This window comes from Planctomyces sp. SH-PL62, from assembly GCF_001610895.1.
GTDB lineage: Bacteria > Planctomycetota > Planctomycetia > Isosphaerales > Isosphaeraceae > Paludisphaera.
The window spans coordinates 1,498,771-1,556,264 of record NZ_CP011273.1 but is presented as its reverse complement, the minus strand read 5'-3'; the positions used below and the strand labels follow the sequence as shown (position 1 = coordinate 1,556,264).

46 protein-coding genes (1 of these 46 running past the window's edge) are annotated in these 57,494 nt (G+C 70.3%); 27 read left to right on the top strand and 19 right to left on the bottom strand.

The features are described from left to right. A protein-coding gene (locus tag VT85_RS06080; protein WP_068412029.1) for a S8 family peptidase crosses the window boundary here: on the bottom strand, positions 1-1,265 show its 5' portion. 559 nt of this gene lie to the left of the window's left edge; only the first 1,265 of its 1,824 coding nucleotides appear in the window; it begins with the start codon at positions 1,263-1,265; its stop codon lies off the left edge, out of view. A gap of 671 nt (positions 1,266-1,936) precedes the next feature. Here VT85_RS06080 and kdsB point away from each other — a divergent pair. Then, the gene (gene kdsB, locus VT85_RS06075) at positions 1,937-2,695 is read left to right on the top strand and encodes a 3-deoxy-manno-octulosonate cytidylyltransferase (RefSeq protein ID WP_068412025.1); all 759 of its coding nucleotides are present in this window, start codon (positions 1,937-1,939) and stop codon (positions 2,693-2,695) included. Between the two features lie 77 nt (positions 2,696-2,772). Here the strand turns inward: kdsB and VT85_RS06070 are convergent, their stop codons facing one another. The 4 genes from VT85_RS06070 to VT85_RS06055 all read right to left on the bottom strand — a co-directional run bounded on the left by VT85_RS06070 (position 2,773) and on the right by VT85_RS06055 (position 7,420). Further along, positions 2,773-3,519 carry a PEP-CTERM sorting domain-containing protein gene (locus VT85_RS06070; protein WP_197491121.1) on the bottom strand — a complete coding sequence of 249 codons (747 nt, stop codon included), beginning with the start codon at positions 3,517-3,519 and terminating at the stop codon, positions 2,773-2,775. A 136-nt stretch (positions 3,520-3,655) separates the two neighbouring features. Further along, positions 3,656-4,393 (bottom strand): PEP-CTERM sorting domain-containing protein, encoded by a 738-nt coding sequence (locus VT85_RS06065; RefSeq protein WP_068412018.1) that lies wholly within the window; start codon positions 4,391-4,393, stop codon positions 3,656-3,658. Positions 4,394-5,105: 712 nt separating this feature from the next. Then, on the bottom strand, positions 5,106-5,843 hold the full coding sequence (locus VT85_RS06060) for an SGNH/GDSL hydrolase family protein (RefSeq protein ID WP_156512708.1): 738 nt from the start codon (positions 5,841-5,843) through the stop codon (positions 5,106-5,108). Positions 5,844-6,439: 596 nt separating this feature from the next. Beyond that, positions 6,440-7,420: a ribose-phosphate diphosphokinase gene (locus VT85_RS06055; RefSeq protein WP_068412012.1), complete on the bottom strand. Its 981-nt coding sequence runs from the start codon at positions 7,418-7,420 to the stop codon at positions 6,440-6,442. A gap of 306 nt (positions 7,421-7,726) precedes the next feature. Here VT85_RS06055 and VT85_RS06050 point away from each other — a divergent pair, with 306 nt between their 5' ends. Both VT85_RS06050 and VT85_RS06045 read left to right on the top strand, forming a co-directional pair. Then, a complete protein-coding gene (locus tag VT85_RS06050; protein WP_068412009.1) occupies positions 7,727-9,421 on the top strand; it encodes a thioredoxin-like domain-containing protein in 1,695 nt (564 codons plus the stop codon). 119 nt (positions 9,422-9,540) lie between these two features. Then, positions 9,541-10,851, top strand: a complete 1,311-nt coding sequence (locus tag VT85_RS06045) for an alpha/beta fold hydrolase (protein WP_068412006.1) — start codon at positions 9,541-9,543, stop codon at positions 10,849-10,851. Between the two features lie 157 nt (positions 10,852-11,008). On the opposite strand, the gene VT85_RS06040 is transcribed toward VT85_RS06045, so the two are convergent. Next, positions 11,009-11,611, bottom strand: a complete 603-nt coding sequence (locus VT85_RS06040) for an HNH endonuclease (RefSeq protein WP_068412003.1) — start codon at positions 11,609-11,611, stop codon at positions 11,009-11,011. A gap of 254 nt (positions 11,612-11,865) precedes the next feature. Here VT85_RS06040 and VT85_RS06030 point away from each other — a divergent pair, with 254 nt between their 5' ends. The 3 genes from VT85_RS06030 to VT85_RS06020 are packed head-to-tail and all read left to right on the top strand — an operon-like array spanning position 11,866 to position 15,016. Beyond that, entirely contained in the window at positions 11,866-13,140 is a 1,275-nt protein-coding gene (locus tag VT85_RS06030; protein ID WP_197491120.1) for a competence/damage-inducible protein A, read from the top strand. Continuing rightward, complete coding sequence (gene truD, locus VT85_RS06025) at positions 13,137-14,318, top strand: tRNA pseudouridine(13) synthase TruD (RefSeq protein ID WP_068411997.1); 1,182 nt, start codon at positions 13,137-13,139, stop codon at positions 14,316-14,318. Before VT85_RS06030 ends, truD begins: the two co-directional genes overlap by 4 nt. Then, the gene (locus tag VT85_RS06020; RefSeq protein WP_068411993.1) at positions 14,315-15,016 is read left to right on the top strand and encodes an RluA family pseudouridine synthase; all 702 of its coding nucleotides are present in this window, start codon (positions 14,315-14,317) and stop codon (positions 15,014-15,016) included. The genes truD and VT85_RS06020 overlap by 4 nt, the downstream gene beginning before the upstream one ends. Here the strand turns inward: VT85_RS06020 and VT85_RS06015 are convergent. After that, entirely contained in the window at positions 14,940-16,577 is a 1,638-nt protein-coding gene (locus tag VT85_RS06015; RefSeq protein ID WP_068411990.1) for a hypothetical protein, read from the bottom strand. The two genes, VT85_RS06020 and VT85_RS06015, sit on opposite strands and share 77 nt — an antisense overlap. A 546-nt stretch (positions 16,578-17,123) precedes the next feature. On the opposite strand from VT85_RS06015, the gene VT85_RS06010 reads away from it, so the two are divergent. Beyond that, on the top strand, positions 17,124-18,482 hold the full coding sequence (locus VT85_RS06010) for an ArnT family glycosyltransferase (protein WP_068411987.1): 1,359 nt from the start codon (positions 17,124-17,126) through the stop codon (positions 18,480-18,482). Continuing rightward, positions 18,482-19,957, top strand: coding sequence for a hypothetical protein (locus VT85_RS06005; RefSeq protein WP_409999942.1), 1,476 nt, complete (start codon positions 18,482-18,484; stop codon positions 19,955-19,957). The genes VT85_RS06010 and VT85_RS06005 overlap by 1 nt, the downstream gene beginning before the upstream one ends. On the opposite strand, the gene VT85_RS06000 is transcribed toward VT85_RS06005, so the two are convergent. From VT85_RS06000 to VT85_RS05990, 3 genes are all read right to left on the bottom strand, one after another. After that, complete coding sequence (locus tag VT85_RS06000) at positions 19,958-20,146, bottom strand: hypothetical protein (protein WP_068411984.1); 189 nt, start codon at positions 20,144-20,146, stop codon at positions 19,958-19,960. Next, positions 20,146-20,691, bottom strand: coding sequence for a DUF6677 family protein (locus VT85_RS05995; protein WP_068411981.1), 546 nt, complete (start codon positions 20,689-20,691; stop codon positions 20,146-20,148). The genes VT85_RS06000 and VT85_RS05995 overlap by 1 nt, the downstream gene beginning before the upstream one ends. 106 nt (positions 20,692-20,797) lie before the next feature. Next, a complete protein-coding gene (locus VT85_RS05990) occupies positions 20,798-21,589 on the bottom strand; it encodes an ATP-binding protein (RefSeq protein WP_068411978.1) in 792 nt (263 codons plus the stop codon). 114 nt (positions 21,590-21,703) lie between these two features. On the opposite strand from VT85_RS05990, the gene VT85_RS05985 reads away from it, so the two are divergent. Further along, positions 21,704-22,417 (top strand): RsmE family RNA methyltransferase, encoded by a 714-nt coding sequence (locus VT85_RS05985; RefSeq protein WP_068411974.1) that lies wholly within the window; start codon positions 21,704-21,706, stop codon positions 22,415-22,417. Here VT85_RS05985 and VT85_RS05980 read toward each other — a convergent pair. Together VT85_RS05980 and VT85_RS05975 are read right to left on the bottom strand one after the other, a co-directional pair. Then, positions 22,402-22,815 (bottom strand): VOC family protein, encoded by a 414-nt coding sequence (locus VT85_RS05980; protein ID WP_068411971.1) that lies wholly within the window; start codon positions 22,813-22,815, stop codon positions 22,402-22,404. The two genes, VT85_RS05985 and VT85_RS05980, sit on opposite strands and share 16 nt — an antisense overlap. Before the next feature lie 101 nt (positions 22,816-22,916). Continuing rightward, positions 22,917-23,933: an alpha/beta hydrolase family protein gene (locus VT85_RS05975; protein ID WP_082858389.1), complete on the bottom strand. Its 1,017-nt coding sequence runs from the start codon at positions 23,931-23,933 to the stop codon at positions 22,917-22,919. Between the two features lie 98 nt (positions 23,934-24,031). On the opposite strand from VT85_RS05975, the gene VT85_RS05970 reads away from it, so the two are divergent. From VT85_RS05970 to VT85_RS05945, 6 genes are all read left to right on the top strand, one after another. Continuing rightward, positions 24,032-25,099 (top strand): glycosyltransferase family 9 protein, encoded by a 1,068-nt coding sequence (locus VT85_RS05970; RefSeq protein WP_068411968.1) that lies wholly within the window; start codon positions 24,032-24,034, stop codon positions 25,097-25,099. Positions 25,100-25,220: 121 nt separating this feature from the next. Continuing rightward, positions 25,221-28,097 (top strand): Hsp70 family protein, encoded by a 2,877-nt coding sequence (locus VT85_RS05965; protein ID WP_068411965.1) that lies wholly within the window; start codon positions 25,221-25,223, stop codon positions 28,095-28,097. Positions 28,098-28,628: 531 nt separating this feature from the next. Continuing rightward, a complete protein-coding gene (locus VT85_RS27395; RefSeq protein WP_156512706.1) occupies positions 28,629-29,327 on the top strand; it encodes a hypothetical protein in 699 nt (232 codons plus the stop codon). Continuing rightward, positions 29,324-32,281, top strand: coding sequence for a hypothetical protein (locus VT85_RS05955; RefSeq protein ID WP_156512705.1), 2,958 nt, complete (start codon positions 29,324-29,326; stop codon positions 32,279-32,281). The genes VT85_RS27395 and VT85_RS05955 overlap by 4 nt, the downstream gene beginning before the upstream one ends. A 62-nt stretch (positions 32,282-32,343) precedes the next feature. Continuing rightward, on the top strand, positions 32,344-32,886 hold the full coding sequence (locus VT85_RS05950; protein WP_068411955.1) for a diacylglycerol kinase: 543 nt from the start codon (positions 32,344-32,346) through the stop codon (positions 32,884-32,886). A 159-nt stretch (positions 32,887-33,045) separates the two neighbouring features. After that, positions 33,046-34,491 (top strand): hypothetical protein, encoded by a 1,446-nt coding sequence (locus VT85_RS05945; protein WP_068411952.1) that lies wholly within the window; start codon positions 33,046-33,048, stop codon positions 34,489-34,491. A 42-nt stretch (positions 34,492-34,533) separates the two neighbouring features. On the opposite strand, the gene VT85_RS05940 is transcribed toward VT85_RS05945, so the two are convergent. The 3 genes from VT85_RS05940 to VT85_RS05930 are packed head-to-tail and all read right to left on the bottom strand — an operon-like array spanning position 34,534 to position 37,318. After that, positions 34,534-34,944 carry a hypothetical protein gene (locus tag VT85_RS05940; RefSeq protein ID WP_068411949.1) on the bottom strand — a complete coding sequence of 137 codons (411 nt, stop codon included), beginning with the start codon at positions 34,942-34,944 and terminating at the stop codon, positions 34,534-34,536. Between the two features lie 51 nt (positions 34,945-34,995). Then, positions 34,996-36,801 carry an Hsp70 family protein gene (locus VT85_RS05935; RefSeq protein WP_068411945.1) on the bottom strand — a complete coding sequence of 602 codons (1,806 nt, stop codon included), beginning with the start codon at positions 36,799-36,801 and terminating at the stop codon, positions 34,996-34,998. Between the two features lie 40 nt (positions 36,802-36,841). Continuing rightward, positions 36,842-37,318: a DUF2760 domain-containing protein gene (locus VT85_RS05930; RefSeq protein WP_068411941.1), complete on the bottom strand. Its 477-nt coding sequence runs from the start codon at positions 37,316-37,318 to the stop codon at positions 36,842-36,844. Positions 37,319-37,646: 328 nt separating this feature from the next. Here VT85_RS05930 and VT85_RS05925 point away from each other — a divergent pair, with 328 nt between their 5' ends. Together VT85_RS05925 and VT85_RS05920 are read left to right on the top strand one after the other, a co-directional pair. Continuing rightward, positions 37,647-38,009: an STAS domain-containing protein gene (locus tag VT85_RS05925; protein WP_068411938.1), complete on the top strand. Its 363-nt coding sequence runs from the start codon at positions 37,647-37,649 to the stop codon at positions 38,007-38,009. Between the two features lie 296 nt (positions 38,010-38,305). Further along, positions 38,306-40,114, top strand: coding sequence for a hypothetical protein (locus VT85_RS05920; RefSeq protein WP_156512704.1), 1,809 nt, complete (start codon positions 38,306-38,308; stop codon positions 40,112-40,114). A 96-nt stretch (positions 40,115-40,210) separates the two neighbouring features. Here VT85_RS05920 and VT85_RS05915 read toward each other — a convergent pair whose 3' ends face one another. Continuing rightward, complete coding sequence (locus tag VT85_RS05915; RefSeq protein ID WP_068411932.1) at positions 40,211-41,230, bottom strand: 3-oxoacyl-ACP synthase III family protein; 1,020 nt, start codon at positions 41,228-41,230, stop codon at positions 40,211-40,213. Between the two features lie 324 nt (positions 41,231-41,554). Here VT85_RS05915 and VT85_RS05910 point away from each other — a divergent pair, with 324 nt between their 5' ends. Together VT85_RS05910 and VT85_RS05905 are read left to right on the top strand one after the other, a co-directional pair. After that, on the top strand, positions 41,555-41,980 hold the full coding sequence (locus VT85_RS05910; protein ID WP_068411929.1) for a hypothetical protein: 426 nt from the start codon (positions 41,555-41,557) through the stop codon (positions 41,978-41,980). A gap of 95 nt (positions 41,981-42,075) precedes the next feature. Further along, positions 42,076-42,873 (top strand): hypothetical protein, encoded by a 798-nt coding sequence (locus VT85_RS05905; protein ID WP_068411926.1) that lies wholly within the window; start codon positions 42,076-42,078, stop codon positions 42,871-42,873. 13 nt (positions 42,874-42,886) lie between these two features. Here the strand turns inward: VT85_RS05905 and ispH are convergent, their stop codons facing one another. Continuing rightward, the gene (gene ispH / locus VT85_RS05900) at positions 42,887-43,852 is read right to left on the bottom strand and encodes a 4-hydroxy-3-methylbut-2-enyl diphosphate reductase (RefSeq protein ID WP_068411923.1); all 966 of its coding nucleotides are present in this window, start codon (positions 43,850-43,852) and stop codon (positions 42,887-42,889) included. Positions 43,853-44,133: 281 nt separating this feature from the next. Here ispH and pyrR point away from each other — a divergent pair, with 281 nt between their 5' ends. The 7 genes from pyrR to VT85_RS05865 all read left to right on the top strand — a co-directional run bounded on the left by pyrR (position 44,134) and on the right by VT85_RS05865 (position 50,889). After that, positions 44,134-44,691: a bifunctional pyr operon transcriptional regulator/uracil phosphoribosyltransferase PyrR gene (pyrR, locus tag VT85_RS05895; RefSeq protein ID WP_068411920.1), complete on the top strand. Its 558-nt coding sequence runs from the start codon at positions 44,134-44,136 to the stop codon at positions 44,689-44,691. Between the two features lie 13 nt (positions 44,692-44,704). Continuing rightward, complete coding sequence (locus VT85_RS05890) at positions 44,705-45,718, top strand: aspartate carbamoyltransferase catalytic subunit (RefSeq protein WP_261340564.1); 1,014 nt, start codon at positions 44,705-44,707, stop codon at positions 45,716-45,718. A 54-nt stretch (positions 45,719-45,772) separates the two neighbouring features. Continuing rightward, a complete protein-coding gene (locus VT85_RS05885) occupies positions 45,773-47,083 on the top strand; it encodes a dihydroorotase (protein ID WP_068411917.1) in 1,311 nt (436 codons plus the stop codon). Between the two features lie 107 nt (positions 47,084-47,190). Further along, positions 47,191-47,904: an NYN domain-containing protein gene (locus tag VT85_RS05880; RefSeq protein ID WP_068411914.1), complete on the top strand. Its 714-nt coding sequence runs from the start codon at positions 47,191-47,193 to the stop codon at positions 47,902-47,904. Between the two features lie 163 nt (positions 47,905-48,067). After that, positions 48,068-49,321 (top strand): ADP-forming succinate--CoA ligase subunit beta, encoded by a 1,254-nt coding sequence (gene sucC, locus VT85_RS05875; RefSeq protein WP_068411911.1) that lies wholly within the window; start codon positions 48,068-48,070, stop codon positions 49,319-49,321. An 84-nt stretch (positions 49,322-49,405) separates the two neighbouring features. Beyond that, entirely contained in the window at positions 49,406-50,287 is an 882-nt protein-coding gene (gene sucD, locus VT85_RS05870) for a succinate--CoA ligase subunit alpha (protein WP_068411908.1), read from the top strand. Next, positions 50,284-50,889 carry an NUDIX domain-containing protein gene (locus VT85_RS05865; protein WP_068411905.1) on the top strand — a complete coding sequence of 202 codons (606 nt, stop codon included), beginning with the start codon at positions 50,284-50,286 and terminating at the stop codon, positions 50,887-50,889. Before sucD ends, VT85_RS05865 begins: the two co-directional genes overlap by 4 nt. Before the next feature lie 55 nt (positions 50,890-50,944). Here the strand turns inward: VT85_RS05865 and VT85_RS05860 are convergent, their stop codons facing one another. After that, positions 50,945-52,171: a peptidoglycan recognition family protein gene (locus VT85_RS05860; RefSeq protein ID WP_068411902.1), complete on the bottom strand. Its 1,227-nt coding sequence runs from the start codon at positions 52,169-52,171 to the stop codon at positions 50,945-50,947. 548 nt (positions 52,172-52,719) lie between these two features. Between VT85_RS05860 and leuS the strand changes: the two genes are divergently transcribed. Beyond that, entirely contained in the window at positions 52,720-55,605 is a 2,886-nt protein-coding gene (leuS, locus tag VT85_RS05855) for a leucine--tRNA ligase (RefSeq protein WP_068411899.1), read from the top strand. 105 nt (positions 55,606-55,710) lie between these two features. On the opposite strand, the gene chrA is transcribed toward leuS, so the two are convergent. Next, positions 55,711-56,916: a chromate efflux transporter gene (chrA, locus tag VT85_RS05850; protein WP_068411896.1), complete on the bottom strand. Its 1,206-nt coding sequence runs from the start codon at positions 56,914-56,916 to the stop codon at positions 55,711-55,713. Positions 56,917-57,494: the final 578 nt, after the last annotated feature.

Sequence of the window (57,494 nt, the reverse complement as noted above, 5' to 3'; positions counted from 1 at the left end):
GGGATCAGCGAGGCCGACTTGAGGACGTCGAGCCGCCCGAGGTCGATGCCGGTCACGTCGTCGCGGATGGTCTTCGCGCCCTGATCGAGCCAGCTCTGGAGCTGGGCGACGGTCGGGAGCGAACCGGTGCGCGCCTTGTAGATCGACTGGAGCAGGACGATCGAACCCGAGACCAGGGGGGCGGCGAAGCTCGTCCCCTCGACGTTCGAGTAGCTGGAGCCGTCGATCAGGGCGGCGATCCCCGCGCCGGGGGCGGCGAGGTCGGTGGCGGTGGAGCCGCCGAGTTCCGTGCCGAGCCGCTGGGCGTTGGAGAGGAGCTTGTCCGAGGAATCGCTGGCGGTGACGCTGATCACGCCGTCGAGGACGGCGGTGAATCCCTCGCCCTGCTGGCCCGTGAAGCTGTTCCCCGTGGCCGCGACGACCGGGATGTTCAGGTCCTTGAGCTGCTTGACGAGCTGGGTCATCCGCTGGCCCACGCCGCCGTCGGCGGCGAACCAGTTGCGGGCGTAGTTCTTGCCGTTGGAGAGCGAGATGTTGACCACGCTGATGTGGTACTCGGAGTGGTGGTCGACCACCCACTGGAGCGCGTCGGCGATGTCGCTGGTGTCGGCCGTGTTGTTCGCGTTGGTGACCTTGAGGGCCACGACGTCGACGCCGGGCGCGACGCCCAGGTGGTCCGCGTCGCCCCCCGCGATCAGGCCGGCGACCGCCGTGCCGTGCTGGGACGAGGAGGCGATCGGGTCGTCGTCGTCGTCGCCGAAGTCATGGCCGGCGATCACCCGGGCGTTGGGGCCGTAGCCGCCGCCGAGGCTCGCGCTGTTGTAATTGACGCCGGTGTCGATCACCGCCACGGTCAGCCCGGAGCCGTCGACGTTGTACGCCTGGCGGACCTGGGCCGACCCGATGATCGGGTCGAAGGCGGTCGCGGCGCCGGCGGCGACGCCGCCCGCGGGAGTCGCCGTCGCCTCGGCCGCGGCGGCCGCCTTGCGGAGCGCGAGCCGTTGCGGGGCCCCTTCGGCACCCGCCGCGCGGACGATCTGCAGGTGCTGGACGGCCGCGTTCATCTTGGCTCGCGGCTGGGCCAGCACCTGCGCCGCCGCGGGCCGGACCCGCTGCGCCGCCTCGGCGTGCCTGACGGCGGCTTGCTTGGAGAGGGCCCCTCCGAGGCCCGTCGAGAGCAGGCGGCGGACGTCGAGCTCCTCGATCGCCGGTCGTTGCCTGCGTCGAGAATCTCGGCTGTTGTTGCCAGTCAGGGTCCATGCCATGAAACGAATCTCCCCAGACGGCCGCCATGCCATTGGCTCAGGCCGCCCCGCGATCCGGAGTGTGAACGCCCCCCTTCCATGGCGGGCTCCGATCGCCCCGCCGGACGGATCCGGCGAAGTCCTCGGGCCCGGGAGGCCCTGGCCGGGAGGGTTCCCGGCCTCAGCCTCGCAGAGCGCGTGACAAGGTTGTTCGGCACGAGGAAGGATGCGGGGGCGGCGGAGGCTCGGCCCGACGGCGAGGTCCGAAAACCTCGCGACGCACCGCCCCCCTCGCCCCGGACCCTTCAGCCCGGGCGCGGTGAGTCGACGGTGATCCGTGCGCCGGTCCGGGGGTCTGGGGACACCCTCGGCCTCGGCACGGGACCATCGACTCGGCTTCGTCCTCCTGCGCGGCGGCCCGGCGCGTCCAATACGCCCGACCATTCCGGGTCGGCCCATTCCGGGCCGCCCCGCCGACGCACATCCTAGTAGCGCCGGCTCGGCTCGGGGTCCGATCGGCTTCCGCGCCGACCGCCACCCTCCGCCACCCTCCCCGCGCGGACTCGATCCGTCTTGCGTCCCCTCATGGGACGCACTAGATTGAGGTCGCCTCGGGAAGGCCCCGGAGGAGATGGGTTCTCCCCCGGTGTGCCTTGTATCGGAATCGGGGCGAACCGAGGACCGCAGGAAAAATGGAAAATGTGGCCGTGATCCCGGCGCGGTTCGCTTCGACCCGACTGCCCGGCAAACCCCTTCTATCCGACACCGGAAAGCCCTTGATCCAGCACGTGGTCGAGGCCGCGAAACGCGCGCGATCGCTGCAACGCGTCATCGTCGCCACCGACGACGAACGCATCGCCGACGCCGTCCGCGGCTTCGGCGGCGAAGTCGCCATGACCCGCGCCGACCATGCGACGGGCACCGACCGCGTGGCCGAGGTCGCCGCTGCGATCCCCACCGCCGCGATCATCGTCAACGTCCAGGGAGACGAACCTGAGATCGACGGATCTTCAATTGATCGCCTGATCGCGCTCCTGCGGGACGACCCCGAGGCGCCGATGGCCACCCTCGCCACCCCGATCCGCGACGAGGCCGTCTACCGCGACCCCTCGTGCGTCAAGGTCGTGGCCTCGAAGCGCGGCCGCGCCCTCTACTTCTCGCGCAGCCCGATCCCCTTCCACCGCGACGCCGCGCCGGACTTCGCCGACCCGGCCGCCCCCGCGGCGTTCCTCCACCTGGGCCTCTACGCCTACCGCCGCGACTTCCTCCTGCGCGTCGGCGACCTCCCGCGGTCGCCGCTGGAATCGGCCGAGAAGCTCGAACAGCTCCGCGTCCTCGAGGCCGGCCTCCCCATCGCGCTCGGGATCGTCGACGAGCCGAGCATCGGCATCGACACCCCCGAGGACTATCGCCGCTTCGTCGAGCGGCATCGCCGCGCCCATCCGGCCTGAGCGCTCGATCGCGGCTCGCGCCGCGATCGAGGAGGATGGCGAGGGGCCGGCGGCCGTGCGGGCGCCGGCCTGGGATTTCACACCGGCCGTCGGACGACTCGACGCGCCGCGAACAGCCCGGCCAGGCCGATTCCCGCCAGGAGCACGCTCGACGGCTCGGGGATCGTCTTGATGACCAGGCGTGGGGCCCGGTCGCCCCGGTTCCACAACGTGATTCCGCCGCCGAATCCACTGTGCCAGATCGACAGGGTCACGAACGGCGTGCCCGCGACGACGGCGGAGTGCACGTAGGCGGTCGCGTCGAACGCGTAAACCTCGTACATGCCGCTGCCGAACGGGAGCGACCCCGACGAGCCGAGGAAGAGGTCGACGCCCCAGAAGTCGTTCAGGCCCACCACCCCGTCATCGGAGCGAGAGACCCCCACTGAGAACCTGGGATCGTCGCCGAAGTTGGGGTAAGCCGACTCGAGGGTCAGGTAGAAGACGGCGGACGTGATGGGGGAATGGGGGCCGGCGTCGGGCGGGAGGGCGAACTTGACGGCAGAGCTGACTTCAGTAGAGGACCTCGGATCGGACCCCATGACGAGCGAGTCGGGATCGAGGTCAAGGTCCACAATAGTGGGGCCGCCCGGGATCTGGCCGTACCGCAACACCCCTGAGGACGACGGCGCGATGGTCGTCACCACGGCTCCCGCCCGGCCCTCGACGGCGGAGGCGAGCGCCAGGACGGCGCAGGCCGCAGCCAGGGGCCGCAGCCCGAGGCGTCGCCGCCTCCCTCCGATCGCGCCGTCCGTCCTGATCATGCACTGCATCTTCGTGTTCATCTCATCATCTCCGATGGATGCGTCGAGTCGCGTGGCGATGATCCTCGAATCCATTCACACGCCTCGACGCTGGCTGCGCCGCTGTCGTGAACGATGGCGAAGTCCCCGCGAATGGGCGGGCGAAGATGGGGGGGGGTCAGGAGGGCCGTCGGGCGGCGAGACGCGCCGCGAGCAGCCCCGCCAGGCCGATCCCCGCCAGCACCGCGCTCGACGGCTCGGGGATCGTCTTGATGACCAGGCGCGGGGCCATGTCGCCCTGGCTCCATAAGTTGATTCCGCCGCCGAATCCACTGCGCTGGATCGACAGCCTCACGAACGGCGTGCCCGCGACAACGGCGGATTGCACGAAGTCGGTCGCGTCGAACGCGAAAACCTGGTTCGTGCCGGAGCCGAGCTCGACCCGCCCCGAATCGCCGAGGAACTGGCCGTAGGAGTCGTCCAGGCTCACCACCCCGTCATCGGAGCGAGAGACCCCCACTGAGAACCTGGGATCGTCGCCGAAGCTGGGGAAAGCCGACTCGAGGGTCAGGTAGAAGACGGCCGACGCGATGGGGGAATGGGGGCCGGCGTCGGGCGGGAGGGCGAACTTGACGGCAGAGCTGACTTCAATAGCGCCCCTCGGTTCGTACCCCGTGACGAGCGAGTAGGGGTTGAGATCGAGATCCCGAATGGGGGGGTCGGGGAGGAAGTAGGTCCGCAACACCCCTAAGGAGCTCGGCGAGATGGTGGTCACCACGGCTCCCGCCCGGCCCTCGACGGCGGAGGCGAGCGCCACGACGGCGCAGGCCGCCGCCAGGGGCCGCAGGCTGAAGAGTCGCCGCCTCCCTCCGCCCAGGCCGGCCGCCGTGGCCGCCTGGCGCGTACTCGTGTTCATCTTATCGCCTTTCGTGAATGTCTGGTGTCTTTCGGTGGCGTGCATCCAAGACGCTTTGTTTAATGTTAAATCTTTGGTGATCCAAAAGCAACTTCCCCGTGCGGCGACGTGCGCGGCCCGATCGTCGTCTCCACCTGGCCATCGACCCTCCCCCGAGGATTCGCAGCCGATCCGGCGGCGATGCCGATCGATCCTTCGGCGCGGTCCGATCCGCGATCCACCGCCGCCACGCCAGGACTTCGCGAGCAAACCGGCCCCTGTCGGCCCCTCGGGAGGAGCCTCCCGCGTCGCACGCCGAATCCCGTCGCATCCCGATCGGATGGCCTCGTGGGCTCGGAATCCCTTCGGCGCGTCGGGCGATCGAGTAGGCCGCCGGTTCTTCGGCGGCGGCGGCATCCCGTCCCTATGCTCGCGGGGCTTCGTCGAAAACACCCGGCCTCGCTCGGCTTGCCCTGCCGGGCCACGAGGGGGCCGCCTCACTTCGAGAAATCGGCCGTCCGAGGCCGTTCCGAAGTGTTTTCGACAGAGCATCCTCGCGGGAGGAGTCGGCGTGCCGCGAGGGAGGAAGGGGGGGCGGGCACGAGGGGCTTCGGTGCGATCCGCAGCGATCCGCCGCGATGGATCCCCTCAGCAGGCTCCTGCGGGACCCGCGTTCCCCGCGTGGAGCGGGAGGGGTCGAGGGACGCGGCGTTCGACCTGAGGGGACCGCCTCTCAACGGGCCGGGTCGGCCTCTCGGGACGGGACGGCCCGGAGGATGGCGTCGGCCAGCGCCTGCATGCCGCGGTCGCCGGGATGGGCTCCGACTCCGGCGTGCTGATACGACCGCTCCGACCGCGCCGCGTTGGCCTCCTCGCGGCCGAGCGGGCCGGCGTCGACGTAGATCGCGCCGGCCTCGTCGCTCGCCTCGCGAAGCCGGCGGTCCTTCGCCTCGTCCGCCCAGAAGGAACTCCGGACGATGACGATCGGACGCTTCGCGGAACGCACGCCCGCGAGGATCTTCGCCACGCCCGCCTTGAACCGCTCGCCGGCCTCCTCGGAATCGAGCGCCGGGACGTTCTCGCCGATGGACAGCACCACCAGGTCGGCGTCGAAGGCGAACAGCTCCTTCATCTTCGCCTCGACATCGTAGTTCGCATAATCGCGCTCGAAATCGGCGATATTGCGGACCAGAGTCTCCGGCGGCTTCCCGGCTCGTCGGGCGATCCCCGCCGTCACCAGATGAACGTAGTCCTTCTCCGGCGCGGTCGCGGCCATGCCCCAGTTCCCCTCCCAGCCGATGTCGGCCTTGGGGCCGTGCAGGGTGATGCTGTTCCCCAGGAACAGGATCTTGCGGACGTCCTCCGCCCGGACGCCCGGCCCCTCGTCGCTCATCGCCCCGGCGCCCCAGGCGACGCAGCCGACCAACGTCGCGAACAGAAGTTCGAGCCGGAATCCACGGTGACGTCTCACGGCGACCTCGAAGGTTGTCGGGGTGTGGCGGGTTTTCCGCATTATCCCCGATCCCCGGTCCGTGTCATCCGCCCGGCGACCAGGGGCCGTCGATTTCCCTCGTCGGCGAGGCGCGATAATTCGGCGGGCGTCCCCTCGCGATCCGATCATCCGGCCCCATTGTGAATAGGCCGCCGCGTTGCGCCCGCGCCCCATGAAGGCCGGTTGCGGCCGAGAGCGAGGAGCCCGTCGATGAGAAATCCGCCGAACGAACCCAATCCGCGCCGCGTCGGCGGAAGCGCCAAACGAACCCAATCCGCGCCGCGTCGACGAAAGCGCCGAACGAACCCGAATGGATCGGCCGTAAGACATTTTCTCGTGGTGATTTACGTGGATATTGGATCGCGCGAGGGGCGCGAACGAACCCAATACGGCGGGGGCGGATCGGTCCGTTGGGGAGGGGGCGCCGATGCCGAAAAACGCCGAACGAACCCAATCCGGCCGCCTGGATCAGGCGGTGGAATCTCGACTCGCGGCGTATACGCCCGGCCGATCGGGTCGGAAACGAACCCAATTCGGCCGGGGCGGAGGAGGCGGGGGCGACGGCGGGGCGGGGATCAGCTCTTGAACAGTCGGCTGACGCTCTCGCGACGGTGGATGGACATGATGGCGTCGGCGAACAGGCTGGCGACGCTCACGACCTTGCAGCAGGGGGCGAGCGGTTCGAAGCGGTAGCCGATCGTGTCGGTCATCACCAGCTCCTTGATCGGGGAGCGGGCGAGCTTCTCGGAGGAGCCCTTGGAGAAGACCCCGTGCGAGACGCAGGCGTAGACGTCCTTGGCCCCGCGCTCCTTGCAGGCGACGGCCATCTCGATGAGGGTGCCGCCGGAGATGGTGAAGTCGTCGACGATCAGGACGTTGCGGTCCTTGACCTCGCCGACGATGTCGAGCATCTCGGCCTTCTCGTCGTGCCCGCGCCGGACCTTGTTGCCGAAGACCACCGGGGCGTTGATCATCTCGGCGAACTTGTAGGCCTGCTTGCCGAAGCCGACGTCGGGCGAGGCCACGACCAGGTCCGGGATCTGCTTGCGCCGGAAGTAGTCCACCAGGACCGGCATGGCGTAGAGGTGGTCGACCGGGATGCGGAAGAAGCCCTGGATCTGCGGGCTGTGCAGGTCCATGGTCAGGACGCGATCGGCCCCGGCGGCCTCGATGCAGTCGGCGCAGACGCGGGCGCGGATCGAGACCCGGGGCTCGTCCTTCTTGTCCCCCTTGGCGTAGGAGAAGAAGGGGATGACGGCCGTCACCTGGGTCGCGCTCGCCCGCTTGAAGGCGTCGATCCAGAAGAGCAGCTCCATGAAGTTGTCGTTGACCGGGTATTCCGTCCCCTGAATGATGTAGACGTCGCGCCCGCGGACGTTCTCCAGGACGCGGACGAAGACGCAGCCCTCGCTGAAGGTGCGAGTCTCCGCCTTGGCCAGGCCGGCCCCCAGGTGGTGCGCGATGGACTCGGCCAGCGAGCCGCTGGCGCTGCCGGCGAAGACTTTCAGCTCGCCGTAGGGATCGACCCGATCTTCCGACGTGCAGATCAGGGACATGTCCTTGCTCACGGTTCCGCCCCGGTTTCGGGAGGAAGGATGGTGGTGATCCCGCCGCGACCGCCGCCGCGCTCGCGCCCGACGGCCCCCCCTCCCGAGCCGGGCCGTCGACACATGATCTTAACACCCTCCGCGGCGCTCGGCCACCCGGAGCGGCGCCGGACGCAATAACGTATGGCGATGCGAGAAACCGCCAGGGCGGCCGGGGGTTCATCCCGCCTCCCCGGATCGTTTACAATCGCCTGCGATGGAGTCGACACGCATCGTTCGACGCGCCTTGAGTTTTCGCCACCTGGAGGATGCACCATGCAGCGCCCGCGATCGGAGCGGAACACGACCCTGGGATGGCTCGCCCTGGCGGCGGGCGTCGTCGCCCTCTCCGCGTGGTATTCGAACACCGGCCCGCCGCCGGGTCCGTCCGCGACCGACGCCGGGCGCCTGCACGTCCGCAGGGCGTCGCTCCAGGCGCCCCCCGCCCCCAGCTTCGACGGCGCCGTGGGCTGGATCAACTCGGGGCCGATCGACCTGGCCTCGCTCAAGGGGAAGGTCGTCCTGCTGGACTTCTGGACCTACTGCTGCATCAACTGCCACCACATCCTCCCGGACCTCGAGAAGCTCGAGAAGAAGTACAAGAACGAGCTGGTGGTGATCGGCGTCCACTCCGGCAAGTTCGACGCCGAGCGCAACACCGAGAACATCCGCCGCAAGGTGGCCGAGTACCGGATCAAACACCCCGTCGTCAACGACGCCGAGATGATCATCTGGGAGCGGTTCGACGTCCACAGCTGGCCGACCCGCGTCCTCATCGACCCCGACGGCCAGGTCGTCGTCTTCGGCCGCGACGAGGACGGCAATCCGATCACCTCGATCGGCGGCGAGGGCCGCTACGAACTCTTCGACTTCGCCATCGGCAAGCTCGCCGACACCTTCCGCAAGGCCGGCAAGCTGGACGAGACCCCCATGACCTTCGCCACAGAGGAGAGCCAGTACGCCGACAAGCCCCTGCTCTTCCCGGGCAAGGTCCTCGCCGACGCGAAGTCGAACCGGCTGTTCATCTCCGACACCGGGCACGACCGGATCGTCCAGACCGACCTCGACGGCAAGAACCCCGTGCTCATCGGCGGCGGCGGCCAGGGCCTCGTCGACGGCGACTTCGCCACGGCCCGCTTCAACCGCCAGCAGGGGATGTGCCTGGAAGGAGACGTCCTCTACGTCGCCGACACCGAGAACCACGCCATCCGCACCGTCGACCTCAAGGCGAAGACGGTGACGACGGTCGTCGGCGACGGAAAACAGTCGGACCGCGACCCCCGCCCGCCCTTCGAGGGGCCGGGCAAGACCTCGACGATCTCCAGCCCCTGGGACGTGATCCAGGTCCCCGGCTCGCGGACGATCTACATCGCGATGGCCGGCACCCACCAGATCTACGCCTTCGACCCCGAATCCGGCGTCGTCCGCTGGTTCGCCGGCTCGGGCTACGAGAACATCCTCGACGGCACGCCCGCCAAGTCCCGGTTCGCCCAGCCCAGCGGCTTCGCGACCGACGGCGAGAACCTGTTCATCGCCGATTCCGAGGTCTCCGGGGTGCGCGTGATCTCCGGACTCCGCGACGCCGCGCCCAAGGTCGGACGCGTCGTGGGCATGGGCCTGTTCGAGTTCGGCGACCGCGACGGCGTAGGCCCGGCGCAGGTCCGGCTCCAGCACTGCCTGGGCCTGGCCTTCGGCGACGGCAAGCTCTACATCGCCGACACCTACAACAACAAGGTCAAGGTCTGCGACCCCGAGAAGGCCGCCGTCGAAACCTTCCTCGGCGCCGTCGAGGCCGGCGACTCCGACGACCCCCCCCGATTCCACGAGCCCGGCGGGCTCAGTTTCGCCGACGGCAAGCTGTACGTGGCCGACACCAACAACCACAAGATCAGGGTCGTCGACCTCGGCACCCGCGCGGTCAAGACTCTGGAGATCCCCGACCTCAAGCCCCCCGGCCCTCCTTCCCCCTGAATCCCCGCCGATCGGCCGGGTTCGGGTCGAAGATCCCTCGCGTTCCAGCGAATGCCGATATCCAGGGCCGACCCGGCCGACGATCCGACGACGACTTTCGATTCGAAGGGGAGGGGCCGATGCTCCGCTTGCTGCCGATCTTGCTGGCGACCTGCGGCTGGGGTGACGTGAAGGAGGACGCCCGGAAGTTCCTGGAGCTTTGCCAGGCGTCGAAGTTCGCCGAGGCCCGCGCGGAGTTCGGCCCGAAAATGGCCGAGGCGCTGACCACGGAGAAGCTCGCCCAGCTCTGGCAGGGCCTCGAGAAGCAGCTCGGCCCGATCACGGAAATGGGCGAGCCTCGCGAGGACCGCGTCGGGGTCTCGCGGCGGGCGAAGATCCGCTGCCAGTTCAAGACGACCGCGCTCGACGCCCTGGTGAGCTTCGACCCCCAGGGGCGAATCGAGGGTTTCTTCCTCCTCCCCGCCGCCGACGAGAACGCGAAGAAGCCCGAGCCCCCCTACGCCGACCCGTCGAAATACGTCGAGGAGGAGGTCGTCGTCGGGGCCGAGGGCTGGCCCTTGGCGGGGACCTTGACCCGGCCGAAGGGGGTGGAGAAGGCCCCGCTGGCGATCCTCCTCCACGGCTCGGGGCCGCACGACCGCGACGAGACGATCGGCCCCAACGCCCCGTTCCGCGACCTGGCCCACGGCCTGGCGAGCCGGGGCATGGCGGTCCTCCGCTTCGAGAAGCGGACCCACGCCCACAAGGAACGCTACGCCGACCCCAAGGTCCGCGACGCCGTGGCCGTCCAGGACGAGGTCGTCGACGACGCCCTGGCCGCCGTCGCCAGGGCCAGGAGCTGGAAGGGGATCGATCCCGATCGGATCGTCGTCCTGGGCCACAGCCTGGGAGGGACCGCCGCCCCGATGGTCGCGAAGCAGGACGGCCGACTCGCCGGGGTCGTGCTCCTGGCCGCCTCGGCCCGGCCCGCCGCCGAGATGGTCCGCGACCAGGTCGACCACATCAAGCGGGTGGACCCCGACCGCGCGAAGGCCCTCGCCGACCTGGACTCGAACCTCGACGACCGGCTGGCCCGGATGAAGTCGGGCGAGGCGAAGGACGACGAGACCCTCCTGGGAGTCCCGGTCCGGTACTGGAAGACGATGGACGCCGCCCATCCCGACCGGCTCCTCGCCGAGCTTCCGACCCTGCCGGTCCTGGTCCTCCAGGGGGGCCGCGACTATCAGGTCACCGAGGCCGATTTCGACCTCTTCCGCCGCGCCCTCGACGGCCGCCCCAACGCGACCCTGAAGCTCTACCCCGACCTCAACCACGGCTTCCAGCCCGGCGAGGGCAAGGCCGTCCCGGCCGAGTACGAGAAGCCGGGGTTCGTCGACGTCCGGGTGATCGACGACGTTGCCGCCTGGGTGCGGTCCCTCCCCCCGCGTTGAGGGCCGAGCCAGGCCTCCTCCCCTGCTGGGAGGAGGCCTGGCGTGGGACGGCTCTCGCGCTCGTCCCCTCCTCGATCGACCCTCCGGGCCGCCTTCCCTCGCAAGGGGGAGAGGGGGAAGGACGTCGTTCGATCCGCCAGGCTCCCTCGCGGGCGGGTCAGTCGTCGTCGAGCAGGGGGACGTTCCAGTAGGCCGCGCTGAGGAACCGCGACCAGCTGGCGATCCGGACGGTCGAGGCGTCGTACAGCGGCTTCCACGAGGGTCGGAAGGGGGGCCGGCGGAGCTTCATCGCCGCCTGCTCGGGCGTGCGGTTGGCCTTCCGGGAGTTGCAGGCGACGCAGGCGAGGACGCAGTTCTCCCAGGTCGTCTGCCCCCCCTGGGCGCGGGGCAGGACGTGGTCGATCGTCAACTCCTCGGTGCCCGGCCGTCCGCCGCAGTACTGGCAGGTGGCGTGGTCGCGCTTGAACAGGTTGCGTCGGCTGAAGGTCACCGTGTTGAACCGGGGCCGATCATGTCGCGTGAGCGTCAGCACCTCGGGAACGCGGAGGCGGAACCGCACGGTGCGGATGAAGGGTTCGCCGTCGCGCGGGGCCATCTTGGCCCAGTCCGCCCAGGAATACAGTTGAAAGTCGTCGGGATCGACGACGTGGGCCGCCTCGTTCCACAGCAGCACCAGGGCCCGCGCCACCGGGGCGACGTGGACCGGCTGCCAATGGCGATTGAGAACGAGTGTGGGCCGTTGCAGTACGCTCACCCCCATGGTCGAGGCTCTCCACTCACGCTAAGAGTTGCGAGGAGGACGGATGCCGCGTCATTCAGCATTGGGAAGCACTGGCCGCCTCCCATGATAACCGATGGGCCGGGGGCCTCTGCAACCGGCGCCCCCCGCGTTCCGCCCGGCCATCCAGACCCAGCCGGGCTATCGAAAGTTCGAGGCGGACTATAGATTGAATCGGATGGCCCTGTCGTCGATCGTCTCCGACGCCTCGGGCCGCCTCGTCCGGGAGTCCCTCGATGGCGCTGAAGGCGGAGATCGTTTCGATCGGCAGTGAGCTGATCAGCGGGCAGAGCCTGGACACCAACAGCCGATGGTTGAGCGGCGAACTGGGCTTGCTGGGGATCGCGACCGCCTTCCACACCACGATCGGCGACGACCTGGACGACAACGTCGCCGTCTTCCGGATCGCCGCTGCCCGCGCCGATCTTGTCCTGACCACCGGCGGCCTCGGGCCGACCCAGGACGACCTGACCCGCGAGGCCCTGGCCCGCGCGGCCGGCGTGGGACTTCGCGAGGACGCCGAATCCCTGGCGGCCATCGCCGCCCTGTTCTCCAGCCGCAACCGGCCCATGGCCGATCGCAACCGCAACCAGGCCATGCTCCCGGAGGGCGCCGAGGCGCTGCCGAACCCCATCGGCACCGCGCCGGGGATCTGGATGACGATCGGCGCCGCCGCCTTCGGCGCGATGCCCGGCGTCCCGTCGGAGATGCGGCGGATGTTCCACGACCAGGTCGTCCCCCGCCTCCGGCTGCGGCACTGGGTCGAACGAGCCATCGTCCATCGCCGGATCGCCCTCTTCGGCAAGGGGGAGTCCGACATCGAGGCCGAGGCGCTCGACCTGACAGCCCGGGGCCACGTCCCCGAGGTCGGGATCACGGCGCACGACGCCACCATCAGCTTCCGCATCCGGGGCGAGGGCCTCACGCCCGAGGCCGCCTGGGCGCAGACCGAGGAGACCGCCGCGATGATCCGGGGGCGGTTCGGCGCGCTCGTCCTCGGCGAGGGGACGACCGACGTCGCCGACGCCCTGGCCGACGAGCTGAGGCGCACCGGGGCGACCCTCGCGACCGCCGAATCCTGCACCGGGGGCCTCGTCGCCCATCTGATCACGGCCGTCCCCGGCGTCAGCCCCCACTACTTCGGCGGCGTCGTCAGCTATGCGAACCGGGCCAAGACCGACTTCCTGGACGTCCCGGCCGACCTGATCCAGGCCCACGGCGCGGTCAGCGCCGAGGTCGCCGCGGCGATGGCCCGGGGCGCCCGCGAACGCTTCGGCGTCGACCTGGCGATCAGCACGACGGGCGTGGCCGGTCCCGGCGGCGGGACCGCGGAGAAGCCGGTCGGCCTGGTCTATCTCGGCCTGGCCTCCCGCGACGGCGTCGAGACCCGCCGCGTCGAGATCGGCCCCGAACAGCCTCGCGACGTGATCCAGCGTCGCTCTTCCAAGCAAGCCCTGAACTGGGTGCGGACCACCCTCAAGACCTGGCCCGGCCAGGACGGACCCCGATGAAGCTCAAGCGACAGCCCGAGGACTTCGAAGTCGAGGAACTGCCGAGCGTCGTCCCGGCGGCGAAGGGGAGGTACACGTTCTACCGGCTCTCCAAGCGAGGGATCGGCACGATCGAGGCCGTGGAGGCGATCTGCCGGCGCTGGAACATCCCCAGCGGCCGCGTCGGCTACGGCGGCCTCAAGGACCGCCACGCGGTCACCGTCCAGTACGTGACGATCTTCGACGGGCCCGAACACGCGATCCATCAGCCCAGCCTGGACCTTGAGCCCCTGGGCCGCCTCGAACGGGCCTACGGCCCCCAGGACTTCACCGGCAACCGCTTCGCCCTGGTCCTCCGCGACATGACCCCGGGCGCGGCGGCCGAGGCGGGCCGACAGCTCGCGGCGGCCTCCAACGACGGCGTGCCCAACTACTTCGACGACCAGCGCTTCGGCTCGGTCGGCTATTCCGGCGAGTTCATCGGCCACGCCTGGCTCAAGGGGGACTACGAGAAGGCCCTGAAGCTGGCCCTGGCCGAGCCCAACTCGTTCGACCGCTCCGACACCAAGGTTCGCAAGGCCTCCCTTCGCGAGCACTGGGGGAACTGGCCCGAGGCCAAGGCGGCGCTCGACCGATCCTCGGAGCGGAGCATCGTCACCTACCTGGTCGACCATCCGACCGACTTCACCGGCGCGTTCGCCCGCCTCAAGCGCGACCTGCGCGGGCTCTATTTCTCCGCCTTCCAGAGCTGGCTCTGGAATCTGATGCTCGCCGGCTGGATCGAGCGCAACACCCGGCCGGAGCAGCGGGCGATGGTGGACCTGAAGGTCGGGGCGCTGCCGTTCCCGGTCGGCCTCGATCCCGACCAGCGTCGGCTCATCGACGAGCGCCCGTTGCCGCTCCCCTCGTCGCGGACGCCCCCGCCCGACGGCCCACTCGGCGAGATCGCGACCGAGGCCCTGACCGCCTTCGACCTGACCTGGGCCGACGTTCGCGTGAAGAAGCTCAAGGACGTCTTCTTCTCGAAGGGATCGCGGCAGGCTCTCCTGGGGGTCGGCGACGTCCGTTCGGAGACCTTCGACGACCCGCTCCACCGGGGCAAGCAGGCGGTGCGGCTGGAATTCGCACTCCCCAAGGGGGCCTACGCGACCATGCTGGTCAAGCGGCTGACGGAGGCCTCGGGGGCCGACGACTCATGACGCCCGAGATCCTCTTCGAGGACAACCACTGCCTCGTGTTGAACAAGCCCGCCGGCATGCTCTCGCAGGGGGACGAGACCGGGCGGCCGAGCCTCGTCTCCTGGACCGCCGAGTACTTGAAGGTGAAGTACCGGAAGCCCGGCAACGTCTACGTCGGGCTCGTGCATCGGCTCGACCAGCCGACGTCGGGCGTCGTGCTGCTGGCGAGGACGAGCAAGGCGGCCGGGAGGCTCTCCGACCAGTTCCGCACCGGAGCCGTGTCCAAGCTCTACTGGGCGATCGTGGAGGGGCGCCCCGACCTTCCCGAGGGGGAGTGGGTCGATCACCTGGAGAAAGATCGCACGACGAACCGCGTCAGGGTGACGGAGGAAGGCGAGGGGAAGTTCGCGAGGGTGGCGTACGAAGTGCTAACCGAGGGGGCGGGGATGACGAAGCTGGCGCTCCGGCCCTCGACGGGGCGAAGCCATCAGTTGCGAGTCCAACTGGCCGAGCGGAATCTGCCGATCGTCGGCGACCGGAAGTACGGCTCGAGGAAAATCCTGCGGGCGCTCGACGGCGAGCCGAGGATCGCGCTTCACGCGCGGGAGCTGTCGTTCACGCATCCGACCCTGGGCGAGACGGTCAGGATCGAGGCTCCGGTGCAGGCAGACTGGCCCGAGTCCTCGCCAGCATGGTGGGGATCGTCGCGCGGCCGATGAAGGCGAGGCGGAAGCTGAGGCCGGTGACGAGCATGGCGGCGAGCGGCTGCCAGACGTCGGAGTCGACGTCGAGGGACGGCACGAAAGCGGCGAAAGCGGCGTCGGACGCGACGGCCGCGAGGACCGGCGGTTCGACCGCCTGGGCCTGGACGGGCGGCTTCTCGGTCGGAGCGGGGGCCGGGGCCGAGGCGGGAGCAGGAGCCGGCGTGCTCGGCTCGGCCGGAGCCGAAGCCTTCGGGGCGGCGGCGAGGCTGGAGTCGACGTACTCACGCGTGGTCTTCCAGGACTCGGCGTCGACGAGCCCGATCTGCTCGGCCTCGCGGCGGGCGACGTCCCAGGCCACCTTGTCGGTCAGGACGCGGCGGATGTACCAGAGCGCGCCGGCGATCCGGCCGTCCTCGTCGAAGAAGTAGAGCGGACGGGCCGCGTCGAGGGCCAACTCGGCGGAGAAGCGGTCGAGGTGGCCGCGATCCAGGCTCGCCAGGTCGGTCGGGAACGAAACGTAGCGGAGCCCGCGCTTGGCGGCCTCGCCGATGAATCTGGGGTCGATCTTGCCGGGGTCGCGGAGGTCGAGCACGGTGCGATAGCCCTTCTCGGCCAGCCAGCCCAGGCCGACGGTCGACGGGGCGCTGCCGCCGGCCAGCTTGAGATCGACGACGACGAATCGCGAGACGCCGAGCGCCCCCTGGGACGCCGCGTCGGCGTCCGGCGAGGGGGCGGAGGGAGCGGCGATGGCGGCGACGGCCGCCGGGGGGGGCGATTCCGGGCCTGTCCCGCCTCCCTCACGACCAGCCGGCTGGTCGTGGGGAAGGGCCGACGCCGTGGTGGGCGTCGGCGTCGGGGCGGCGGTCGGGGTTTTCGCGGCGGCGGGGGCGACGGGAGGGCTGTCGCTCCGTCCGGTGACCTCCGGGGGGAGGTCGAGGGGGGGCAGGTTGTCGAGGACGTTCCCCGCGTCGAGGTCGACGGCGCGGCCACGGTCCCTGGTCGAAGCCGGCGTCGAGACGACCGAGTTCGTCAGGTCGACGCCCGGATTCTGGACCGGGCGCTTCGCGTCATAGCTGGAACTCTGGGACCGGCGGACGCCGCTGTTCGTGGTCCCCGACCGGGTCGGGCCGGCGTCGGGCCGGGCCGAGGGGAGGGGCTCCAGCTGGGTCGGCGGCTCGACCGACGGAGAGACCGTGGACGGCAGCGTCGACTCGGCGGGGAAGCCCGAAGGAGGACCGAGGGGGACCACGCCGGGGGTGACCACGCCGACCGGCCCTGCGTACTCCATGGGCGCGTCGCAGCCAGGGGTCCCGCAACCGTCGCCGCAGGCGCCGAGGCCGCCGAGGCGACCGCCGACCTGGCGGAACGGCTGGAGGATCTTACTGGTCGCCCGCGCGGGGAAGCCGCAGGGGCTGAAGAGACTGCACCCCGAGCCGAAGCCGCCGGAGCGGCAACCGGTCTGGAGGAATGTGGTGGCGATCAGGAAACCGAGCGCGACGGCCTTGGCCGTTCGCCGACGGCCTGACGGCCGGGCGCGGGTGAGCCCGCGCTCCCGCAACCAGCTCAAGCTGAACATCGCATCAATCTCCCGTTCTCGTAAGACCCGATGCACGGAAGCCCCTCGCGGGCCGCCTCCCGATCGTCGAGGCGCGGCCGCAGGGGCGATCCCGGCGTCGTCGGGGCGCACGCCCCACGCCGTCCCGGAGGGAGCGATCGCGTCCGGCCGCGTCTCGGGACGCGACGGACCCTCGCCCGGGGACATGAGGGAGCCCGCCCGCAGCTTGCGGAATAAAGCGCGCATCGGGATGTCTCGGGGTGCCGGATCAATGGGTCGTAATTTCCCTGACGCTGGCGGCGCTCGCGTCGCGCTCCGCGTCGGATCCCCGCGAGCGGCCTCCATCCCCGAGGACGAAGCCCGCCCGACGGCCGACCGACACGGCTCGAGGCCCCGGCTTCCCGAGGCTCGCGACCGTCGCGACGACCCCTCGGATCGGGGCCGTCACCGAAACTTAGCCGACGATCAAGCCGTTGCCAAAGAATCCGGAAGCCTTCTACAATGGGCGCGTAAGTCCAGTTCGTTAAGTCGGTAAAGTTTCCCAGGCTTCGCGCGGAAACCCGCCTGATGACGCCTAGACGACCCCTGCGATCCACAGACTCGCCGCCTTCGGCAAAGCTTCGCATCGGGTCGTTCGCGATCCTCGGCGCCCTGGCGCTGGGGATTTTCGGCGCCGGGGCGTTCGACGCCCCGTTCGTCGACGAGTACGCCTACATGTCGCAGTCCTACTATGCCGACCTCTTCCTGTCCGGGGAGCGGAACGATCGCGCCTGGCTGGAGTTCCCGGCCTACGACCTGGTCCCCCTCCCCAAGTATCTGATCGGGCTGGCCCTCGGCGCCGTCGGCGAGCCGAGGCCGGGGCCCGAGGCCGCCCGTTCGTGGTATCGCGACACATCGAGCCGGTTCGGCCCCCCGCGCGCCCTGACCGTCTCGCGGGTGCCGTCGATCCTCCTCGGGGCGATGGGCTGCGTGGCGCTCGCGGTGATCGGGACGATGGCCTTCGACCTCCGCGTCGGCCTGGCGGCGGGGGCCCTGCTCATGCTGAACCCGCTCTACTCGCTGCACGCCCATCGCGCCATGTCGGAGGCTCCGTGCGAGACCTTCCTGATGGTGGCGCTGGCGTTCGCGCTGGCGGCCTGGCGACGGGCGGTGTCGAGACGGCCGGACTGGCTGATGTTCGCGCTCCTGGCGATGGCGGGCCTGGCGACGGCCCTCGCGGTCCTGTCCAAGTTCAACGGCCTGCTCGCGCTCATGACCATGGCCGTCTGGGTCGTCCTGGGCTGGGGGCTCCCCGGACTCCCCCGCCCCTCCTGGGTCCGGTTCGGCCTGGGCTCCGTGATCGCGGTGGGCCTGGCGTGGGTGGGGTTCCTGGCCCTGAACCCGTTCATGACGGCCCGGCCCGCGCCTCCCCTGAACGCGGACGCCCAGCGGATCGCCGGCCTGGGCGCGTGGGAGCGGTTCCGGCTGCTGGTGGACCATCGCCGGACGATGTCGGCGGGCCAGCAGGAAGCCTTCCCGCACAACGCCCTGACCAGGCTCGGCGATCGGGTGCGGGTCGTCGCCGCGCAGGGCTTCGGCCGGTTCGGCCCGTTCGGCCCCCGGAAGTCCGACTCGACGCGCCGCTACGACCTGGCGCAGGACTGGGGGGCCTTCCTCTGGCTTCCTCTCTGCCTGGGGGGGCTGGGGTATGCGCTGGTCGTCGGCCTGCTCCAACTCCAAAGGGAGGCGGCGCCGTCGGCCTGGGCGGCGGCGGCCTGGGCGCTGGTGTCGCTGGCGGTCGTGACGCTCTACCTGCCGATGGCGTGGGACCGTTACCTCCTGCCGATCCAGGCGCCGTTCGCGCTCCTGGCGGCCTCGGCGCTCCTCGGCGTCTGGGACGCGCTGCGGCTCCTCGCGGCCCCGAGGAAGAAGATGGGGACGTGGTGATGGATCGAGCCTGGGTGCGGACGTGTCTCGGCACCTTCCTGGTGCTGCTGGGGAGCTACGCCTATTTCTGGCATTCACGCGACTGGAACACCGCCAGCCGCCTCATGCTGACCTACTCGCTCGTCGATCGAGGGAGCCTGACGATCGACGGCCTGGAGGACCAGACCGGCGACCGCGCCTATTTCCACGGCCATTACTACAGCGACAAGCTCCCCGGCTATCCCCTGCTGGCGACGGTCCCCTACGGCCTGATGCGGCACGGCTTCGGGGCGAGGCCGCATCCCCTGGGCGGCCCGGCGATGGCCTACTGGCCCTCGGATTACGGGGTGACGCTGGCCACCTCGGGACTGCTCACGGCGGCGGCGGCGATCGTGCTGATGAACCTGGCGCGGGGCCTCGGCTGTTCGCCGAGAGCGGCGACGGCGGTCGGCCTGGCCTACGGGCTGGCGACCCCGGCGTACGTCTATGCGACGCTCGCCTACGGCCACCAGGCGTCGGCCTTCGCGCTGCTGGCCTCGTTCGCGCTCCTTTCCCGGACGGGGACCCGGCGCGACGGCCTCTGCGCGTTCGCGGCCGGGCTCCTGGCGTCGTACGCGGCGGTGATCGAGCTTCAGGTCGGCCCGGTGTCGGCCGTGCTGGGCTTCTTCCTGATCGGCCAGTGCACGACGCGCGCCCGGCGCTGGGATGCGATCGCCAGCTTCGGCGTCGGGGCCCTGATCCCGGCGCTGGGGCTCCTGCTCTACAACCTGATCGCGTTCGGGAACCCGCTCGACATGGGGTACTTCCACCACGCGACGGCCCAGTTCGCCAAGGTGCACAGCCGGGAGAACCCGCTGGGCCTTCGCGGACCGGACTGGAGCCGGTTCGTCCCCCTGCTTTGGGGGAGGCATCGCGGGCTCCTGTTCTACGCCCCGGTCCTGGCGCTGGCCTTGCCGGGCTGGGGGCTGCTCGTCGCTCGGCGGCGGTGGGGCGTCGCGATCGTGTCGGCGGCGGCGTCGGCGGCGGTCTTCGGCGTCAACCTGTGCTATCCCGAGTGGTCCGGCGGCTGGTCGACGGGCCCGCGCCTGCTGGTGCCGCTGCTGCCGTTCGCGATGCTGCCGGTGGCGGCGACGCTGGCCGCGCCCGGGCGCTGGGGGCGGCTCGCGCTCGTCGCGGCGGCGATCCTCGGCCTGGCCGGCGCCGCCCTGATGCTGCTGTTCCAGGGAGTCGGGGCGAGGCTGCCGCAGGACGTGGCCGACCCCCTGCTCGAGGTCGTCTGGCCGCTCTGGCGGGGGGTGGAGGCGCTCCCGCGCTGGTGGACCGGCGAGCGGTTCACGCGCAACCTGGCGGGGTTGGCGGCGGGTCCGTGGCTGGCCGGGCTGCCGGCGACCTGGCAGTGGGTCAAGTTCGTCCCGCTGGCGATCTTCCAGACGGCGGGCGCGGCCTGGGTGCTGCATCGAGCCGGGCGACGACCGGAGCCGAAGCCGGTCGATTAGCTAGCTCTGGGTGTTGACCAGCAGCAGGACGGCCGTCGTGCCGACCAGCGCGGCGAGGATCCAGAGGCCGAGCCGCAGCGATCGCATCCAGATGACCGGCCAGGACTCGTACCGCGACGCGGTGTAGACCAGGCTGATGGCGACGACCAGCGGCAGGATCAGCCAGTAGATGTTCGAGGGGGCGTTCATCAGGCCGCGCCTCCGGCCTTGACGGCGGTGGTGGTGGGGGGGGCTTCGGTCTCGGCCAGGGCTTCGGGCTCGTCGCCGCGACCGTAGGCGGGGCCTTCGTAGGCGTCGTAGACGGCCAGGACGTTGAGCAGGCCGGCGACGGTCGTGTAGATCGTGCCGATCTCGTAGACCTTGCCGAGCCGGAGATGCAGGCCGTTGATCACGTTCTGCGGCGGCTCGGCCATGAACCCCCAGAGGAAGTTCGAGCCGGGCCGGAAGTGCTCGACGGTCGCCTGGATGAGCGCCGGGAGCGCGGGGAGGCCGACGAAGAACTGGCCGACGTAATGGAGCATGAATCGGTCGGTGTTGAACGGGCTCACCCACCGCCAGTAGACGTTCTTCCCTTCGCCGAGGAGGAATCCGGCGACGTAGAGCCCCAGGATGCAGATCGCGTATAGCCAGCCCTTCCCCTTGCGGCCCTGGTAGAAATGGCCCAGGCCGGGGACGAGCCAGGCGAGGAAGGCGGCTCGGGCCGGGTCGCGAAGCGGGATCGAGGGTTCACTCATGTCGTGGGGCCTGGCCTGGGATTCGATGGATCTGGGGTCCCTGGATTTACGTCGATTCTAGCACCCGGCCGGGTCGGCATCCACCCCGACCGTCGCGGCCGCCGGGTCACACCGGCGGCACCCGACATTCGGTCGCGACGCCGTCGACGACCTCGGACGAAACGGCCTCCATCCCCCGCGAGGCCGCCGCCGCCAGCGCCAGCGACGCCAGCCGGTCGAGGCCCCTCGGCACGCCTCGCGAGGCCGCGTGCAGCCGCACCGCGGCGCGGTGGGTGAAGAGCGCGTCCGGGCACCCCGCCGACGCCAGCTTGTCCCCCAGGTAGGTCTGGGCCTGGGAGAAGGTCAGCGGGACCAGGCGGATCGCCAGGGTCCAGAGGCTCGGCGGCGGCTCGGCTTCGCCCCCCTCCCCCTCCCCGCCGTCCCGCCAGGTCAGGATCACCGTCGCGGCTTCGAGCCGGGCGAGCCGATCGAGGTCGCGCCGGGAGGATGCGTCGAGCCCTTCGCAACCGTCGACGGCCAGGACGATCCGACGCCCCTGGAGGGCGCAGACCTTCGCTGCGCGTTCCAGCCGCCGCCAACTCGCCGCGCGGTCGTCGCCCATCGGCGCGGATGCACGGCCGCCGAGGCGGTCGGCCAGGTCCCCCCAGAGCGTCGGCGAATCGACGGCCGCTTCCGACAGGGCGATTCGACGGTCGGCCCGTCGTGCTTCGGCGAGGGCTCGCCCCAGGACCATCGACTTGCCCAGGCCTTCGCCCGCCGCCAGGACGGCCAGCGGCTGACCGGCCTCGATCGTGTAGAGCAGGCGGTCGACGGCCTCACGGTGGTCGCCCAGGGGGACGAACGAGGAAGGCCCGTCGAGGAACGGGTCGCGGCTCAGGCCCCAATGTCGCGTCCACATGGTCAAGCGTCCCTTCGCCGGCGGTCGTCCTGGACGACTCGCGTCCCCGCGTCTTATCCTGGAGTCCGTCCGCGCCCGGCCTGGAGGCCTGGGCGGTCGCGTCAGGAGTCGCCCGTGTCCCAGCGTTTCTACTGCCCCCAGCCGCCGACCGACGGCCGTTACCGCCTCGACCCCGACGAGTCCCGTCACCTGACCCGGGTCTGCCGACGCGGAGTGGGAGACCTCGTGGAGTTGTTCGACGGCCGGGGGTTCGCCACCGCCGCCCGCGTCGTCGTCGCCGGCAAGGATGCGGTCCAGCTTGAAGCGGAAGGCGAGCCGATCGTCTCCCCTCTCCCCTCCTGCTCGATCGAGGTCGGCTCGGCCGTCCCGAAGGGGGACCGCTTCGACTGGCTCGTGGAGAAGGCGGTCGAGCTGGGGGTCGATCGGATCGTGCCCCTGGTCACGGAACGTTCCGTCGTCGACCCGAGGGGGTCGAAGCTGGAGCGCCTGCGGCGGACGATCGTCGAGGCGTCGAAGCAGTCCGGGCGAAGTCGGCTCATGGAGCTGGCGCCTCCTGAAGCCCTGCCGGGATTCCTGCGACGCCCCGAGGGCCTGCGGCTCCTGGCCGATCCCTCGGGGGCCCCGTTCGACGCCTGGCCCGCGATCCAATCCGGCTCGACCGTGCGGCTCGTCGTGGGGCCGGAAGGGGGCCTGACCGACGAGGAGGTCGCGTCCGCCCGCGAGGCGGGCTGGGTCCCGGTGCGGTTGGCCTCGCCCATCCTCCGCATTGAGACCGCCGTTCTGGCCGGGGCCGCTTCGATCCTGGCGAGGACTCAGCCGGTCCACTGACCCCCCGACTTGTCCTGGTAGACCGACCAGACGAAGCCGTCCGGATCGCGGAGGGCGAACTCGCGCCATCCCCATTCCTGGTCGGTGGGCTCGCCGGAGACGCTCAGCATGGCCCCCTCGTCCATGCACTTCTGGAAGAAGGCGTCGACATCGTCGACCTGGAGCTGGAGGTGGATGCCCACGCCGAGTCGGGCGTCGGCGAACTCCTCGGAGTGGGCTTCCTGGGCGTGGAGCATGATCGTGAAGGTGTCGATCCGCAGGATGGCCAGGCTATAGGGGCCGTTCTCCTGCTCGGCGTGGACCTGGAGAATCTCCGCGCCGACGACCTCGTTATAGAACTCCAGCGAACGTCGAACGTCCTTCACATACAAGAAGACGCTCGTCACGGAGGCCGTCATGGCATAACCCTTTCCGCATGATTACGATGGCTCGGGCTCGACCCTGATTCCGCGGCAGGATAACCCCAAGCCCTCGATCTGACAATCGCGACCCCGAGGGCTCAGGGCGTCGACTCCGGGGTCGGGGCGGGGGGTGGTGCGGGGACGAGCGGGGGTTCGCCGTCGAGGAACGCGACGGCGCGGCGCATGGCGGGCAGGAGGAAGCCGGCGGCCGAGTAGTGGCCGCAGTCGTACCAGACGATCGGCGGCCGGCCCCCCGCCTCCCAGAGCGCCCGCGCCGAGGCCGGCGGGATCACCTCGTCGACGTTCCCGGCGATCATCAGGATCCGCTTGCCGGCCATCCCGGCGGCGTAGGTCAGCGGGTCGTACGGCTCGGTCAGCGCCTTGAGGTCGGCGACGGTCTTGCCGGCCTCGGACCAGGCCTGGCGGAACGGGGCGGTTTCGGGCATTTCCCAGAGGACGTTCGCCAGGTCGCCGCCGGCGAGCAGGAGCGCCGCGGTTTTGATCTCGGGATCGACCGAGACGACCAGCGACGAGACGATCCCCCCCAGGCTGATCCCGGTGACGCCCAGCCGCTCCGGGTCGACGTTGGGCCGCGAGGCCAGCCATTGCGAGGCCCGCCGCACGTCGCAGACCCCCTGCCGCATCGAGGCCATCGTCCGCTCGATGTCGTCCGAGAGGAACTTCCGGGGGACCGGCCCCGGCCCTCCTTCGGGCCGTCGCTCGCCGTAGTAGGGGAGCTTCACGAACAGGGCGGCGACCCCCCGATCGGCGAGGCGGGCGGCCAGGTAGCGAGCCAGCGGGAAGTCCGCCCCCAGGATGTGCAGGACCACCACGGCCGGGCGTCGCCCCGGGAAGCCGACGGGCTCGAAATACTCGGCGTGGACCGTGTTGTTAGCCTCGTCGGGGCTTTTGACGGGGGAGGGAAACGTCAGCTTCGACACCGAGTAACGCCCGGCGTCGTAGATCGGCGTCCGCTCATACGCAAAGGTGGCGGGCTCCAGACGGAACCGCTCGGGGACCGCGGCCTCTTCCGCGCCGGGACGGAAGGCGACCTCGCCGCGCTCCGGCGAGCCGAGGCCGACGACCGCGCTTAAGATCAACGAAGCGACGAACATCGGCGAGTGCTCCCTGCGAAAGCCGGGTTGTCGGGAAAGGGCGTCCGGGCTAGTCTACGGCCCCCTCTGGAAGTTACGGGAAAGGGAGTTCCCCGGCTATGGGATCGTTGTCGGAAATCGTCGGCCGCCGTCCGCCGGGACGGGTCTGCATCATCAAGCCCAGTTCCCTGGGCGACGTGGTCCACTCGCTGCCCATCCTCCCCGAGCTGCGCAGGCTCTGGCCGGAGGCCCATCTCAGCTGGGTCGTGAGCCGGTCGTTCCGCAGCCTCCTCGAAGGCCGGTCCGACCTCGACCGGGTCATCATCTACGACAAGGGGCCTTCCGGGATCTCGGCGAAGGGGCTCCGAGGGCTCGCGCGGCTCGGCGCGACGCTGGCGCGGGAACGATTCGACCTGACGATCGACCTCCAGGGGCTCTTGCGGTCGGGCCTGATGACGGCCGCCACCCGCGCCCCGATCCGCGTCGGACCGGCGGACGCCCGCGAGGGGGCGGGCTGGTTCTACACCCACACGATCGAGGCGCCTCGGGCGAGCGTGCACGCCGTCGACCGGGTCATGATCGCGGCCGAGGCGCTCGGCGGCCATCGCTCCGAGCCGCAGTTCTCGCTGCCGATCGGCGAACAGGACGAGACCTGGGCGGAAGCGACGCTGTCCGGCGTCGCCCGGCCGACCTTGATCCTGAACGTCGGCTCGCGCTGGCTGACCAAGCGCTGGCCGGTGCGGCACTTCGCCGAGGTCGCGCGACGGGCCGTCGCGGAGTTCGGCGCGGGGGTCGTCGCGGTGGGCGCCCCCGAGGATCGCGAGCTGGTCGATTCGCTCCGCGAGAGCCTGGGCCGGACGCCCGTGCTGGACCTCTGCGGCGCGACCTCGCTGCTCCAGCTCGCAGCGCTGGCGAGGCGGTCGGACGTGTACCTCTCGAACGACACCGGGCCGATCCACCTGGCGGCGGCGGTCGGGGCGTCGGTGGTCGGCGTCTACACCTGCACCGACCCGAAGCTGACCGGCCCCTACGGACCTCGCGCGGCCGTGGTGAAGAGCTGCGTCTGGTGCGCCCCGAGCTTCCGCAAGACGTGCGACCGGCTGGAATGCCACGACGAGGTCAGCCCGGACCGGGTCTGGGCGGTCGTCCGCCCTCGCCTGGCCCACGCGATCGGCTCGGCGGCCTGAGCGAGCGGCGGCGGGCGGCGCGTCCGATCTGCAGCGGCGTTGGACCGGGCCGCCGGCCGCACTATGATGGATCGGCGGGCGGTCGGGGAATGGTCGGGGCGAAGGTCGGCAAGGGCATCGGATGACGCGTTCACGGTACATCGTCGGGATCGACCTGGGGACCACCAACTGCGCCGTGTCTTACGTCGACACGAAGGGGAGGGAACGCCCGGCGGCCGACATCCGGGCGTTCGAGGTCCCCCAACTCGTCGCGCCGGGGGAGACGGCCCCGAGGCCGACGCTGCCGTCGTTCGTCTATCTGGCGGGAGGCCCGGAGCTTCCGCCGGGGGCGTCCCGGCTCCCCTGGAGCGAGGGGGCCGACCGGATCGTCGGCGAGTTCGCCCGGCTCCAGGGGGCCAAGGTCCCGAGCCGCCTGGTCTCCAGCGCCAAGAGCTGGCTCTGCCACGCGGGGGTGGACCGCGAGGCCCCCATCCTCCCCTGGGGAGGCCCCCCCGAGGTCAAGAAGGTCTCGCCCGTCGAGGCCTCGGCCGACTACCTGATCCACATCCGGGACGCCTGGAACCACGCGATGGCCGGCGACGAACCGTCGCGAAGGCTGGAGAAGCAGGAGATCGTCCTGACCGTCCCGGCCTCGTTCGACGAGGCGGCCCGCGAGCTGACCCTGGAGGCCGCCAAACGCGCCGGGCTGGAGGCCGTCACGCTCCTGGAGGAGCCCCAGGCGGCCTTCTATTGCTGGATCGTCACCCACCAGGACCGCTGGCAGCGCGAGGTCCGCGCCGGGGAGCTGATCCTGGTCTGCGACATCGGCGGCGGGACGACCGACTTCAGCCTGATCACCGTCACCGAGACCCCGACCGGGCCCGGCTTCCGACGGGTCGCGGTGGGCGACCACCTGATGCTCGGCGGCGACAACATCGACCTCGCCCTGGCCCACCACGTCGAGAAGAAGCTCGGCGGCGTCAAGCTCGACGGCGAGCAGTGGAGCGCCCTGCGGTTCGCCTGCCGGACGGCCAAGGAGAAGCTCCTCGTCCAGCAGTCCCCTGCCCTGGAGCGCTGGCCGGTCACGATCGCCGGGCGGGGGTCGCGGATCATCGGCGGCAGCATCCAGTCGGAGCTGACCCGCGAAGAGGTGCGGCAGATCGCCCTGGACGGGTTCTTCCCGAGCGTCGCCCGGGGCGAGGACCCGGCCCGAGGCGCGCGTTCCGGCCTCCAGGAATTCGGCCTGCCGTTCGTCGCCGATCCGGCCGTCCCCAGGCACCTGGCGTCGTTCCTCCGCCGCCACCAGCCCCTCCCGGTCGGACGGGACCCGGAGGCGAACCCTGTCGGCGACCGCCCCGCCCGGCCCGACGCGATCCTGTTCAACGGCGGCGCCCTCACGCCAGACTCGATCCGCGACCGGCTGGTCCAGGTCGTCGCCTCGTGGTTCGGCGACGATCCGGGGCCGCCGTACGCGCCTCGAGTGCTGGCGAACTCGTCGCTCGACCTGGCCGTGGCCCACGGCGCGGCGTACTACGGGGTGGTCCGTCGCGGCGGGGGCATCCGGATCGGCGGCGGCACCGCCCGCTCGTTCTACGTCGGCTTTGAGAGCGATCAGCCGGGCCGCCCCTGGCTCTGCGTGGTCCCTCGCGACGCCGAGGAAGGGGACGAGATCGCCATCGAGGGCCGGGATTTCGACCTCCTGATGGGCCAGCCGGTCGCCTTCCCGCTGGCGAGCAGCTCGGTCCGACCGGACGACCGCCCCGGCGACCTGGTCTCGGCAGACCCGGACTCGATCCTCGAACTCCCGCCGCTCCAGAGCCTGATGCGGGTCGGCCGGAAGGCCAGGGCCGAACGCGCGGCGGTCAATCTCGCGGCGCGCGTGACCGAGGTCGGGACGGTCGAACTGTGGTGCCAGGCGAAGTCCGACGCCCGGCGCTGGCGGCTCCAGATCCAGCTTCGCGGGGCGGCCGACGCCTCCGCGACGAGGGGCACGGTGGCCGACGCCGAGACCGACCGGATCGTGGTCGAGCAGGGAGAGCTGGACGCGGCCGTCGAGGCGATCCGAGCGGCCTTCCAGGCCTCGGCCTCGGCCGCGAACTCCGACGAAGGCCCCGCCCGCCTGGTCAAGAAGCTGGAGGAGATCCTGGACGTCGGCCGCGACGGCTGGCCCCCCTCGGCGCTCCGGGCGTTCTGGGAGCCGCTCCGCGACCTGGCCGATCATCGCCTCAAGAGCCCTCGTCATGAATCGCGCTGGTTCAACCTGGCGGGGTACGCCCTCCGGCCCGGCCGGGGCTTCCCGCTCGACGAGCTTCGGATCAAGGCCCTCTGGCCGGCGTTCCACCAGGGAGTGAAGCACACCAAGGACGTGCAGTGCTGGGCCGAATGGTGGATCCTCTGGCGCCGCGTGGCCGCCGGCCTGACCCGCGCCCACCACGACGAGATCCTCCGTCGGCTCGCCCCGTTCCTGAACCCGCCCAGGGGCTCCACCCCCGCCAAGAAGGCGGGCCGCCCCAAGCCCGAGGCCCACGAGCTGGCCGAGATGTGGCGCTGCGCCGCCGGCCTGGAACGGGTGCCGGCCGAGTCCAAGGAGCCGCTCGGCGACCTCCTCGTGAAAGACCTGGCGCGACCTTCGATCCCGAGCCACACCCTCTGGTGCCTGGGACGACTGGGCGCCCGCGTGCCGCTCTTCGGACCCGCCAACACCGTCGTCCGCCGCGAGGCCGCCGAGCGCTGGGCCGGGGCGCTCGCCGATCGCGACTACGCCCCGGGCCGCGAGTCGGCCGACGCCGCCTTCGCCCTGGGCCAGATCGCCCGCTTCTCCGGCGACCGGGTCCGCGACCTGGCCGACCCGGTGCGCGCCCGCGCCCTGGAAGCCCTCGCCCGCCTCGGCGCCGACGAGGCCGCGCTCCGCCCCGTCCGCGAATACCACGAGCTGGAAGCCGCCCAGGAGGGCCAGGCCCTCGGCGACGCCCTCCCCATCGGCCTCCGCCTGCGCTCCGAAGCCGACGCCGGCGCCTGAGAGACCGAGCCATCCGCTCGAACGCCGTGCTGTCTCGATCCCCCCTCCCCCCCGGTGGGGGAAGGTGGCCGAAGTCCGGATGAGGGGGACCGTAAAGGCGGACGACACGAAGCCGCGACGGTTTCCGTGCGCGTCGCCCCCCCATCCGCCGCTGCGCGGCGCCTTCGTCCCTGGCCTCCGGCCCTGGGCGGTTCGACCGGGGGGAGGACCGTCTGACTGGGAAGTCGACGAGTCATCTCGGCTTGACCGAATCGGGGGGGGCGGATACTGTCCCGCCGAACGTCCTTTCGCGTCTTTGTCTCGATCCGATCCCCGTTCCTATCTGGCGCCCGTTTCGGGCGCGGCCGCGGGGAGAGTCAGGTCCGAACGACCGCGTCGCGCCGATCGGCGGGGCGCGAATCCGAGGACGTACGTCGCGATCGAGTCGGGACGTCGGTTGCCCGCGGAACGGCCAAGGACGGCCGTCCGCTTCGTCACGTCGGTCGAATCTCGGGAGGTACCGTGCGCGAGCACGACCAACCCAGACGTCACATGCGCTTCCGCGTGTGGTTCGGGTTCATCCTTGCGGCCTCGCTCCGCGGCCTCGCCGTCGCGGCCGACGACCCGCGCCAGGCCCATCCGGGCCTGGCCGAGCCGATCGACCTGAAGGCGAGCACCGCGATCGTTTGGGACGCGCCCGACGGCCGTTGGGTCGTCCTTTCGGGCGCGGCGTCGGCTGTCCAGGGGGGCCGCGGGATGACCGCGGGCGGCCTGGTGGTCCGGATCACCCAGCAGGCGCTCGACGAGTCCACGGTCTATCAGGCCGAGCTCTACGCCGAGGGGGAGGTCCGCGCGCCGACGGCCGACGCCCCGCCCCGCAAGCAGGGCCGGGCCGTCCTCCAGACCGTGCGCGACGTCCGCGTCTCGCCCAATCTCAAGCGTCTGGAAGCGCCGCCGGAAGGGCTCGACATCCTCGCCCGCGCCGGGTTCCCGGCGCAGGCGCCGGCCGTGGCGGCCCCCCGGGCCCGCTCCCTCGCGAGGTGGTCGACCAGGCCGGCCGGCCGCTCGGCGCGCCGGCGGCGTCGGCCCCGAGGCCCGTCGATCCACAGATCGTCGAGGCCCAGGCGATCGTCCCGGCGGCCGACGACGCCCCGGCCCCCCCGTCCGGCCGCGACCCGGAAGTCCGGCCCGCGCAGGACGGCGGCCGGCCCGCGCCCGCCGTCGAGGACGACGAGGACGAGGCGCCGATGATCGACCTGCCGCCGATCGAGGCCGCGCCCGAGGTCGAGGTGCCCGACCTTCGCGACGAGTTCGACCCGTCGCCGGCGCCCTCCCTGGAGCCGCTCCCCGGCGATATGGAAGACGAGCCCGCGCCCCCACTCCGCGCCGACGAGCCTCACGAGCCCGCGCCCGAAGCGGACCCGCTCGCCCCGCCGCCGATGTTCCAGCCGCCGAAGAACCCGGGCTCGCAGCGCGTCACCTGGATCTTCCCGCGCAGCGGACGGCCGATGGACGTGAAGGAGTTCCGCTCGGAGGGGACGAACACGATCATCATCCGGGGCGGCGTCAACGTGGTCGCGACCATGCCCAAGCTCGGCACGGTCGACATCGTGGCCGAGAGCGCCGTCATCTGGCGCCACCCCGACCCGGAGAAAGGCGAGGCCGTCGTCGGCAGCCAGGGCGAGCGGGTCGAGGATCCGGGCCAGCCGATGGAGATCTACCTCGAAGGCGACGTCATCTTCCGGCAGGACGAGAACAAGTTCGCCGGCAAGGCCGACCAGCGCACCTTCCGCGCCGACAAGATCTACTACGACTTCGTCACCGACAAGCTCATGGCCATCCAGGCCCAGGCCGACGTCTTCGCGCCAAACCTCATCAGCCCGATGAAGCTCAAGGCCCCCCGCATCGAGCAGTTCCGCGCCGTGGTCCGCCGCGAGGACGGCACGCTCGTCATGAGCCCCGACCCCGAGATCCGCGCGGAGCGCGCCATCTCCACCGGCAGCCGGTTCCCCGACCCCGCGTACAAGATCTACAACCGCTCGATCACCCTCTCCCGGTCGTCCACCGAGGCCACCGACCCCGTCAACGGCAAGCCCCTGAAAGGCCCCGACGGCGCGACCTCCCGCGACCAGGTCTGGCGCTACGACGCGCGGACCAACCTCTTCTACATGGGGCCGGTCCCGGTCTTCTACTGGCCCCGGTTCACCGGCGAGACCGACGACCTCGACCCCCCGTTGCGGATGATCGGCTTCCGCACCAACAACTACTTCGGCCAGCAGCTGCTCACCGACTGGAACGGCTTCAAGGTCTTCGGCATCCGACGCCCCAACCAGATCGACACCTGGAATCTGGACGTCGACTACCTCAGCGCCCGGACCAAGACCTTCCCCGCGCTGGGAAGCGAGCTGGGCTGGTTCGGCACCGACCTCATCAACGACGTGCTCGACCCGTACCACACGAACCGGAACCGCGAGCCGAGCGTCACCCGCGATTACTACGGCTACTTCGACGTCTGGGGGCTCCAGGACAAGGGGATCGACGTCCTCGGCTCCGGCCCCGCCATCGTCACCAACGGCCCCGCCGGCGCGGGGCAACGCGGCTACCAGCGGTCCGGCGTCCCGGCGTTCCAGGACATCCGGGGTCGGTTCAACCTCCGCCACATGCAGCGCTTCCTCCCCGACGACGAGGAGCACCAGTACGAGGACCTGCGACTCCAGGCCGAGATCGGCTACAGCTCCGACCGCTACTTCCTCGAGGAGTACTACAAGCGGCTGTTCGACGTCGGCATGGACCAGGAGACGCTGCTCTACGGCCAGTATCAGAAGAACAACTGGTCGGCCAGCCTGTGGGGCGAGGCCAACCTGATGGACTTCAACACGGAGTCGCAGTGGCTCCCCCGGTTCGACTACTACCGGCTGGGCGACACGCTGTTCGACAACCGACTGGTCCACTATCAGCACTCGGGCGTGAACTACGCCAACACCCACACCGACGTCATGGTGAACAATCCGAACCTGTTCGCCTATACGCCGATCGACCCGATCTCGAACACCAGCGGCGTCTTCGAGGCCGGTCGGGCCTTCACCAATCATGAGTTGAGCCTGCCGCTGAACGTCTCCGACGTGGTGCGGATCAACCCCTACGTCCAGGGCCAGGCGATGGGCTGGACCGACCAGATCGGCGGCGGCCCCAACCGCCAGCAGAGCGTCGGCGCGCTGGGCCGGATCTGGGGGGCGGCCGGCGTCCGCGCCGAGACCACCATCTGGAAGGTCTACCCCGGCGCCGAGAGCGAGCTGTTCAACGTCCACGGCCTCAACAACAAGGTCAGCTTCTTCGGCGACTACCGCACGTCGTACTCCAACGTGCGGCTCAACGACATCGCCGTCCAGGACGACCTGGACGACAACTCGTACGAGCACGTCCGCCGCTACTTCGCCATCACGAGCTGGCAGAACGGCGTGCTGCCGCAGCCTTACGACCCGCGGCACCTGATCCTCCGCCGCACGCTCTCGCCGATCACCGGCCCGGCCGACGTCCAGGCGTCGATGGACACGTTCAACTTCGGCATCCACCAGCGGCTCCAGACCAAACGCGGCCCCGAGGGCAAGCGGCGGATCGTCGATTGGATGACGCTGGACGCCTCCAGCACGCTCTTCCCCTACGCCGAGCGCGACAACTTCGGCAAGCCCTGGGGCCAGACGATGTACAACTACCAGTGGTTCCTGGGCGACCGGACCAGCATCATCTCCACCGGCATGTTCGACTACTGGAACCTCGTCGGCAGCGCGCCGAGGGACAACTACAACGTCCCGGGCTTCAACCCCAAGGGGCTGAACGTCATCACCACCGGGATCTCGCTGTCCCGGCCGCCGCGAGGCAGCCTGTTCATCGGCTACAGCGTCATCAACACGGGGCCGATCCAGACCTCGGCCCTGAACACGGCCATCAACTACTGGCTGAGCCCCAAGTGGTACGGCACGTACTCCACGTCCTACGACTTCGGCAACGAGATCTCGCTGGGCTCGATGTTCTCCTTCACGCGGATCGGGGCCGACTACCTGTTCTCGCTCGGGCTGTCGGTCGACCCCCAGCGGCAGAGCTACATGTTCGCCTTCCAGATCTCGCCGAGGCTCGCGCCGATGCTCCGGCTGGGCTCGGGCGTGGGGCTGAACCAGTTCGACTCGCGGCTGGCCCCGGTCCAGTAGGCCGAGGCCCGGCCGGCGAGCGAGATGAACCGCGAACGTCAGGGCGATCAGGCGACGAAATCATGTTCGAACCCAACCCTCTCCCGAACCCGAACCACTCCCCGAGGACCCCGACGGCGGCGCTCGACGCGATCGAGGAACCGCTGCCGAGGGGGCTGCTCCCGGTCCCCGAGTTCGACGAGCGGCGGCTCCAGCTCCAGCTGGAGGACGTCCCCGGCGTCTCCTCCCAGGCCGACCGGCGGGGGACCCGGGGGAAGCTCGTCGCCGGCGTCCGCGGCCTCAAGCAGGCCGTCCGGGGCGACTCCAGCTTCTACGCCCATATCTATCGCGGCGTCCTGATCGTCATCATCGCGGGGCTCCTCCAGGTCAACCTCTGGGGCTGGTGCCTGCTGATCCTGGGGGGGAGCCTGGTGCTCCTGGCCGAGCTCTGCCACAGCGCCGTGGACACGCTGGCCCGCGCCATCGGCGACCCCGACGAGCCCCGGCTCACCATCGCGCGGGAGATCGCCGCGGCCGGCGTGCTGGTCGTGGCGTTCACGTCGGGGGCCATCACGGCCGTCGTCCTCACGACCAAGCTCGCCGAACTTTTCGGTTGGTGGGGTTGATTCTCGAAGACTCGGCGCCCTCGGCCCTTGAAATCCGCCGGCCCGCTTCGCATATTATCACGCACGTGATTGATGGATGAGACGAGGGTAGCGACGGCGATTCGACGGCCCCGCGCCGTTCCCACACGCGATCGCTCCCGGCTCGGTAAGGGGCCCTCGATGCGCAGGTTCAGCCTCGGCTCGGCGGCGGACCGCAAGGTGGTGACGCTCGATGTTCGGGGGGCGACGCTGTCGGTCGTCCGGATGAAACCCGACGGAGCCACGTCGCGTCAGGAACAGGAGCTCCCGAGCGAGGCCGCCGCTCGGGCCGCCGGCGAGAAGGTCGCCCAGGAGCTACTTGGTCGCGGCTACGTCGAGCACGGTCGGGAGAAACCGGCGACGGCCCACTCCTCGCCCGCGAGGCCCCGATCCGAGGCGGCCGCCGCGAACGGCGCCCATCGAGCCGCCCCCCCGGACGCCTCGGGGCCGTCCGGCCTGTTCGACGACCTGGAACTCGTCGAGCCGACCGCCCCGCCGCTCGCCCGCCTGGCCCCCGCCCCCTCCTCGACCGGCGACGCCCCCAGGAAGCCGAAAAAGAAGGCCGGCAAGAAGGGGAAGGGCCAAAAGAATCCGGACGCGCTCGACAGGCGGGTCCTGGCGGTCTTCGCGGCCGTCGGGCTCGCGATCGTGGGCGGGATCGGCTACATGGCTTACGACCTGTTCCTCAAGCCCGCGTCGATCATCGGGGTCTGGAAGGGGTCGATGGTCGAGCACGAGATCGGCCGTTCGCTGACCTACACGGCCTACTCGCTCACGCTCGACGGCCGCCGGCGCGCGACGATGGCCGTCGACGAGTCCTCCCTGTCCGGCACTTACAGCGTCAAGGGGAGCCGGCTGCTGCTGAAGTTCAAGGACGAGGACGGCGATCCGGTCGACCGCGAATATCGCATCAAGCTCGACCGCGCCACCCTGGCCCTGATCGACCCCGACTCCGGCAAGCTCCTGGTCGACCTCGTCCGCCAGTTCCGCCAGCCGGAGGCCGAGTCCCAGGCCAAGGCGGACGTGGCCAAGGACCTCGTCGACGAGGGGGCGCGGAAGGCCGATCCCGAGGCCGACAAGGCGCTGGCCTCGGTGGAATTCGGGGCCAAGGACGGCGCGTTCAAGCTTCGGCATCCTCCCGGCTGGACGGCGCAGACGGGGGGACGTCCCGACAACACCTATTCGTACATCAATCTGGAGAAGGACCCGTTCAAGATCCTGACCTATGCCGACGTCACCGGCTCCCTGGTCTCCGGTTCCGACTCGGCCAATCCCGGCGACTTCGAGGAAGGGAGCGAGTTCGCGCCCGTCCATAAGGCCCACGAGCACTTCGCCAAGACCGGCACCGGGGAGTTGGCGGACTACCAGGAGGGAAAGCCGGAAGTCTTCAAGGACTCCGCGCTGGGCGAGGGGCGGATCTCGGTCTTCACGGCGTCGAGCGGCCTGTTCGGCGAGAAGCTCAAGGGCTACCACGTGACGCAGCTGACCCGCGACCGCCGGGTCTCCGTGCTGGCGTACGGGCCCGAGTCCGACTTCGCTAAGCTCCGGCCCACTTACCTCGCGGTCTGCCGGAGCCTGGCCCAGTGACGGACAGGGCGCCGGGACCTCATCAAGCCGACGACGGCCGGGTCATCCGGCCGCGGCGCCCAGGGAACGCAGGAAGTCGTCGAGCGAGGAATTCGACCACCGTTGGGAAAGGTCGCGCGCCCTGGCGATGAAGGGGGCGTGCGTCCTCATGGTCGGAGAATCCGTGGAGTCCTCGAAGATCTGTTCGAGGACCTCATCATCCTGTCTGACGTCGAGGATGTCGGTAAGCGCCCGCGCGGCCTCCGGTTGATGGCTGTGGGCGAGCAGGAAGGAACCGTGGAGCTTCGCCGCGTTTTCGGCCGTCGACGCCATCAACTCGGCGACGGCCCGGACCGCCGTCGGGCCCACGTCGTCGAACAGCCGCAGGCATTTGAGCCCGAAGACGTCTCGCCACTCCTGGCAGTCGTCGCAGACCGTTTCGAGCAGCAGGGCGAGCTTCTCCTCCGCGTGCATGGGTCGCTCCTCGGGCCATTGACCGTTCCATCCGTCCCGGACTTCGGCCGCTCAGTCCGCGCCGGGCTCGCGGACGTTGAACTCCAGCTTCCAGCGGCGGTCGTCGCGGGTGCTCAGGCAGGAGAGCTCCAGCGTGCCGACCTCGTTGACGTGGGAGTGGAGCCGGACCGGGAGCATCGCCCCCTCGGTGCCCCCCTCGACCGGCAGGGCGGTCTCCATCGGCGCCAGCTCCTGGATCTCCTCCGGGCCCCAGCGCTCGACGACGGCGCCGACGGGGTCGTCGCGGCGGGTCGTCGAGCTGAGGAAGCGGAAGATGGCGGGCTCGCCGACGACCAGGCCGAGCTCGTCCCCCGGCACGTCGGTCTGGGTCCCCTCCTCCATCCCCATCGGCACCACGCAGAGGGCCTTGACGGCCGGCGGCACGCCCGGAACCGCCGGGGCGGAGGTCTCCAGCCCGACGTAGTACGATCGCGCCACGCCCCCCCGGATGCGGACCCCGCGACCCCTGCGGACCTGCCCGTAGTAGGCGGCGCCCCGCGCGACGGCCAGGTCCAGGTCGTTCGACCGCAACTCGGGGATGGGCTTGCCGGCCCACCGCGAGAGGACCTCCAGCACCCGCTCCCGCAACACGTCGGCCTTGAAGACGCCGCCGTTGAAGAGGACCGCCGAGGGGGTGATCGTCTCGCCCCCCGCGTGCAGCGAGCCCGCTTGCCGCCCCAGGAACCGCGCCAGGTGGCGGGTGATCGCGGGATCGGCCGCGTAGGGCAGGCCGATCTCGGCCAGGCCGACGCGACGCCCGCGCTCGGGTTGGTCGGTGGCCTCGCAGGACGGCAGGAAGCCGTCGACGAGGGTGCGGTTCAGCGTCTCGCGGTCGAGTTCAGCCTTGATCGAGCCGCCGATGACCCGGGAGCCCCGACCCAGGATGGAGACGGGGGCCGCCTTCTTCTTGGGGTCGGCGAAGAGGACTTCCTTGGCCCCTCGACAGGCGTGCCCCAGGGCCACTCGCTGGACGGCGTCGAGCCCTTCCATGCCCTGGGGGAGCGTCGCGGCGACGGCGTAGGCCAGGGCCAGGTCCATGTTGTCGCCGCCGAGCAGGATGTGCTCGCCGACGGCCAGCCTCGACAGCGCGAGGTCGCCGTCCTCCTCGGTCACGGCGATCAGGCTGAAGTCGGTGGTCCCGCCCCCCACGTCGCAAACGAGGATCACGTCGCCGACCTTGACCTGCTTCCGCCAGTCGTCGCCGGCCGCGGCGAGCCAGGCGTAGAAGGCGGCCTGCGGCTCCTCGATGAGCGTGACGTTCGCCAGCCCGGCGCGGGAGGCCGCCTCGACGGTCAGCTCGCGCGCCACGGCGTCGAACGAGGCGGGCACGGTGAGCAAGACCTCCTGGTCTTCCAGCCGTCCCCGGTCGCCCTGCGCGTTCCAGGAGTCGCGCAGGTGCTCCAGATAGGCGGCCGAGGCCTCGACGGGGGAGATCTTCGCGACCTCCGCCGGCGCGGTCCAGGGGAGGATCGCCGCGCGGCGGTCCACGGCCGAATGCGAGAGCCAGCTCTTGGCCGAGCTGACCAGCCGGCCGGGCGATTTCAACCCGTGCTCCCGCGCGAAGACCCCGACGACCCGGTCGGCCGAGGCTTTCCACGGGAGGTCGAGCGCCCCCGCCGGGAATTCCCTGGGGGCCGCCAGGTAGAGGAACGAGGGGAGCAACGCCCGGGGGCTCACGTCGTTGAGGCCGACGACCTGCGGGACCGGAAGCTGCTCGATCGTCGAGGCGGCCGTCGGGTCGTCCCCCTCGGCCGTCTCGGCGAACGCCAGGGACGTGTTGGTCGTCCCCAAATCGAGGCCCACGACGTATCGCCACATGCCTTGCCTTCCCTTCAGCCTGGTGGGACCGTCGTTCGGGTCAGGGGATTTCGACTTCGGCCGGCGAGAGGACCGAGGAGTCGTCCCTGGCCGCGGGGAGCACCGGCAGGTGGACCGAGCGGACCCGCCAGCCGTGGTGCTTGAGCACGCCCTGGAACGGCGGCTCGCCGTCGACGTTGCCGATCAGGCGGACGGCCGCCGGGTCGAAGTCGGCGGGGATCCGCACCGGGGACTCCTCCGGACCGGCCAGGATCGGCTCGATCGTCAGGTAGTCGTGGAGCGTCTTGCGGCACCCGCGATGGATGTCGCGCACGGCCGCGCCGATCTGGGCGTCGGCGTAGCCGTCGATGTCTTCCTCCAGGAAATCGACGAGCCGGCCGTCGCGCTGCAGGACCGCCAGGATCCGGAGGTCCGGGCCCGAGGGCCGATCCGAGTAGAGTGGCTCGACCCGGGCCGCGAAGTCGGCGTCGGTCAAGGTTCGCCAGAAGGTCCGTAGCGCCAGCCAGAAGCGGTTCAAGCCTGGTCCCTCGCAAAGTCAGGGGGGTCGTCGTCGGCCCGAGGCCCCGCGCCGGGGCGATCCGGGTCCGCGGGCGCCCTCGGCGACCGTGTGGACGAACCATCTTAACATTCCGCCGACGGCGGGAAAACGCGCGGGCCGGGTTCACACCGAATATGATAGAGTCCTCAAATTGCACCGCGGCGAAACCGCGCGGTAAGATGAAATTGGGGCCCCTACGTCCCCGATCCGTCCCGAGAGGAGCCGGCCCGGCGGCCCCACGCCGCCGGGGGCCGAACCGGGACCGGGATCGATGCCGAGATGCGCCGCCGGAGGAGCAGTCGTCGTTATGAGCACATTCAGCACGCGTGATGCATCGGGCGTCTTGGTCGTCTCGTTCAACGATCCGTCCGGACTCAACGACTTCCGCAACACCCCGCTGCGCGACGCGCTGTTCGACCTGGTCCAGAACCGGCCCCAGCCGCGCGTGGCCCTCGACATGAGCCGGGTGGACTACCTGTCCAGCTCCGGCGTGGCGGTCCTCGTGGGCCTCAAGCGGCGGATCGAGACGCACGAGGGTCGGATCGCCCTCTTCGGGCTCCAGTCGGCCGTCCAGGGCCTGCTCCATATCATGAAGCTCGACCGCTATTTCCTGATCGTCGACGCGGAGGCGGAGGCCGTCGAACAGCTTCCTCCCTCCCCCTCGAACTAATCCGCCCTTCCCCTTCCCTCGATTCCCTCGGCCGCCGAGACTCCCCATTCTCGCGGGTCCCTTGAAGTCGACCTGCAAGGGTCGTCGAACAAGAGAGTCGTAAGCGAGTCGTGGCTGAGCGACGGTTCCGGTTCTCCTCCACGTTCGGAGGGTCGGCCGCCGCCCGGGCGGGTCGCGCGTCGGTCCGACAGGCCGGATGACCAACCGATTCACGGAGGGCGGCCCACCGCGACGTTCCTCGGTCCCGCGACCGAGGAGTGCGACCGGGGTAGGGCCGCTGGGGAAGGGAGTCTTCCATGGGTAGCTCGCGGAGAGGGTCCAGCCGGTCCGCCTCGGCCCGGCGCGGCCGGTTTCAGGGTCTCGAGATCCTGGAGCGGCGGGAATTGATGGCGGCGAACATCGGGGCGTATCCCTCGCTCTACACGCCGACCGACCTGTACGTCCGCAATCCCCTGACCAACGAACGGCAGGGATCGGTCGCGGCCTACTCGCTCTATCGCCAGAACGACGTGACCAACGCCCTGGTGAGCAACGAGGGCAAGCTGGTCACCGGCAAGGACCGCGCCGGCAACGAATGGACGATCTCCGTCCACGGGCCGGGCAAGGTCATCGTCACCGACACCACGCCCAACGACGGCGCGCTCGACGACGACATCGCGACCATCCAGATCGTCGGTTCGAGCCTGAATTCGACCTACGTCACCGGCTCGACGGTCGCCTCCACGCGGACCACGACCAGCGGCACGGTCCGGTTCAACCGGCTGATCGCCGCCGACGGCGTGCGGTCGATCCAGCTCAACGGCTTCGACCTCACCAGCATGGTCACGCCCGCGGTCGCCGAGGACACCGGCGTCTTCCTCTACGGCGGCGTCCAGGTCCTCGAGTTCCACGACGTCGTCGGCCTGTTCGACACCGCCGTCTCCCCGACCCCCTACCAGATCCAGATCGGCCAGCCCAACTCGCCGCTCCGGGTCAAGCCGTCGATCTACCTCGACTCGATCTACAACTCGGTCTACAACAGCGACGACTCGACGATCCCGACCGGGCCGGTCACGACCCCCTGGATCCAGTTCTCGATCAACGGCGTGGTCCAGGACTTCAGCATCGTCTCGGCGACCCAGTCGGCCCTCCCGCCGAACTACGTCACCGGGAGCCAGCAGGGGACGATCGAGACCTGGAGCGGCGTGCCCACCTCGGGGCCCGCCCCGGCCGCCTACCAGTTCTTCTACAACGTCGTCGGCACGACCGGCCGCACCTCGCTGCAGGCCGTCGGCGTCAACAACCTGAAGGTCCGCGGCTCGGCCAAGAACTTCACGGCCCAGCGCGACACGACCCCGTTCACGACCGCGAACAGCGGCCTGAACCACCTGCGTCGGGCCGAGTTCGGCGGCGTGGCCGACGGCGTGGCCCTCGACGTCGCCGGCCCGATCGGCCAGTTGCGGTTCAATCGCGGCCTGGGCGACCCCACGGGCGTCTACACGGCCTCCACCGAGACCGCGCCGACCGACGAGAACCCCGACACGCAGACGATCCTGCTGCCGGCCACCAACTACGGCATCCCCCAGGGCTCCACCGGCTACGCCGCCGCCGGGCTCCAGAGCGGCGCCATTCGCGCCCGGCGGTTGGGCTCGCTGGTCGCCGGGTCGGCCGACGTGAACACGATCGCCGCTCAGAACCCCGATTACGTCTCCCTGCGGCGGATCGGCTACCCGACGAACACCCTCGCCCCCGGCACGGCGATCGTCAACTCCTCGATCACCACGACCGATTCGATCGACCACGTCAACGTCGACGGCAACGTGCAGAACAGCGCGATCGCCACCGGCTTCGACTACCAGGCCTACCGCCAGGGGCTCTCGCCCCTCCGGCAGCCCAGCCGGATCGGATCGTACAAGCAGCACGGCGACCTGATCAACAGCACCGTGACGGCCTCGACCACCCCGAACCAGGGCGACTACCGGAAGGGTGCCACGTTCGGCGACGGGTCGATCACCGGCCACGTCACCGGCAAGGCGTACGACACCGGCGGACGCAACGCCCTCGGCCAGTTCGGCGCGGGCGTGTTCGCCCGGCGGAAGGTCGGACGGTTGCCGATCGCACCCTGATCTCTCGCGATCAAAACGAACGCGGGGCGTCCCAGGCCGATTCCTCGGTCGGGACGCCCCGCTCGTTTCGAAGGCTTCAAGCCGGGGAGTCTCGGCTCACCAGCGGAAGAGGACCGTGCCCCAGTTCAGGCCCGAGCCGAAGCCCGACGTGAGGACCAGGTCGCCGGGGTCGATCCGACCGGCCCGGTTGAGCTCGTCGAGCGCGATCGGGACCGAGCCGGCGGAGGTGTTGCCGTAGCGCTCGAGATTCTTGAAGACGGCGTCGCGGTGGAAGCCCAGGACATCGCTGGCGGCGTGGATGATCCGGACGTTGGCCTGGTGGGGGACGAACCACTTCACGTCGCCGACGGCCTGTCCGGCGTGGCCCAGGACCGTCAGGGTGGAGTCGGCGAGGATGCGGACGGCCCACTTGAAGATGGCCCGGCCGTCCATCGTCAGGTAATGGAGCCCCTGCTCCACCGTCTCGGCGGTCGGCGGCATCCGGCTTCCTCCCGCCGGGCGGGTCAGGAGGTCCGAACCCGAGCCGTCGGAGCCGATCTGATACGCCAGGAGCCCCTGCTCCTTCGTCCCCGGCCCCAGCAGCACCGCGCCGGCGCCGTCGCCGAACAGGGGGTAGCTCTTCTGGTCGCCGGGGTTGATGACCCGGCTGTTGCAGTCGCCGCCGACCACCAGCACGCGCTTGCCGGTCCCCGCCGCGACGAACTGCGAGCCGATGACCAGGGCGAAGACGAATCCGGCGCAGGCGGCCTGGATGTCGAACCCCGCGCAGTTGAGCTTGAGCCGGTCCTGGACCAGATTGGCCGTCGAGGGGAACGCCATGTCGGGCGTGAAGGTGGCCAGGACCAGGAGATCGACGTCGGCGGGGTCGCAGTCGGCGTTGCGGAGGCAGCGGGCGGCGGCCTCGGCGCAGAGGTCGCTCGTGGCCTGATGCGGCAGCGCGAACCGACGCTCGTGGATCCCCGTCCGGTTGACGATCCACTCGGGATCGAAGCCGAGGGTGTCCTGGAGGTCCAGGTTGCTGACCACCTTCTCGGGGACGTAGCTGCCGGTCCCGAGGATCTGGACGCCGGTCAGCGAGCGCGTCCGGGGCGCGATGTGCGCCTGCCCGTTGCTCATGGTCGAGGGACGGGGCTCGGAAGCCGCGACTCGGACTCCGCCGATCTCACCATTGGTACCGGCCATACTGCTTTGGCTCTCTCAAGGATCGGTTGACGGGGCGTGCCGGGCGGGGCCGCGACCCGGTCGTGAGATGTCGCAGAGTCGACCTCCAGGCGTGCTTGCACGCGGAAGTTCATAGGCTCAACGCACGGCGCCGATTGTGACGTGGGTCACTCAGGGAAGAATCGGAATATACTGTTCCTCGAGGTTTCCGACCATACCAATGCAAAATTTGCAGGTCGTCGTCGGCCCGGCGACCGCCACCGATCAAGGACTCGCGCCATGTCCGAACACCCGATCCGGCTCCGCGCCGCGTGGGAGGGGAGCGACCCCGAAGACCCCTCCTCGCCCCCTTTCCGGGTGAGCCTCCCCGCCGATTGGCGGGCGTTCCCCTGGCCGTCGGGACGCCCACCCCGCCGCATACGATTAAGCCGCCGCTTCGGCCGCCCTCCGGGCTCGGGCCCGGCGGCGCCCCGGGCCCGATTCGTGCTGGACGCCGCGCACGGAGTCCGGTCGATCGCCTTCAATGGCGAGCCCTTGCGGTGGCGGGAGCCGTCCCCGGGCTGCCTCCGCGCGGAGCTTCCCGAGCTTGCGGCCCGCAACGAGATCGTCGTCGAAATCGAGCTGCCGCCAGCGCCGGCGTCCGCCTGGGGGGAGGCGGCGATCGTCTTCGGCGATCCGCCCGCGACCGGCGGCCGGGACGACTGAAGGACTTGGCGATCCTCCCCGTCGCGGGATACGATGACCTGTCCTTTCATCCTGATGCGCCGCCGGACGAATTCGCGAGAGGGGCGAGCCGCCGCATGATCGACCAACGACGCGACTTCCTCGGGACGTACCGACAGTGTCGCCTGGGGTTCCTCCTGCTGGCCATCGGGCTGGTCCCGGCCTGCCTCCTCGACCTCCTCTGGGTCGTCGGCCGTTTCGGGGATCTGCGCATCCTGATCTGGGCCGAGCGTCTCGGGCTGTCCACGATCGTCGCCACGCTGACCCCCTGGGCGACGCTGGCCGGGGCGACCGTGCTCTGGGGCGCCTGGGACCACAAGGGCTGGCAGCGTCGGGCGGGACTGCTCCTGACGATGTGCCTGGTGGACGTCGGCAGCTGGTTCCTCGACCTGGGGGACCCGCAGATGCGCGGCGATCACGCGTGGTTCCGGCACCAGCTCGGGTCGGCCCTGGGGTGGGCGCAGTTCGCGCTGCTGGCCGGGCTCTCGGGCGACGTCCTGGCCCATCTGGGGGTCGAGTCGGCGGAGGAATCCTCGAAATCCACCAGGTCGCTCGCCGCGACGGGAGCGATGGTCTGGCTGCTGCTGTTCTGCGAGACCGCGAACCTGGAGGCGGGGTGGCCGTTGCAGATGCGCCCTCGGTTCAGCCTCCACGCCCAGTTGCTCTGGATGGGCAACACGATGATCCACACCATCTGCCTGATCCAGGTCGCCGCGCTGGTCGTCGCCGCCCTCCGTCGCGTCGACGAGGAGGTGCGGAGCGTGGCCGTGGAGCGGACGGACGACGAGCCGGAAGGACCCCGACTCGCCTTCCATCAGGATCTGAGCGAGCCGGTCCGGGCCTGGCCCGAGGCCGATCGCCCTCCCTCGCCGTGACCGTCGGCCCGGATCAGGGCCGGAGCGCGGCGGCCGGCGGTTCGCCCTTGGCGAGCAGCTCGCGGAGCGACTTGGGAAGCGGAAAGTGGACGTCTTCCTCGCGGACGACGGCCTCGTCGAACGTCGCTCCGTACTCCCGCTGGAGAAACTCGACGCATTCCTGGACGACGTTCTCGGGCGCGCTGGCGCCGGCCGTGATCAGGACCGTCTCCACCCCTGCCAGCCACTCGGGGAGGATCTCGGAAACGCCGTCGATCAGGTGCGACGGGATCCCCATCGACAGCGCGATCTCGGCGAGCCGGCGGCTGTTGGAACTGTTCTGACTCCCCAGGACCAGCACCAGGTCGGCGCGGGCCGCCAGCTCGCGGACGGCTTCCTGGCGGTTCTGGGTGGCGTAGCAGATGTCGTCCTTGGGCGGGTTGTTGATTTTCGGGAACTTCTTCCGAAGCGCGGCGATCACGATGTTGGCGTCGTCCACGCTCAAGGTGGTCTGGGTCAGGTAGGCGACCTTCTCCGGGTTGGGCAGCTCCAGCCGCTCGACGTCCTCGGCGGTCTCGACCAGCACCATCTGGTCGGGCGCCTCGCCCATCGTGCCGATGACCTCGTCGTGGCCTTCGTGGCCGATCAGGACGATGGTGTAGCCGGATTTGGCGTACTTGATCGCTTCCAGGTGGACCTTGGTCACCAGGGGGCAGGTGGCGTCGATGGCGAGCAGCCGTCGGGCCCTGGCCTGGCCGCGGATCTCGGGCGAGACCCCGTGGGCGCTGTAGAGGAGCGGCGACCCTTCGGGCACCTCGTCGAGCGTCTCGACGAAGACGGTCCCCTGGCGGGAGAAGCGATCGACGACGTACTTGTTGTGCACGATCTCGTGATAGACGTACACCGGCGGCCCGAAGAACTCGAGCGCGCGTTCCAGGCATTCGATCGCCATGTTCACCCCCGCGCAGAAGCCTCGGGGGTTGGCCAGGAGGATTTTCATAAGGGCGGGGGCTCCTCATCGCGGTCTGATGGATTCGCCCCCCATCCTACCGGAGGCCGACGCCTGGGGGGAAGACGGATCGCGTCCGACCCGACCCGCTCCCGGCGCCTCGCCGACCTTCCCCTTCCGCCTTCGCGCCCACGGATCCGAGACGGGCATCCCGCACGACCGCACGCCGCCGGGCGATCGAGGCCGCCGCGTCGCTTGTCCGGCCGCGCGTCGGTCTGCTAGACTTCGGTCTGATCGAGAAGACGCGCCGGGAGAGGACTGGGGTGGTCTTGATGAACGATGATGTTCGGGTTTGCGACGCCGGGCAGACCGGCGGATTGATCCAGGCGATGGCCGGACGAATCTGGGAAGGCTCGACGCCCGAGACCCCGGTGCGACTCATCGGCGTGCGGTCTCGGGGCGTCCCCCTGGCCGAGCGGCTGGCCGCCGAGGCCGTCGCGATGGGCCGTGGCGAGGCGCTCGTCGGGGCCGTCGACATCACCCTCTACCGGGACGACCTCGACCAGGTTCCGCGGTGGCCGGTGCTGCGCGGCACGGAGATCCCGTTCGACGTGGACGGCGCGGACGTCGTACTGGTCGACGACGTGCTTTTCACGGGACGGACGATCCGGGCCGCGATCAACGCCGTGTGCGACCTGGGCCGACCGAGGCGGATCCGCCTGGCCGTGCTGGTCGATCGCGGCTGGCGCGAACTGCCGATCGAGCCCGACGTGGTCGGGCTGAAGCTCGCGACCGATCGCCTCGATCGCGTCCGGGTGCGGCTCCAGCCGCTCGACCCGGCCGACGAGATCGTCAGGACTCCCCCGCCACAAACCCTCTCCCCCTCCTGAGAGGAGCCCCTTCGTGTCGACCGCCCCCTCCGCCGCCGACTCGCGACCTCCGGCCGCCGGCGGCCCGGATTCCGAACCCGCCCCCCCCGTGTGGACCCGCAAGCACCTGCTCGGCCTGGAGGACCTCTCCCGCGAGGAGATCCTGGCCGTCCTGGACACCGCCGAGTCGTTCTCGGAGATCTCCAACCGCAGCCGCAAGAAGGTCCCCGCGCTGCAGGGCCGGATCGTCTTCAACCTGTTCTTCGAGAACTCCACCCGCACCCGCACCAGCTTCAGCCTGGCCGCGAAGCGGCTGTCGGCCGACGTCCAGGACTTCTCGGCCCAGGTGTCGAGCCTGTCCAAGGGCGAGACCTTCATCGACACCGCCAAGAACATCGAGGCGATGGGCTGCGACCTGATGGTGGTCCGCCACCCCACGCCGGGGGCGCCCCACCTGCTCTCCCAGCACGTCTCGTCGTCGATCATCAACGCCGGCGACGGCGCGCACGAGCACCCGACGCAAGGCCTGCTCGACCTGATGACGATCCGGCGGGCCAAGGGGAACGTCGAGGGCCTGACCGTCGCGCTGCTGGGGGACATCGCCCACTCGCGGGTGGCCCGCTCCAACATCTGGGGATTGCTCAAGCTCGGGGCGAAGGTCATCCTCTGCGGCCCCCCCACGCTCGTCCCGAAGGCGATGGAGCGGCTCGGCTGCGAGGTCGCCTACCGGCTTGAGGACGTCCTCCCCCGCTGCGACGTGATCAACGTCCTGCGCATCCAGTTCGAGCGCCAGCAGGGGGGCCTCTTCCCGTCGGTCGGGGAATATTCGCAGTTCTACATGATGACCCAGGAACGGGTCCGCAAGGCCAAGCCGGATCTCCTGATCCTGGCGCCGGGCCCGATCAACCGGGGCGTCGAGCTGACCCCCGAGGTCGCCGACGGCAAGCATTCGGCGATCCTGAATCAGGTCAGCAACGGCCTGGCCGTCCGCATGGCGGTCCTTTACCTCCTCAGCGGCAAGATGGACGCCGCCCCCCCGGTCGACTGATCGGGCCTCGCCGTCCTCGACCCACGAAGGCTTCCAACCAAGGGGAACCCCGCCTTGCCGACCATCCAGATCACCGGCGGAAGGATCATCGACCCGTCCCAGGAGCTTGACCAGATCGCCGACCTGTGGATCGTCGACGGCCGGATCGCGGACGGTCCCGCCGCCGCGGCCGACGTCGTCGTCGACGCCCGCGGCCTGATCGTGGCTCCCGGCCTGATCGACGTCCACGTCCACCTCCGCGAGCCCGGCCAGGAGGACGACGAGACGATCGCGACGGGGGCGGCCTCGGCGCTGGCCGGCGGCGTCACCTCGGTCGCGTGCATGCCCAATACGTTGCCGCCGATCGACACCCAGGCCACCGCCGAGTTCGTGGTCCTCCAGGGGAGACGCGCCCGCCAGGCGAACGTCTACCCCGTCGGCTGCGTGAGCAAGGGCCGCAAAGGGGAGGAGCTGGCGGGGCTCGGCCAGCTCGTCGCCGGCGGCGCGGTCGCCTTCACCGACGACGGCTCACCGGTCTCCAACGCCGGCCTCATGCGGCGGGCGCTCGAATACTCGAAGATGTTCGACCTGGTCATCATGCAGCACTGCCAGGTCATGGAGCTGACCGTCGGCGGCGTCATGAACGAGGGCTTCGAGTCCATGAGGCTCGGCCTGGGGGGCATGCCCGCCGCCGCCGAGGACATCATGGTCGCCCGCGACATCCGCCTGGCCGAGATCACCGGCGGCCGGCTCCACATCCAGCACATCTCCACCGCGAGGGCCGTCGAGCTGGTCCGCGAAGGCAAGCGCCGGGGGATCCGGGTCACCGCCGAGGCCTGTCCCCACCACTTCAGCCTGACCGACGACCGGCTGCGGACGTTCGACTCGAACTTCAAGATGAACCCGCCGCTCCGCACCGCCGAGGACGTGGCCGCCGTCATCGAGGGCCTCAAGGACGGCGCGATCGAGATCCTCTGCACCGACCACGCCCCCCACGCCCGCGAGAAGAAGATGCGCGAGCTGGACCAGGCCCCGTTCGGGATCGTCGGCCTGGAGACCCTCCTGCCGATCACCGTGACCCACCTGATCGAACCCGGCCACCTCTCCTGGATCGAGGCGCTCCGCAAGCTCACGATCAACGCGGCCAGGCTCATCAACATCCCCAAGGGGACGCTCAAGCCCGGCGCCGACGCCGACGTGACGATCATCGACCCCACCACGACCTGGACCGTCGACCCGGCCCAGTTCCGCAGCAAGAGCCGGAACACCCCCTACGCCGGCTGGGAAGTCCGCGGCCGCGCCCACACCGTGCTCGTCGACGGCGAGATCCGCCACACCCTCGGCGGGATCGTCCGCGAGGTCAGGTCGGGCGGGTCGCCCGCCTGATCCGGCGCCTCCCCGGAAGTCGAAGGGAATTCCCGACTTGATACTCGGCGGCCGTCCCCTAGACTTCCCTGGGGAGCTTTGACGAACGGGGAGGTCTCGGGGTCGCGATGCGCTGGCTGATCGACGGCTACAACCTGATGCACGCCGCCGGGGTCGTCGACTCCAAGATGGGCCGGCACCGCTTCCGCGATGCGCGGCGACGCTTCCTCGACCGCCTGGCCCGCTCGATGGGCGACCACGCGTTCGAGACCACGGTCGTCTTCGACGCCAACCAGCCGCCGGCCGATTTCCCGATCGAGTCCAACTACCGGGGGATCACCGTGGTCTTCGCGGTCGCCGACGCCAGCGCCGACGACCGGATCGAACGCATCCTCGCCCGCCACTCGACCCCCAAGACCCTCACCGTCGTCTCCAACGACCGCGAGGTCCGCAAGTCCGCCACCAGCCGCAAGGCCCAGGCGATCAAGGCCGACGACTTCCTGGACCGGATGTCGACGATCGCCTACGAGAATCGTCCCGCCGCGCCCTCCGGACCCGACCCGGAGGCCGTCCGCCGCGCGCCGGTGCTCGACGACGCCGAGCGCGCCTACTGGCAAGAGGTCTTCGGCGCGATCGACCTCGATCCTCCCGCCCGCGAGCGGCCCTGGTCGGCCGCGAAGCCCGGCAAAACCGCCCCCAAGCCCGCCCCCCCCGCGCCCGACCACCGTCGCGTCGCCAGGCCCGTCGACCTGGACGTGCGCGACGTTCCCAGCCTCCGCGCCGCGATGCTCACCGACGCCGACATCGCCGCGATCCAGCGCGAGATCGACCGGGAAGGCTGATCCCGGGGCGACGTTCGCGGACGCCCGACGGCCCGGTTCCGGCCTGCGCCCCTTGGCGGTCGGCCTGCGGCGCGGTACAAATTCATGCCGAGAATCCCCCGCTGGCGAACCCGGCCGAAGCCGCCGTTCCCGTCTCGTCTCCTTGGAAACAGGGCCGTTTTGAATGAAGGTTCATGAGTATCAGGCCAAGGAACTTCTAGGCAAGGCCGGCGTCGCGGTCCCCGCCGGCGTCGTGGTCTCGACGCCCGGCGAAGCCGCCAAGGCGTACGAGGCGCTGGGAGGCGGCCTGGTGGTCGTCAAGGCCCAGGTCCACGCCGGCGGCCGAGGCAAGGGCGTCGCCGTCGGCCCCGAGGTCGACCGCGCCGATGCCCTGGCCATCGCCAGCGGAGAGAAGCCCCGCCCCGAAGGCATGGCGAAGGGCGTCCAGCTCGTGAAGTCGGCCGCCGACGCCGAGAAGGCCGCCGCCAGCATGCTCGGCAAGACGCTGGTCACCTACCAGACCGGCGCCGAGGGCCAGGTCGTCAAGAAGGTGCTCGTCACCGTCGGCCACGACATCGTCCGCGAGCTTTACCTCGGCATCGCGATCGACCGCGGCCTCCAGCGGCCCGTGGTCATGGCCTCCACCGAGGGGGGCGTCGAGATCGAAAAGGTCGCCGAGGAGACCCCCGAGAAGATCACCCGCGAGCCGGTCGACGTCGGCCTGGGCCTCGCCGACTTCCAGGCCCGTCGCATCTGCAAGGGGCTCGGCCTCACCGGCGCCACGGCCAAGAAGGGCGTCGTCTTCCTCAAGAACTTCGTCAAGTTCTTCCTCGATTCCGACGCCTCGCTCGCCGAGATCAACCCCCTGATCGTCACCGACAAGGGGGACGTCCTGGCGCTCGACTGCAAGCTCAACTTCGACGACAACGCCATGTTCCGCCACAAGGACCTGGCCTCCCTCGTCGACGAGGACGAGGAAGATCCGTACGAGCTGCGGGCCGCGCGTTCGGGCCTGTCGTACGTCAGCCTCGACGGCGACATCGCCTGCCTGGTCAACGGCGCCGGCCTGGCCATGAGCACGATGGACCTCATCAAGTACCACGGCGGCGAGCCGGCCAACTTCCTCGATGTCGGCGGCGGCGCCGACAAGGACCAGGTGCTCGAAGCCTTCCGCATCCTCCTCGATTCGCCCCGCGTCAACGCCGTCCTCGTCAACATCTTCGGCGGCATCATGCAGTGCGACATCATCGCCCGCGCCCTGCTCGCCGCCTACGACGAGATCGACTTCCGCGTGCCGCTGGTCGTCCGCCTGGAAGGGACCAACTCCGAGCTGGGCAAGCAGCTCCTGGAGCAGAGCGGACGCAAGATCACCACCGCCGACGGCCTGACCGACGCCGCCCAGAAGGTCGTCGCCGCCGCCAAGCGACATTCGGCCTGACCCCCCGCACACACCGAGAAGACCCCGACGGTCGCGACCGCGATCGCCGGGCCCATCCCGAACGAATCCACGGAATCGAATCCAATGAGCATCCTGGTCGGTAAAGACACGCGACTCATTTGCCAGGGGATCACCGGCAAGTCGGGCGCGTTCCACTCGGAGCAGTGCAAGGCCTACGGCACCAACCTCGTCGGCGGCGTGACCCCCGGCCGCGGCGGCGAGAAGGCCGTCGGCGTCCCGGTCTTCGACAGCTGCGAGGAGGCCGTCAAGGCCACCGGCGCCAACGCCACCATGATCTTCGTCCCCGCCCCCGGCGCGGCCGACGCCGTCATGGAAGCGGCCGACGCCGGCATCGCCGTGATCATCGCCATCACCGAGGGGACCCCCGTCCTCGACATGGCCCGCGCCGTGGCCTACCTGAAGGCGTACCATCCCGAGGTCCGCCTGATCGGCCCCAACTGCCCCGGCGTCATCACCCCCGGCGCCTGCAAGATCGGCATCATGCCGGGCTATATCCACAAGCCGGGCCGCGTCGGCCTCGTCAGCCGGTCGGGCACCCTGACCTATGAGGGCGTCTGGCAGCTCACCAACCTGGGCATCGGCCAGAGCACCTGCGTGGGCATCGGCGGCGATCCCGTCAACGGCACGAGCTTCGTCGACGTGCTCGAGATGTTCGAGAACGACCCCGACACCGACGCCGTCCTGATGATGGGCGAGATCGGCGGCAACGCCGAGGAGCAGGCCGCCGAGTTCAAGGCGTCCGGCAAGTTCACCAAGCCGATGGCCGCCTTCATCGCCGGCCAGACCGCCCCTCCGGGCAAGCGCATGGGACACGCCGGCGCGATCATCTCCGGCGGCTCCGGCAAGGCGTCCGACAAGATCGCCGCCCTGGAAGCCGCGGGCATCCGGGTCGCCAAGAGCCCGGCCGACATGGGCCTGGCCCTCAAGGAAGCGATCGGCGCGTGAGCCGGTCCCCCGATCCCGATCCTCCGACCCCCCCACGGCCGGACGCGGCCACGCCCGAGAATCCCTGGCGGACCCTCGGCTCGCGTCCGGTCTACGAGAACCCCTGGATCCGCGTCCGCGAGGATCATGTCGTCCGTCCCGACGGCGCGCCGGGGATCTACGGCGTCGTCGAGTTCAAGAACCGGGCCGTCGGCGTCCTCCCCGTCGAGGACGACGGCTCGGTCTGGCTCGTCGGCCAGCACCGCTACCCGCTGGACGCCTACTCCTGGGAGATCCCCGAGGGAGGCTGTCCGATTTCCGAATCCCCCGAGGCCACGGCCATTCGGGAATTGAAGGAGGAGACCGGCCTCTCCTGCCGCTCCCTCGAACTCGTCGCCACGAGCCACCTCTCCAACTCGGTCAGCGACGAGATCGCCTACATCTTCCGCGCGACCGGCCTCACCCCCGGCGAGAGCGAGCCGGAAGGGACCGAACGCCTGGAAGTCTGCCGGGTCCCCTGGGACGAGGCCTGGCGAATGCTCCGGCGCGGCGAGATCACCGACTCGATGTCGGTCATCGCGATCCTGCACGAGGCGACGCGACGCCTCGGCGGCCGGGACTGAACCCGCTTCCCTGCGGGTCGTCGGCCGGGCCTCCCCCGGCGCGGTCGGTCCGGGTTCAGCGGACCGGGGCCTCGTCCACCGGGGCCGGGGCGGGGCCGACTTCGCGGAGCCGCCAGGCGGTCGGCACGGGGCGGCTGTTGGTGATGTTCGGGGTCCGGGTCCGCGTCGCGTCGGCCTGGGCCTCGGTCCGACGGGCCGGCACGTCCAGGCCGTCGCTCGGGAAGTGCTTGCCGGGGCAGACGGTCGGGGTCGCGGCGACGTGCGAATGCGACTCCACGCGGTCCTGATCGATCCGGTAACGCTCGCTGAGGTAGGCGGTCAGCGCCTTCAGCGCGGCCATCTGGCGTGCGGTCGGCGGGGCCTTTTCGAAATCGCCGATCAGGCAGACGCCGATGCCGTACTCGTCGATGTCGGCCCGTCGGGCGTTGCGGCAGTGGACGCCGTGCTTCTGGTTGACCCAGCGCTGGGCGACCTCGATCTGGCCGTCGCCGCTGCCGGTGCCGTTGCCGATCACGAAGTGGTAGCCGCAGCCGTCGAAGCCCAGCAGCTTGCGATGCTCGGAGTCGATCTCGCCGTACGAGCCGGCCTCCGTCGCGCTGTGATGGACGACGATGTACTTCCAGGGCCGATCGGCCTTGCTGGGGAAGTGGAGGTCGTCGGCCGCGTCCGGGGCGAAGAACGCCTGCAACGGGTCCTGGGCGCTCGCTCGACGGACGACGCCCGTGTTCGAGGTGGTGCGGAGGCTGTCTCGGCCCACGTTCATCCCGGTCGAGCCCGCCGCCGCCGGCGCGGGCGCCGAAAGCTCGGGGGCCTTGCCCGAGGACTTGGATTCGATCGGCGGACGCAGGCTCCGCGAACGGCTCGTCGAGGCGGGCGCCAGTTCCAGGCCCGGCTCGTCGGGAGTCGCCGTCGGCGGGACCTCGCGGGACGGAGAGCGTCGCGTGCTCGGCGTCGACTCGATCATCGACGAGGGGGATTCCAGCCTCGGCACGCTCGAATCGAGCGCACCGCCCGGCTCGCGGATGACGGGCTCGCTCGACAGCCCGGCGGGGCCGCCGTCGCGGATCACGGCCGAGCCCGGCTCGGTCACGACCGTCGCGCCGCTGGTGCCGCAATTGGTGCAGCCGGGGGTCGAGATCATGCCGCGGGGCGCGGGCATCACCGGCCGCAGCACGGAGCGCTGATGTTTGCAGCCGGCCGTCAGCAGGGCGCCGACGACGGCCGCCGCGATCCACGCCTTCTGGGCGCGCACAACGAACGGGGCCGATTCTCTCATGGCCATTGTCCCATCTCCTAGCCGGGCCGGTCATTCGCTCGACGTCCCGAGTCGAGCCTCGACTTCCCCCAATCGCAAGAGCGATGCCGAACCATCGGCCGAAGCGATCGAGGCGAGGGGCCGGAAATCTCGGCTTCGACTCAAGTCTACACGCCGATCGTCCGACGTGCGGAAAACCGGGCCCTTTTTCGGAGATTTCCTCAAGTCTCCGCACCGAAGGGGGGGCGGACGGCTTGTAAGAATGACAAACGATTGCAAGATTCAGTATTCTTACACATGTCAGGAATGCGATTAGGAGACTTGCGTCGGTCGCAAGGGTCGGGATGGATTTCGGGCCGTCGCGGGTCGGGGCGGCGGCGCGGGTCGCGACGGCGGGCGGCTCTCCGGGCCCCGCCGCGGATCAGGCGTGCTGGCGATCGCGGTTGGGAAACGGTATGCTCGATTTTTCGATCGGCGAACGGCCCCCGGAGTCTCGGCGGGCCGTTTTCGCTAAAGGACACGAGACGAATCGAGAGGTCGAGGCGCGCCCCGCTTCGCGCCGGAGAGTCATCCCCATGCCCGCGTACCATCCTCAGCGGATCGAGCCCAAGTGGCAGGCCTACTGGGAGCAGCACCAGACGTTCGCGACCCCCGACCTCGATCGCGAGCGGCCCAAGCTCTACATCCTGGACATGTTCCCCTACCCCAGCGGCGCGGGGCTGCACGTCGGCCATCCCGAGGGCTACACCGCCACCGACATCGTCTGCCGCTTCAAGCGGATGCGGGGGTTCAACGTCCTGCACCCGATGGGCTGGGACGCCTTCGGCCTGCCGGCCGAGCAGTACGCCGTCCAGACCAACACCCACCCCCGGATCACCACCCAGGCCAACGTCGACAACTTTCGCCGCCAGATCAAGTCGCTGGGCTTCTCCTACGACTGGTCCCGCGAGATCGACACCACGGCGCCCGACTACTACAAGTGGACGCAGTGGATCTTCCTCAAGATCCACGACACCTGGTACGACCCCCACTTCGAATGGACCGACGCCCAGGGCCGCCCCCGCAAGGGCAAGGGCCGCCCCATCGCCGACCTCCCCATCCCCGAAGGGGCCGACCCGGTCGCGTATCGCGACTCGAAGCGCCTCGCCTATCGCGCCGAGGTCCCCGTCAACTGGTGCTCGGCGCTGGGCACGGTGCTGGCGAACGAGGAGGTCATCGACGGCAAGAGCGAGCGTGGGGGCCATCCCGTGACCCGCATGCCGCTCACCCAGTGGATGCTCCGGATCACCGCCTACGGCGACCGCCTCGTCGACGACCTCGACATCGTCGACTGGCCGAAGCCGGTCAAGGACATGCAGCGCAAGTGGGTCGGCCGGAGCGAGGGCGCCGAGGTCGACTTCCCGATCGTGCTCGGCGACGGGCCGAAAGCCCGCCCCGCCGGCCCCTTCCCCGAATCGCCCGCCGACGACGTGATCCGGGTCTACACGACGCGCCCGGACACCCTCTTCGGCGCGACCTACATGGTCCTCGCCCCCGAGCACCCGCTCGTCGACCGCCTGACCAAGCCCGACCGCCGCGAGGCCGTCGCGAAGTACCGCGAGCAGGCCACCCGCAAGAGCGACCTGGACCGGACCGACCTGGCCAAGACCAAGACCGGCGTCTTCACCGGCGGTCATGCGGTGAACCCCGTGGCCGGGACGACGATCCCGATCTGGATCGCCGACTACGTGCTCATGGGCTACGGCACCGGCGCGATCATGGCCGTCCCGGGCCACGACGAGCGCGACTTCGAGTTCGCGCAGACCTTCGGCCTTCCCATCACGGCCGTCGTCGAACCCCCGGCGGCCTGGCTCGCCGCCCACGCCGGGCCGACGCTCCAGGAAGCGTCCGCCGACCCGGCCGCGCTCCGGGACGCCTACAAGGCCGACCCGGGCGCGTTCCTCGACGTCTTTCACGACGAAGGGGTCGCGATCCAGTCGCGGAACGAGTCGTTCGCGCTCGACGGCCTCCCCACGGCCGAGGCCAAGCCGGCGATCACCGCCTGGCTCGCCGAGAACGGGCTCGGGAAAAAAGCCGTCAACTACAAGCTCCGCGACTGGCTCTTCTCACGCCAGCGCTACTGGGGAGAGCCCTTCCCGGTCGTGCTCGATTCGTCCGATCGGGTGGTCCCCGTGGGCGAGGACGAACTGCCGGTCCTCCTCCCCGACCTCGACGACTTCAAGCCGACCGGCAAGCCCGAGCCGCCGCTGAGCAAGGCCGTGGACTGGGTCCGCTATTCGGACCAGTACCGTCGCGAGACCAACACGATGCCCCAGTGGGCCGGATCCTGCTGGTACTACCTCCGCTACATCGACCCCAAGAACACCGAACGCGCCTGGGACCCCGAGAAGGAGAAGTACTGGCTCCCGGTCGACCTCTACGTCGGCGGGGCCGAGCACGCGGTGCTCCACCTCCTCTACAGCCGGTTCTGGCACAAGCTGCTCTACGACCGCGGGCTCGTCAGCACGGCGGAGCCGTTCCAGCGGCTGATCAACCAGGGGATGATCCTGGGCGAGACCGAGTATCACGCCTATCGCGACGCCTCCGGCGCCTGGGTCTCGTCCCAGCAGGTCGCGCACACGGACGACGGCGTCTTCCGCAAGGGGGACGCCTCCAGCCCCCTGGAGTTCGTGAAGCTCGACGACGACCAGGTGGTCAAGAAGGGGGAGGGGTTCGTCCTCAAGGACGCGCCCGACGTCCGGGTCGACGCCCGCGCCCACAAGATGTCCAAGAGCCGGGGGAACGTGATCAACCCGGACGTCGTCGTCTCCGAATACGGCGCGGACAGCCTGCGGCTCTACGAAATGTTCATGGGTCCGCTCGAAGCGGTGAAGCCCTGGAGCATGAAGGGGGTCGAGGGGGTCTATCGGTTCCTGGGCCGGGCCTGGCGGATGATCGTCGACGCCGAGGCCGAGGAGGTCCGCGCCGACGCCCGCGTGAAGGACGTCGAGCCGACGCCCGAGCAGGCCAAGCTGATCGCCCGGACCGTGGCCGCCGTGGGGGACGACTACGAGGCGTTGCGGTTCAACACGGCCGTCAGCCGGCTGATGGAGTTCGTCAACGCCTTCACCGGCGCGGAGGTCCGGCCGAAGTCGGCCATGGAGACCTTCACCCTGCTGCTCGCGCCGATGGCCCCCCACGCCGCCGAGGAGCTTTGGGAAATCCTCGGCCATGACCGGACGCTCGCCTACGAACCCTGGCCGACCTTCGATCCCGCCTTGCTCAAGGAAGACGAGATCGAGATCCCCGTCCAGATCCTGGGCAAGCTGCGCAGCAAGATCCTGGTCCCGGCCGAGGCCGACGCCCAGGCCATCGAGGCGGTCGCGCGGGCCGACGAGAAGATCGCGGCCCTGCTGGCCGGCAAGACCGTCCGCAAGGTCGTCGTCGTGCCGGGCAAGCTGATCAACTTCGTGGCGAATTAGGGCCTGCTCCGACCCCCAGGCGAAGGGCGAAGCATGAGCAGGCTGGATGCGACGTTCTGCGGGACGGAGAGCGTCTCGCCCAGCCGCTCGTAATCCTGGGGGGGCTCACCGCAGGCCGGACGCCGAGGCGAGTATCCCGATCACCCCGCCGGCGACGACCAGCCAGGCCGAGTTGATCGGGGTCCGCAGCAGCACGGCCCCGCTCAAGAAGGCCAGGGCGATCGTCGTCGGGTCCACCAGGGCGGCCTCGCCAAGCCGCCAGGTGACGACGGCCATCAACGCCAGCGAGGCGGCGTTCACCCCGTCGAGGAACGCCCCGGCCGCCGGCGATCGGCGGATGCGGGGCACCAGCGGGCCGCTGATCGCCACGAACAGGAAAGCGGGCAGGAAGATCCCCAGCGTCGCCAGTCCCGCACCCGGCAGGCCGCCCAGGAGAAAGCCGACGAAGGTGGCGGTCGTGAAGACCGGACCCGGCGTGAACTGGCCCACGGCGACGGCGTCGAGCAACTGAGCCTCGGTCAGCCAGCCCCACCGGTCGACGAGGTCGGCGCGCAGGAAGGCCAGCAGGACATAGCCGCTGCCGAAGAGGACCGAGCCGACCTTGAGAAAGAACAGGAACAGCGGCAGCAGGCCGAACGGTGCCGTCGCCCCCGCCGCCGCGCCGAGCTGGACCAGGGCGAGTGGGGCGACGGCCATCCCCCCGGAATCAGCCACCCCCCTCCCCACCGAGGCGGATCGTCGGAGCGCGACGACGAGGAGGCCCGCACCGAGGAGGACGACCAGTTCATCCACGCCCAGGGCGTTGATGGTCACGCACAGGGCGGCGACGACCATCAGCGTCCTCGACTTCAGGGCGTTCCGCCCGAGCCGCCAGAGGGCCTGCACGACCACGGCGATGATCACCGGCTTGACGCCGTAGAGCAGGCCGGCGGCCTCGGGCCGGTGGCCGAACCGGACGTAGGCCCAGGCGAGGCCCAGGACGATCAGGGCCGCCGGGGCGATGAAGCAGGCCCCGGCCACCAGTAGCCCGGCCCAGCGCGCCCGGTGCCAGCCGACGTGGATGGCCATCTCGGTCGAGTTGGGCCCGGGGATCAGGTTCGTCGCCCCCAACAGGTCGAGGAACTCGGCCGGAGAGAGCCAGCCCCTGCGGCGGACGACCTCGTGCTCCATCAGGGCGATGTGGGCCGCCGGGCCGCCGAAGGAGGTCGCCCCCAGGCGGAGGAACACCAGGGCGATCTCGCCGAGCGAGGCCGCCTCCCCCGCAAGCTCCGGGGCCCTCCCGGCGTCCTGGCTCGCCCGCCCCTGTTCCATGAGCATCCCCCACGACCCGCCCACCTGACGATGAGGCCCAGCCTGACCGCAGGGGGCCTCGCCTAGTAGGATAGCGGCGTGGTGATGCGGGGCAAGGGACGCCCTGTCGGCGAGGGCGGTCCACCGCATCCAGGCGGACCAACCGAGCATTCGTCCGGCTGCCGCGGCGCTGGGTCGTGAAGCGAACCTTCGGCCCGAAGCGCAATCGCCGATCCCGATGCATCCTCCATCCAGGGGATGTCGCGCGGCGAGCCGGACGAGGGCAGTCCGATCCGACCGGAACGAGGGACGGGGGCGCGGCGAAATCCGCCGAACGAAGCCAATCCGGGAGGCCGAAATCTGGGCTTAAACGGTTTTTATTCTTAGGTTTACGTCGATCGGGTACGTTGCGCGGTCGGCGCGAACGAACCCAATCGCGACGGGGGCGGCCCGGGTGGCTCGCTCACTTCTTGTAGAGGTCGTCGACGTTGAAGTCGGGCGGGAGCTGGTTGATCTGGATCGAGTGCGTCCCCCCCTGGACGTAGCCTCGGCCCTCGTCGGCGATCTCGCTCCGGACGGTCTCGGGATCGTCGGGCTCG

Excerpts from the sequence above, each read along its gene's own strand:
- VT85_RS05965 (WP_068411965.1), top strand. The coding sequence starts at position 25,221 with ATGACGCGTTCACGGTACATCGTCGGGATCGACCTGGGGACCACCAAC.
- ispH (WP_068411923.1), bottom strand. The coding sequence starts at position 43,852 with ATGAAAATCCTCCTGGCCAACCCCCGAGGCTTCTGCGCGGGGGTGAAC.
- VT85_RS06050 (WP_068412009.1), top strand. The coding sequence starts at position 7,727 with ATGCAGCGCCCGCGATCGGAGCGGAACACGACCCTGGGATGGCTCGCC.
- VT85_RS05975 (WP_082858389.1), bottom strand. The coding sequence starts at position 23,933 with ATGTTCGTCGCTTCGTTGATCTTAAGCGCGGTCGTCGGCCTCGGCTCG.
- VT85_RS05945 (WP_068411952.1), top strand. The coding sequence starts at position 33,046 with ATGCGCAGGTTCAGCCTCGGCTCGGCGGCGGACCGCAAGGTGGTGACG.
- sucD (WP_068411908.1), top strand. The coding sequence starts at position 49,406 with ATGAGCATCCTGGTCGGTAAAGACACGCGACTCATTTGCCAGGGGATC.
- VT85_RS06065 (WP_068412018.1), bottom strand. The coding sequence starts at position 4,393 with ATGAACACGAGTACGCGCCAGGCGGCCACGGCGGCCGGCCTGGGCGGA.
- VT85_RS05995 (WP_068411981.1), bottom strand. The coding sequence starts at position 20,691 with ATGAGTGAACCCTCGATCCCGCTTCGCGACCCGGCCCGAGCCGCCTTC.
- VT85_RS06030 (WP_197491120.1), top strand. The coding sequence starts at position 11,866 with ATGGCGCTGAAGGCGGAGATCGTTTCGATCGGCAGTGAGCTGATCAGC.
- sucC (WP_068411911.1), top strand. The coding sequence starts at position 48,068 with ATGAAGGTTCATGAGTATCAGGCCAAGGAACTTCTAGGCAAGGCCGGC.
- chrA (WP_068411896.1), bottom strand. The coding sequence starts at position 56,916 with ATGGAACAGGGGCGGGCGAGCCAGGACGCCGGGAGGGCCCCGGAGCTT.
- VT85_RS05915 (WP_068411932.1), bottom strand. The coding sequence starts at position 41,230 with ATGAGCAACGGGCAGGCGCACATCGCGCCCCGGACGCGCTCGCTGACC.
- VT85_RS05910 (WP_068411929.1), top strand. The coding sequence starts at position 41,555 with ATGTCCGAACACCCGATCCGGCTCCGCGCCGCGTGGGAGGGGAGCGAC.
- VT85_RS06015 (WP_068411990.1), bottom strand. The coding sequence starts at position 16,577 with ATGTTCAGCTTGAGCTGGTTGCGGGAGCGCGGGCTCACCCGCGCCCGG.
- VT85_RS05880 (WP_068411914.1), top strand. The coding sequence starts at position 47,191 with ATGCGCTGGCTGATCGACGGCTACAACCTGATGCACGCCGCCGGGGTC.
- VT85_RS05970 (WP_068411968.1), top strand. The coding sequence starts at position 24,032 with ATGGGATCGTTGTCGGAAATCGTCGGCCGCCGTCCGCCGGGACGGGTC.
- VT85_RS06045 (WP_068412006.1), top strand. The coding sequence starts at position 9,541 with ATGCTCCGCTTGCTGCCGATCTTGCTGGCGACCTGCGGCTGGGGTGAC.
- VT85_RS05860 (WP_068411902.1), bottom strand. The coding sequence starts at position 52,171 with ATGGCCATGAGAGAATCGGCCCCGTTCGTTGTGCGCGCCCAGAAGGCG.
- VT85_RS05990 (WP_068411978.1), bottom strand. The coding sequence starts at position 21,589 with ATGTGGACGCGACATTGGGGCCTGAGCCGCGACCCGTTCCTCGACGGG.
- VT85_RS06070 (WP_197491121.1), bottom strand. The coding sequence starts at position 3,519 with ATGAACACGAAGATGCAGTGCATGATCAGGACGGACGGCGCGATCGGA.
- VT85_RS06000 (WP_068411984.1), bottom strand. The coding sequence starts at position 20,146 with ATGAACGCCCCCTCGAACATCTACTGGCTGATCCTGCCGCTGGTCGTC.
- leuS (WP_068411899.1), top strand. The coding sequence starts at position 52,720 with ATGCCCGCGTACCATCCTCAGCGGATCGAGCCCAAGTGGCAGGCCTAC.
- VT85_RS05950 (WP_068411955.1), top strand. The coding sequence starts at position 32,344 with ATGTTCGAACCCAACCCTCTCCCGAACCCGAACCACTCCCCGAGGACC.
- VT85_RS06020 (WP_068411993.1), top strand. The coding sequence starts at position 14,315 with ATGACGCCCGAGATCCTCTTCGAGGACAACCACTGCCTCGTGTTGAAC.
- VT85_RS05905 (WP_068411926.1), top strand. The coding sequence starts at position 42,076 with ATGATCGACCAACGACGCGACTTCCTCGGGACGTACCGACAGTGTCGC.
- VT85_RS27395 (WP_156512706.1), top strand. The coding sequence starts at position 28,629 with ATGCGCTTCCGCGTGTGGTTCGGGTTCATCCTTGCGGCCTCGCTCCGC.
- VT85_RS05940 (WP_068411949.1), bottom strand. The coding sequence starts at position 34,944 with ATGCACGCGGAGGAGAAGCTCGCCCTGCTGCTCGAAACGGTCTGCGAC.
- VT85_RS05920 (WP_156512704.1), top strand. The coding sequence starts at position 38,306 with ATGGGTAGCTCGCGGAGAGGGTCCAGCCGGTCCGCCTCGGCCCGGCGC.
- VT85_RS06005 (WP_409999942.1), top strand. The coding sequence starts at position 18,482 with ATGGATCGAGCCTGGGTGCGGACGTGTCTCGGCACCTTCCTGGTGCTG.
- VT85_RS05925 (WP_068411938.1), top strand. The coding sequence starts at position 37,647 with ATGAGCACATTCAGCACGCGTGATGCATCGGGCGTCTTGGTCGTCTCG.
- VT85_RS05980 (WP_068411971.1), bottom strand. The coding sequence starts at position 22,815 with ATGACGGCCTCCGTGACGAGCGTCTTCTTGTATGTGAAGGACGTTCGA.
- VT85_RS05935 (WP_068411945.1), bottom strand. The coding sequence starts at position 36,801 with ATGTGGCGATACGTCGTGGGCCTCGATTTGGGGACGACCAACACGTCC.
- VT85_RS06010 (WP_068411987.1), top strand. The coding sequence starts at position 17,124 with ATGACGCCTAGACGACCCCTGCGATCCACAGACTCGCCGCCTTCGGCA.
- VT85_RS06040 (WP_068412003.1), bottom strand. The coding sequence starts at position 11,611 with ATGGGGGTGAGCGTACTGCAACGGCCCACACTCGTTCTCAATCGCCAT.
- pyrR (WP_068411920.1), top strand. The coding sequence starts at position 44,134 with ATGAACGATGATGTTCGGGTTTGCGACGCCGGGCAGACCGGCGGATTG.
- truD (WP_068411997.1), top strand. The coding sequence starts at position 13,137 with ATGAAGCTCAAGCGACAGCCCGAGGACTTCGAAGTCGAGGAACTGCCG.
- VT85_RS06055 (WP_068412012.1), bottom strand. The coding sequence starts at position 7,420 with ATGTCCCTGATCTGCACGTCGGAAGATCGGGTCGATCCCTACGGCGAG.
- kdsB (WP_068412025.1), top strand. The coding sequence starts at position 1,937 with ATGGAAAATGTGGCCGTGATCCCGGCGCGGTTCGCTTCGACCCGACTG.
- VT85_RS05955 (WP_156512705.1), top strand. The coding sequence starts at position 29,324 with ATGATCGACCTGCCGCCGATCGAGGCCGCGCCCGAGGTCGAGGTGCCC.